Source organism: Gemmatimonadota bacterium, from assembly GCA_009835325.1.
Classification (GTDB): Bacteria; JAAXHH01; JAAXHH01; order JAAXHH01; family JAAXHH01; genus JAAXHH01.
Genome location: VXWP01000005.1, coordinates 35,436 through 91,241, shown reverse-complemented (window position 1 = coordinate 91,241; position 55,806 = coordinate 35,436). Strand labels below are relative to the sequence as shown.

Annotated in this window: 30 protein-coding genes; 13 read left to right on the top strand and 17 right to left on the bottom strand. The window is 63.4% G+C overall.

Going from position 1 to position 55,806, the window contains the following annotated elements:
• The 4 genes from F4Z81_00660 to F4Z81_00645 all read left to right on the top strand — a co-directional run.
• On the top strand, positions 1–297 hold a 297-nt coding region (locus F4Z81_00660; protein ID MXW03558.1), incomplete at its 5' end, for a dehydrogenase.
• Entirely contained in the window at positions 294–1,271 is a 978-nt protein-coding gene (locus F4Z81_00655) for an alpha-ketoacid dehydrogenase subunit beta (GenBank protein ID MXW03557.1), read from the top strand. The genes F4Z81_00660 and F4Z81_00655, both read left to right, overlap by 4 nt.
• A 9-nt stretch (positions 1,272–1,280) precedes the next feature.
• Complete coding sequence (locus tag F4Z81_00650) at positions 1,281–2,540, top strand: 2-oxo acid dehydrogenase subunit E2 (protein MXW03556.1); 1,260 nt, start codon at positions 1,281–1,283, stop codon at positions 2,538–2,540.
• A 32-nt stretch (positions 2,541–2,572) separates the two neighbouring features.
• The gene (locus F4Z81_00645) at positions 2,573–13,273 is read left to right on the top strand and encodes an SDR family NAD(P)-dependent oxidoreductase (protein MXW03555.1); all 10,701 of its coding nucleotides are present in this window, start codon (positions 2,573–2,575) and stop codon (positions 13,271–13,273) included.
• 163 nt (positions 13,274–13,436) lie between these two features.
• On the opposite strand, the gene F4Z81_00640 is transcribed toward F4Z81_00645, so the two are convergent.
• Positions 13,437–13,826 carry an acyl carrier protein gene (locus F4Z81_00640; protein ID MXW03554.1) on the bottom strand — a complete coding sequence of 130 codons (390 nt, stop codon included), beginning with the start codon at positions 13,824–13,826 and terminating at the stop codon, positions 13,437–13,439.
• Here F4Z81_00640 and F4Z81_00635 point away from each other — a divergent pair.
• Positions 13,826–15,604 (top strand): hypothetical protein, encoded by a 1,779-nt coding sequence (locus F4Z81_00635; GenBank protein ID MXW03553.1) that lies wholly within the window; start codon positions 13,826–13,828, stop codon positions 15,602–15,604. The two genes, F4Z81_00640 and F4Z81_00635, sit on opposite strands and share 1 nt — an antisense overlap.
• 36 nt (positions 15,605–15,640) lie before the next feature.
• On the opposite strand, the gene F4Z81_00630 is transcribed toward F4Z81_00635, so the two are convergent.
• The 3 genes from F4Z81_00630 to F4Z81_00620 all read right to left on the bottom strand — a co-directional run bounded on the left by F4Z81_00630 (position 15,641) and on the right by F4Z81_00620 (position 22,680).
• A complete protein-coding gene (locus F4Z81_00630; GenBank protein MXW03552.1) occupies positions 15,641–16,582 on the bottom strand; it encodes an alpha/beta hydrolase in 942 nt (313 codons plus the stop codon).
• Positions 16,583–16,760: 178 nt separating this feature from the next.
• On the bottom strand, positions 16,761–20,897 hold the full coding sequence (locus F4Z81_00625; GenBank protein ID MXW03551.1) for a hypothetical protein: 4,137 nt from the start codon (positions 20,895–20,897) through the stop codon (positions 16,761–16,763).
• A gap of 421 nt (positions 20,898–21,318) precedes the next feature.
• Entirely contained in the window at positions 21,319–22,680 is a 1,362-nt protein-coding gene (locus F4Z81_00620; GenBank protein ID MXW03550.1) for an aminotransferase class V-fold PLP-dependent enzyme, read from the bottom strand.
• Between F4Z81_00620 and F4Z81_00615 the strand changes: the two genes are divergently transcribed.
• Together F4Z81_00615 and F4Z81_00610 are read left to right on the top strand one after the other, a co-directional pair.
• Positions 22,588–23,499, top strand: coding sequence for a phytanoyl-CoA dioxygenase family protein (locus F4Z81_00615; protein MXW03549.1), 912 nt, complete (start codon positions 22,588–22,590; stop codon positions 23,497–23,499). The two genes, F4Z81_00620 and F4Z81_00615, sit on opposite strands and share 93 nt — an antisense overlap.
• Positions 23,363–26,656, top strand: coding sequence for an aminotransferase class III-fold pyridoxal phosphate-dependent enzyme (locus F4Z81_00610; GenBank protein MXW03548.1), 3,294 nt, complete (start codon positions 23,363–23,365; stop codon positions 26,654–26,656). The genes F4Z81_00615 and F4Z81_00610 overlap by 137 nt, the downstream gene beginning before the upstream one ends.
• On the opposite strand, the gene F4Z81_00605 is transcribed toward F4Z81_00610, so the two are convergent.
• Genes F4Z81_00605 through F4Z81_00575 form a run of 7 tightly spaced genes read right to left on the bottom strand, consistent with a single transcriptional unit; the run spans position 26,651 to position 36,715 of the window.
• Positions 26,651–27,520, bottom strand: coding sequence for a phytanoyl-CoA dioxygenase family protein (locus F4Z81_00605; protein MXW03547.1), 870 nt, complete (start codon positions 27,518–27,520; stop codon positions 26,651–26,653). The genes F4Z81_00610 and F4Z81_00605 overlap by 6 nt on opposite strands.
• 36 nt (positions 27,521–27,556) lie before the next feature.
• Positions 27,557–29,095: an aldehyde dehydrogenase family protein gene (locus F4Z81_00600; GenBank protein MXW03546.1), complete on the bottom strand. Its 1,539-nt coding sequence runs from the start codon at positions 29,093–29,095 to the stop codon at positions 27,557–27,559.
• A 23-nt stretch (positions 29,096–29,118) separates the two neighbouring features.
• Positions 29,119–30,174 (bottom strand): aminoglycoside 6-adenylyltransferase, encoded by a 1,056-nt coding sequence (locus F4Z81_00595; GenBank protein MXW03545.1) that lies wholly within the window; start codon positions 30,172–30,174, stop codon positions 29,119–29,121.
• A complete protein-coding gene (locus F4Z81_00590) occupies positions 30,018–32,795 on the bottom strand; it encodes a VCBS repeat-containing protein (GenBank protein MXW03544.1) in 2,778 nt (925 codons plus the stop codon). The genes F4Z81_00595 and F4Z81_00590 overlap by 157 nt, the downstream gene beginning before the upstream one ends.
• A 47-nt stretch (positions 32,796–32,842) precedes the next feature.
• Entirely contained in the window at positions 32,843–34,096 is a 1,254-nt protein-coding gene (locus F4Z81_00585; GenBank protein MXW03543.1) for a DUF790 family protein, read from the bottom strand.
• Positions 34,090–35,487: a DEAD/DEAH box helicase gene (locus F4Z81_00580; protein MXW03542.1), complete on the bottom strand. Its 1,398-nt coding sequence runs from the start codon at positions 35,485–35,487 to the stop codon at positions 34,090–34,092. Before F4Z81_00580 ends, F4Z81_00585 begins: the two co-directional genes overlap by 7 nt.
• 10 nt (positions 35,488–35,497) lie before the next feature.
• Complete coding sequence (locus tag F4Z81_00575; protein MXW03541.1) at positions 35,498–36,715, bottom strand: aminotransferase class V-fold PLP-dependent enzyme; 1,218 nt, start codon at positions 36,713–36,715, stop codon at positions 35,498–35,500.
• Between the two features lie 261 nt (positions 36,716–36,976).
• Here F4Z81_00575 and F4Z81_00570 point away from each other — a divergent pair, with 261 nt between their 5' ends.
• Positions 36,977–38,434 (top strand): arylsulfatase, encoded by a 1,458-nt coding sequence (locus F4Z81_00570; GenBank protein MXW03540.1) that lies wholly within the window; start codon positions 36,977–36,979, stop codon positions 38,432–38,434.
• 72 nt (positions 38,435–38,506) lie between these two features.
• Here the strand turns inward: F4Z81_00570 and F4Z81_00565 are convergent, their stop codons facing one another.
• A complete protein-coding gene (locus F4Z81_00565; protein ID MXW03539.1) occupies positions 38,507–38,743 on the bottom strand; it encodes a hypothetical protein in 237 nt (78 codons plus the stop codon).
• 107 nt (positions 38,744–38,850) lie between these two features.
• Here F4Z81_00565 and F4Z81_00560 point away from each other — a divergent pair, with 107 nt between their 5' ends.
• The 4 genes from F4Z81_00560 to F4Z81_00545 are packed head-to-tail and all read left to right on the top strand — an operon-like array spanning position 38,851 to position 43,415.
• Entirely contained in the window at positions 38,851–40,014 is a 1,164-nt protein-coding gene (locus F4Z81_00560; GenBank protein ID MXW03538.1) for a DSD1 family PLP-dependent enzyme, read from the top strand.
• A gap of 19 nt (positions 40,015–40,033) precedes the next feature.
• Positions 40,034–40,924 carry a TauD/TfdA family dioxygenase gene (locus F4Z81_00555; protein ID MXW03537.1) on the top strand — a complete coding sequence of 297 codons (891 nt, stop codon included), beginning with the start codon at positions 40,034–40,036 and terminating at the stop codon, positions 40,922–40,924.
• Positions 40,925–40,930: 6 nt separating this feature from the next.
• On the top strand, positions 40,931–42,196 hold the full coding sequence (locus F4Z81_00550; protein MXW03536.1) for an RtcB family protein: 1,266 nt from the start codon (positions 40,931–40,933) through the stop codon (positions 42,194–42,196).
• Position 42,197: 1 nt separating this feature from the next.
• Positions 42,198–43,415 carry a mandelate racemase/muconate lactonizing enzyme family protein gene (locus F4Z81_00545; GenBank protein ID MXW03535.1) on the top strand — a complete coding sequence of 406 codons (1,218 nt, stop codon included), beginning with the start codon at positions 42,198–42,200 and terminating at the stop codon, positions 43,413–43,415.
• Positions 43,416–43,510: 95 nt separating this feature from the next.
• On the opposite strand, the gene F4Z81_00540 is transcribed toward F4Z81_00545, so the two are convergent.
• Complete coding sequence (locus tag F4Z81_00540; protein MXW03534.1) at positions 43,511–45,229, bottom strand: peptide ABC transporter substrate-binding protein; 1,719 nt, start codon at positions 45,227–45,229, stop codon at positions 43,511–43,513.
• A 165-nt stretch (positions 45,230–45,394) separates the two neighbouring features.
• On the opposite strand from F4Z81_00540, the gene F4Z81_00535 reads away from it, so the two are divergent.
• Complete coding sequence (locus F4Z81_00535; GenBank protein MXW03533.1) at positions 45,395–46,180, top strand: phytanoyl-CoA dioxygenase family protein; 786 nt, start codon at positions 45,395–45,397, stop codon at positions 46,178–46,180.
• A 111-nt stretch (positions 46,181–46,291) separates the two neighbouring features.
• On the opposite strand, the gene chrA is transcribed toward F4Z81_00535, so the two are convergent.
• The 4 genes from chrA to F4Z81_00515 all read right to left on the bottom strand — a co-directional run bounded on the left by chrA (position 46,292) and on the right by F4Z81_00515 (position 55,464).
• Positions 46,292–47,437 (bottom strand): chromate efflux transporter, encoded by a 1,146-nt coding sequence (gene chrA, locus F4Z81_00530; protein ID MXW03532.1) that lies wholly within the window; start codon positions 47,435–47,437, stop codon positions 46,292–46,294.
• A 3-nt stretch (positions 47,438–47,440) separates the two neighbouring features.
• Complete coding sequence (locus F4Z81_00525) at positions 47,441–50,152, bottom strand: pyruvate, phosphate dikinase (protein MXW03531.1); 2,712 nt, start codon at positions 50,150–50,152, stop codon at positions 47,441–47,443.
• Between the two features lie 130 nt (positions 50,153–50,282).
• A complete protein-coding gene (gene rlmB, locus F4Z81_00520) occupies positions 50,283–51,056 on the bottom strand; it encodes a 23S rRNA (guanosine(2251)-2'-O)-methyltransferase RlmB (GenBank protein MXW03530.1) in 774 nt (257 codons plus the stop codon).
• 46 nt (positions 51,057–51,102) lie between these two features.
• Positions 51,103–55,464, bottom strand: coding sequence for a hypothetical protein (locus tag F4Z81_00515; protein ID MXW03529.1), 4,362 nt, complete (start codon positions 55,462–55,464; stop codon positions 51,103–51,105).
• Positions 55,465–55,806 lie beyond the last annotated feature (342 nt).

The following is a 55,806-nucleotide window of genomic DNA, read 5'->3' as shown; positions in this document are numbered from 1 at the left end:
GGTGAGGGACCGACCCTCATCGAAGCGAAGACGTACCGCACCCGACCCCATGCCGAAGGGATGGGCCTTACCGGCGTGTACCGCACCGAGGAGGAAGTCGCCAAGTGGCGGGAGAAGGACCCCATTTCGAGGTTCCGGCGCCGTATCCTGTCCGAGGGAACGATGACGGCGTCCAATCTGGACCGGATCGAAGCCGACGTCCGGACGGAAGTAGAAGAAGCGGAAAGGGAAGCGGCCGCCAGTCCATGGCCCGACGGCGACACGGCGGACCGCCACGTGTACCGGGAGACGGTATGACCGAGAAGACCTTCACGGAAGCCGCGCGGGAAGCCCTGTCCGACGCCATGGACGCGGACCCCGCCATATTCGTGGTCGGGGAAGGCGCGGGCGAACGCGGCGGCAATTTCGAGACCACGGCCGGGCTCTACGAGAAGCACGGCCCCTTAAGGCTCTGCGACACGCCCATCTGCGAACGGGGGTTCATCGGGATGTGCACGGGCGCGGCCATGACCGGCGCCCGGCCCGTCGTGGATTTCATGTTTACAGATTTCATCCTCGACGGCCTGGGCGAGCTGATCAACCAGACTTCCAAGATGCAGTACATGAGCAACGGCCGGCTGAAGATGCCTATGGTGCTTCGGGGCTGCATCGGCATTGGCCACTCCGCGGCGACCCACCATTCCGGCAGCTACTATCCCTTCTTCGTCCACATCCCGGGGTTCCGCGTGGCGCTGCCCTCCAATCCCGCGGACGCGAAGGGCCTGTTCGCCACGGCGCTGCGCGGCGAGGACCCTGTTTTCTTCATGGAGCACCGGCATCTGCTGAACCTTAAGGGGCCCGTGCCGGACGGTGAGCACCGGGTGCCCTTCGGACAGGCCGCGGTCGTTCGCGAGGGTACCGATGCCACGGTCGTGGCGCTTACCGTCATGGTCCATCATGCCCTTCAGGTCGCGGAGGAACTGTCCGGCGAGGGGATTTCCCTGGAGATCGTCGATCCGCGCACCGTGGCGCCCCTCGACGTGGAAACCATCCTAGCGTCCGTGCGGAAAACGGGCAGGCTGCTCATTGTGGACGAGACCTTCATGCCGTGCGGGATCGGCGCCGAAATATCGGCCCGCGTGACCGAACACGGCTTCGACGAACTCGACGCGCCGATCAAGCGGCTGAACGGCGCCCACGTGCCCACGCCCTACAGCCCTTCCCTCGAGCAGGCCGTCGTCCCGGACAGGGCATCGATCGAACAGGCCGTCCGCGAACTGCTCGTGGAATAGGAACGGCGCATGCCCTACGAAATCGTCATGCCGCGGCTGGGCTGGAACATGGAAGAAGGCACGCTGGTCGAATGGCTGAAAAAGGACGGCGATCCGGTGATCAAGGGCGAAATGGTATGCACCATCGAGGGCGACAAGGCCGCGGCGGAAGTGGAGTCTTTCGAGGCCGGCATCCTGAAGATCCCCGATGCTTCGCCGCCTCCGGGGCGGAACGTGCCCGTGGGAACGCTCCTGGGTTACGTCGTAGCCGAAGCAGAACTCGAGACCTTTGATCCGAATGCGGGGAGACCGGACGATACGGAGAGCGAAGTCGTCAAGGCCGGAACGGGCGGAAGCGTTGCGGCCGCACCAACCCTACCGGCCGCCGGAACCGCCGTGGGCGCCCCTCGAGCGCAGGACGCCCCCGCCATCAGTCCCCGGGCCCGCCGCGCGGCAAAGTCCGCGGGCATCGACTGGCGTTCATTGAAAGGAACCGGAAGATCGGGCCGGATCGTGGAAAGGGATGTGCTCGAAGCCGCCCGCAGGCACGAAGGCAGCCGGCGGCACGTACCCGCGGTGGACGGGACGGACGGAAGGGCCGGCGCCGTCCAGGGCGACATGCGCCAGGTCATCGCCCGCCGGATGGTCGAGGCACATCGGACCACGGCGCCGGTCACCCTGAACACCGAGGCAGACGTTACCGCGCTTTCCTCGTTGTACGAAGAGGCTTACCGCCCGTCCTGGTACGATCTGATGGTCGGGATTACCGCCGTCGCCCTGGCCGAGCATCCCGTCATGAACGCATCCTGGCGCGACGGCGTGGTGCTGAACGACGGCATCCACATTGGTATCGCGGTGGATACAGCCGACGGGGTGATCGCGCCCGTAATCAAGGACGTACCGGGCAAAACGCTCCAGGATGTCTCGGCAACAACGAAAAGCCTGATCCAGGCCGCGCAGGACGGCAGCCTGACGCTCGACCAGATCGAGGGCGGAACCTTCACCCTGACCAACCTGGGCATGTTTGACGTGGACGCCTTCACCCCGATCATACATTATCCCCAGTGTGCGATACTCGGGCTCGGGCGGGCGGTGCAGCGGGTAGTCGTTGTCGACGAATCAAGCGGGGAGACCGGCGTGCGCCGCATGATGGCGCTCAGCCTGACCTTCGACCACCGGATCGTGGACGGCGCGCCGGCCGCCCGGTTCCTGCAGCGAATCAAGCAATTGGCGGAAGCACCGGAGTCGGTATTCGGCAGGGTGGACGGTCTCCAAAACAGACCCAGTTGACGAAAGAAACTAAGTAGACGAAAGGGACGATAATGTCGATCGAAACACCACCACGGGCGAGCGAGAAAGCGGCCGGTCGATCCGGGGAAAGGACGAAGCGGAACGCCGTGCACGAACAGTCGATCGCGATCATCGGCATGGCCTGCAAGTTTCCCGGCGCACCGGACCTGGATTCATTCTGGCGCCTGCTTGAAGCGGGTGGGAACGCGGTGACCGAGGGCGTCCCCGGATCGGGTACCGGGCGCATCGGCACGCTCTTCCCGGAAGGCGCGGTAATCAGCGACGGCTGCAGGTATGGCGCCTTCGTGGACGACATCGACCAGTTCGACGAGTCCTTCTTCCGGATTTCACCGGTCGAAGCGCAGTTGCTGGACCCGCAGCAGCGGATGACGCTGGAAACGAGCTGGCAGGCGCTGGAAGACGCGGGAATCGACCCGGACAGCCTGAAAGGCAGCCGTACCGGGGTCTACACCGGGATCAGCAACGACGAGTACCGCATGCTGGTCCTGGAATCCACCCGGCCCTCCGACGCGGCCTCCTGTCTCTACGCACTGAGCGGCACGAACCTTAACGGCACCTGCGGCAGGGTCGCTTTCGTACTGGGCCTGATGGGTCCCGTAAAGGCGGTGGACGCCGCCTGCGCGTCGTCTCTGGTATCGATCCACGACGCGGTATCGGACCTGCAGCACGGCAAGGCCGACCTGGCCCTTGCGGGCGGCGTGCAGGCGCTCCTGAATCCCCGTATTTACGAATTGCGCGCCGATTCCATGATGCTGTCACCGGATGGACAGTGCAAGACCTTCGACGCGTCGGCGAACGGCTACGTACGGGGCGAAGGATGCGGCGTGGTGGTCCTGAAACGGCTGAGCGAGGCAGAGGCCGACGGCGACCGGATCTGGGGCGTCATCCGCGGTTCGGCCATAAACCACGGCGGAGCCAGCACGGGCCTGACCGTCCCCCATACCCCCGCACTCATCCAGGTGATCGAAGACGCGCTGGACCAGGCGGGGGTAATTCCTACGGACGTGGAGTACCTGGAGGCGCACGGGACCGGGACGACCGTGGGCGACCCGATCGAGATCGACGCCGTGTCCGAAGTCTACTGCCGGGGACGCGGCGCCGATCATCCGCTGCTGACGGGTTCCGTCAAAACCAATCTCGGCCACCTGGAGTCGGCCGCGGGTGTGGCCGGACTGATCAAGGCCGCCCTGGTGGTAAAGCATGGAGTGATCCCGAAGCACCTTCACTTCCACGACCCGAACCCCGGTATCGATTGGGATAACCTACCCATACGGGTTACCACGGAAATGATAGACTGGCCGCGTACGGACGGGCGCACGCGCATGGCGGGCGTGAACTCCTTCGGCATTTCCGGAACCAACGCCCACATCGTGGTGGAGGAGTACCGCGCACCGGATGAAGCAGGGGAAGGCGGCCGCGAGGTCGCCGGATCGCCGGTCGCCGGATCGCCGGTCGCCGGATCGCCGGTCGCTGTGGCCGCTTCATTGCCTGAATCGGTGGCTGGCGCGCCTGTGCCGTCCGATGACCTGGGACCGCGCAAGACCCGATTGCTACCACTGTCGGGCAAATCGGACGACGCGTTACGCGAACTGGCCGGCCGATACCTTTCCTGGCTCGACCAGCAGACCGGCCGGTCCGAAGAATCGCACTCCGTCGACGGCGACGGCGAGGCCGGTCTGGAAGGGCTCCTTTCGGATATGGCGTGGACGTCGGGCGTGGGAAGAAGCCATTTCGATCACCGCGCGGGCATTGCTTTCCACGATATCGATTCACTGCGGGAACGGCTCACCGAACTGACCGGAACCGGCCCGATCGAGCACGCCCTGAAACCGGCGAAGATTGCATTTGTCTATACAGGCCAGGGAAGCCAGTGGGTCGGCATGGGGCAGGCGCTTTACGAACAGGAGCCCGTAGCCCGTGCGGTACTGGACCGCTGTGAAGCGGTGTTCCAGGAGGTCCGCGAGACCTCACTGCTGGATGTGATGTTCGGCCGTAACGAAGCGGTAGGACCGCTGAACGACACGGCCTGGGAGCAACCGGCGCTTTTCGCGTTGGAATGTGCGCTGACGGCCCTCTGGTCAAGCATCGGCGTTCGGCCGGCCGTGGTCATGGGCCACAGCGTCGGGGAACTGGCCGCGGCGCATGCCGCGGGGGTATTCGGCCTGGAAGACGGGATGCGGTTCGCCGCCACGCGGGGCACCTTGCTGTCCGGTACCGAAGAAGGTGCCATGGCCGCGGTTTTCGCGCCCGCGGAACGGGTCGAAGCCGAACTGGAAGTGCTGAACGAAGCGGCCGGCGATTTCGAAGCGGCCGGCGGAATCGGGTGCAATATCTCGGCGGACAACGGGTCGCACCAGGTGGTAAGCGGAACGGTCCCGGGCGTCGAAGCCGTCATGAGACACTTCGAGGCGGCAGGGATCCGTGCAAGACGGCTGAACACCACCAGGGCCTTCCACAGCGCGCTGGTGGAACCGGCCCTGGACGCGCTGGAATCCTCACTGGACGGGGTGGCCATCGGTACCCCGTCGATTCCCGTGGTGAGCAATCTGACGGGACGGGAAGTAGCTTCCGATCACCTGTTCGACGGGGCCTACTGGAAGCGGCACGCGCGGGAACCCGTGGCTTTCGCCCAAAGTGTCGGCACGCTGGCCGCGCTCGGCGCGGACCTGGTCGTCGAGATCGGTCCGCACGCGATCCTGGCGCCCCTGACCGTTTCGTCCTGGCCGGAAACTCCGCAGACACCGGCGCCCAAAGTGCTCCCCAGTCTCACCCGTCCCTCCGATGATTCGCCGATACCGGTAGTGGGCAGTCTCGTAAACGCTGTAGCAGCGGCCTATGAGGCCGGCCTGCCGATCCGTTTCGAAGGACTGTTCGCCGGGGAGTCCCGGTGCAGGATCTCGTTGCCGGGGTACCCGTTCCAACGCCAGCGGCACTGGGTCGAAGCGCCGAAGCAACGTCGGAGCGGCGCCGGCCATCCCCTGCTGGGAGACCGTCACGAGTCCGCCCGCGGCGAGATCACCTTCGAAACGGAGATCTTCCCCGCGGATCCATCCTGGCTGAACGACCACCGCGTTTTCAACCGCGTCCTGGCTCCAGGCGCCCTGTACGGTTCCATGGCCTGTGCCGTATCAATGCTTGAGGGAAGCGGTCCGATGGTTTTGGAAGACATGCAGTTACACAACGCGATGGTCTTCGACGACGAGGAAGGGGCCGACAACGGACGACGGGTTCAGGTCGTGATCGAGACGGCGAAACCGGATGCATCCAGAGGCATGCAGATCTACAGCAAGGGGAATGAAGAAGAGTGGACGGTCCATGTAGAAGGGCGCATCGCACCGGGCGCCCCTGATCCGGGAGACGGTACGGGCGGCCAGTCCGGTCAGGCTGGTCAGGCTGGCCAGGCTGGCCAGGTTGACCGGCAGGTCGACCTGGAAGCGCTGAAAGACGGACTCTTGCCCGTGGACGTTGCGGGCTACTACCGCCACCGGGCGAGTACGGGGGTCGATCTCGGTCCCAGCTTCCGCACGCTCGGAAACGCATGGTCCCGGCCGGGCGAGGCGGTAGCGGAGGTCTCTATAACGGAACCCCACGACAGGGACGGGCTGGACGTGCATCCGCTCGTCCTCGACGGATGCTTCCAGGTCATGGGCGTTGCCCGGAACGTGGCGGAGACCGAAGGCGGAGCGACCTACCTGCCCTTCGGCTGGGAGCGGATGTGGCTGGCGGGGCCGCTGCCGGACCGGGTGGTCTGTCACGTGCTGCTGGGCGAATCCTCGCGCGGCGCCGAGGCGAACCCGGACGAGACGCCGGAAGTACTGAGCGGCGAGATGCGGATTTACGATCCGAACGGCGCCCTGGTCGGCCGCCTGAGCGGATACACGGTGAAACGGGCGACCCGGGCGGCCCTTCTGGCGGCCGTCGAAGGCGTGAATGACCTGCTGTACGAGGTCGTATGGCGCGAGCGCCCCCTGGCTCCGGGTATCGAAGCGGCGGAATTCTTTCCCAGTCCGTCGGAAGTCGCGGGCAACGCACAGTCGTTTACGGGCTACCTGACGGACGCCGGCGTGGATCCGGAGAACCGGAACGCCCTGCTGGCGGACCTGGAGCGATGGTCGCGGTCCCGCGCACTCGCGTCGCTGGAGGAACTGGGATGGCAGCGTGAGAAAGGCGCGGTGGTGGATCCCGACGATCTCCGGCAGGCGCTGGGCGTCCTGCCCGAACACACCCGCCTCTTTCGCCGGCTCTTCGAGATGCTTGCCAGATCCGGCGTAATGGATGAGCGGGACGACGGATTCCGCGTGGTTGTGGGTCCGGAGGATCCGCTCCCTGAACACATGCCCGCCGACCTCGAGGCCTTCGCCGACTGGATGAAGGACAGGTATGACCAGGGCCAGATCGAGATCGGGTTGTTCCTGCGGTCCGGCCTAGCCCTGGCGGAGGTGCTTCGCGGAAAAGAGGACCCCCTGACCCTCCTGTTCAGCAGCGGAGAACCGACGGCGGGCGATCTCTATCTGAAAGCGCCCGTCGCGCGGGCCGCGAACAGGATGCTCACGGAGGCGGTGCAGGCCCTCGTTTCCACACTGCCGGATGGACGGCGCCTCAGGGTAATCGAAGTCGGGGCCGGCACGGGGTCCGCGACCGCGTCCGTGTTGCCCGAGCTTCCGGAAGGACGGTTCCTCTACACCTACACCGATATTTCCGCGGGTTTCTTCTCCGAAGCGGAATCCCGGTTCGGCGACCGCGGCGGAGCCATCGACTATCGCCCGCTGGATATCGAAAAGGACCCGATCGGGCAGGGATTCGAACCCCATGGTTATGACCTGCTGATCGCGTCGAACGTATTGCACGCGACACGGTACCTGACGGAGACCCTCGGTCACTGCAGGGATCTGCTCGCACCGTCCGGCCATCTGATCGCACTCGAGAACCTCAGCGGACTGGGTTGGATGGACCTGACCTTCGGACAACTCGACGGCTGGTGGCGGTTCGCCGACGATTACCGGCCCCACCACGCGCTCGCAGGCCCCGACGTCTGGCGGCGGGCCCTTGGCGACGCGGGATTCGCGGAATCGGAAGTGCTGGGACCCGACGGACCGGACGGAACAGGCGCACCAGACGGACCAGGCGGGCCGGATACATCGGACGCATCCACGATCCTGGACAAAGGCGTGATCGTGGCTCAGGGACCGGCGAAGGTATCCGAACCTGCCGGCGCGTGGATCCTCACCGAGGACCGGACGGGACGCGCGGAGGAACTCGCGTCCGCACTGGCGGCGCGGAACCAGACGGTCTGCCTGGTGCGGGACGGCGATGCAGCGGACGGATTGCCTGCCACAAACGGCCCGGGTATCGTCAGGACCACCGCGGAATGGGGACAACGGGAATCGTGGCGATCGGTGATCGAAAGCCTGCCGCGGGACGTGCCGTTCAGCGGCGTCGTACACCTGGCCGGCCTGGACGGCCCCGGTGCGCAGACCGACACGCTGGAACTGGCCGCGGAAGTGCAGCGTGCAGGAGCCTGTGCCCTCGCACTCGTGCAGGGGCTGATCGACACCGATTCGACCCCGGCCAGGGGCGTCTGGTTCATCACCCGCGGGTCCCAGGTACTGGAACGGGAGCTCGGCGGTGAACTGGCGGGTGCCGCCCTGTGGGGATTCGGCAAGGGGGTGGCCCGCGAAGCGCCGCATCTGCAACCACGGATGCTGGATCTGGATCCCGCGGAACTGGCGCCGGGTCCCGATCTCGTCAATGAACTCATGTACCCGGACGAGGAGAACCACATCGTCTACCGTCGGGAAGGCCGCCTGGTGGCACGGCTGGTTCGAATGGGAGACAGTACAGGTAGCCTGGAATTTCCGGAAGACCAGGAATGGGTGCTGGCGCCAGACCCGGCGGGCGTCTTCGACCAACCCTTCGTACAACCACTACCGCCGCGCCCGCTCGAACCCCGCGAAGTTCGTGTAGCGGTCGAGGCGGCCGGACTCAATTTCTGGGATGTATTCCGGTCCCTCGGCTTCATCGAAGAGGGTCTCCTGGGACGGGAGATGTGCGGCGTGATCACCGAGGTGGGCGACGGAGTATCGTCCGTCTCGGTGGGAGATCACGTGGTGGGTCTGGGCTTCGGCGCCTTCGCACCGCTCATGATCACCCATGGGGATCTCGTGGCGCCCGCGCCGGAGGGCTTCTCCGTCTCCGGACTCGCCACGGTACCCAGCGCCTTCGTATCCGCCGCGCTTTCCTTCGAGTACTCGGGACTCGAGGCGGGAGAAAAAGTGCTCATTCACGCCGGTGCCGGCGGAGTGGGACTGGCGGCCATCCAGCTGGTTCAGGCCGCGGGGGCCGAGGTCCATGCCACGGCAAGCGCTCCGAAACAGGCCTATCTCCGCTCGCTGGGCGTAGAGCACATTTACGACAGCCGCACGACGGCGTTCGGACCGGAGATCCTCGAAGCCACGGGTGGCGAAGGGGTGGACGTGGTCCTGAACAGCCTGACGGGCGAGGGGTTCATCGACGCCAGCCTGTCCTGCCTCAAGCCCGATGGCCGTTTCGTGGAGATGGCCCGGCGCGACATCCTGACCGGGGACGAGATGGCCGCGCTGCGTCCCGACGTGGCCTACGACATCCTGGAGCTGGATGTACTGAAGAAGACGGACCCTGCCTGGGTCGGCCGCGTCCTCAGAGGTATCATGGAGCGCCTGGTTTCGGGAGAACTTAAACCCATCATACACAGCCGCTGGCCCCTGGCCGAAGCAGGCGCCGCCCTGTCCTTCATGCGGTCCGCCCGCCATCTCGGAAAGATCGTCGTTACGCCGCCCCCGCTGGTCACCGGCAGATTGAAGAAGGACCGCACCTACCTGGTGACGGGGGGACTGGGCGGCATCGGTTGCGCGGTGGCCGGCTGGCTCGCGGATCGCGGCGCCGGCACGATCGTGCTGAATGGCCGCCGCCAGCCGGACGCGGAAGCCGAAGAAGCCATACAGGAACTCCGGGAGCGGGGTGTGGCGGTACAGGTGGAACTGGCGGATGTGACGGATCTGGACGCGGTGGACGCGATGCTCGAGCGCATGGACCGGGATCTGCCGCCCCTGGGCGGGGTGATCCACAGCGTGGGTGTGCTGTCGGACGGCGCGCTGGGGAACCAGCGCTGGGAGAACTTCGAGACCGTGTTGCGGCCCAAGATACTGGGCGCCTGGCACCTTCACCAGGCGACCCGGGACCGGGACCTGGATCTGTTCGTGCTCTTCTCGAGCCGGGTCGGCGTCATGGGCAACCCGGGCCAGGCGAACCACGCCATGGCCAATGCATTCCTGGACCAGTTGGCCGGCCACCGACGGGCGTTGGGGCTTCCGGGACAGGCCATCGCCTGGGGCGCCTGGTCGGAGATCGGCGAAGCAGCGGAGCAGAAAGAACGGATCGAAAGCCAACGCGCGGCTCTCGGCGGTCGCTGGTTTACCCCGCAGCAGGGCCTGAGGGCACTGGACCGGCTGGTCCGGCAGGATGGAACCCATTCCGTGGTCATGGCGATGGACTGGTCCGTATTCGAAGAAGCGGCGGAAAGCCGGCCGCCCTTGCTCGAGGACCTGCTCACGGCTGCCCAGGAGGAGGCGGAAGAGGCGCCGGAATCCTCGGATGACGTCTTGACCCGTCTGCGGAATACACCCTCCGCGGAACGGGAGAACGTATTGGTTTCCTTCCTGCAAGGGGAAGTGCAATCGGTGCTTCGGCTGTCGTCCACGCCTGCGCCTACCGTGGGTTTTTTCGACCTCGGCATGGATTCGCTGATGGCGGTCGAACTGAGGAACCGGTTGAACCGCGCCCTTGCGGGCAGCTACACGGCGCCCAATACCCTGGTTTTCGACTATCCGGATATCTCGTCTCTCGCCACCCACCTGATGGACGAGATCGGCGACGCGGAATTGGAAAGCGGCGATCCTGAATCCGGTGGCAGCGGAAGCGAAGCCGCGGGTTCGGAAGCGCCTGCCGGATCCGGCCGCTTTGCCATCGCGCCCCCGGAAGCGCCCACAGGGCCCGCGAGCGGTGCCTCTGCTGTCCCGGAAGCGCCCACAGGACCCGCGAGCGGTGCCGTTTCCCGGTCCGAAAACGAAGGCATTGCCATTATCGGCATGGCGTGCCGTTTTCCCGGCGCGCCGGACCTGAATGCCTTCTGGAGCATGCTGGAAGAAGGTACGGATGCCGTCACGGACGTGCGTCCCGACACCGGAACGGCGAGTGTATCGCCGGATGGGCCGGACCAGGGCGACGAAGGTTGGCGTCGCGCAGGGTTCATAGACGACATAGACCAGTTCGATGCGAGGTTCTTCAGGGTATCGCCACTGGAAGCGCGCAGCATGGATCCCCAGCAGCGGCTCCTGCTGGAGACGAGTTGGCACGCGATCGATGACGCGGGAATCAATCCGGACAGGCTCCGAGGTTCGCGTACGGGGGTGTACACGGGTATATCTTCCAGCGAGTATCGTGATCTGATGAAGAACCAGGGAGGCGGCGTCAATTTCCTGGGTACGGCCAGAAGCCTGACAGTAAGCCGGATTTCCTTCCTGTTGGGCCTGGAAGGTCCCTCGGTCCCTCTGGAACTGAATTGTGCGTCGGCCCTGTTTGCCGTGCACCACGCTGTGGCCAGCCTCCGTCTCGGAGAAGTGGATATGGCTCTGGCAGGAGCGGTAAATACGGTGCTGTCCCCCGATATCACGTCGGAAATGGCCTACCTGGGCATGCTGTCCAATAAAGGTCGTTGCTACGCCTTCGACGCCAAAGCAGACGGTTTCGTTAGAGGCGAAGGCTGCGCCGTGGTCGTGTTGAAACGATTGAGCGCGGCCCAGGCGGACGGCGACCGCATCTGGGGCGTCATCCGGGGTTCGGCGGTCAACCAGAACGGTGCGACCGCGGGACCCACGGTGCCCAATGGTCCGGCGCAGGAACGGGTGATCGAGGACGCGCTGGCGCAGGCGGGCGTCGATCCCGCGGAAGTGGACTATCTGGAGGCCCACGGCGCCGGTTCGGCGCTGGGCGACCCGATCGAGGTGCAGGCGGCCGCCGCGGTTTACGGCAGGGGACGCGCGCCGGACCGGCCGCTCCTGGTGGGGTCGGTGAAGACCAATATCGGCCATCTCGAGTCTGCTGCCGGCCTCGCCGGACTGATCAAGGCAGTCATGGCGATTCGTCACAGGCGCATCCCGAAACAACTTCATTTCGAGAAGCCGAACCCGAACGTGGAATGGGACCGCCTTCCCGTGCGGGTGACCTCGGAAACCGTGGACTGGCCGGCCTGTCCCGAACGGCCGCATCGCGCGGCGGTCAGCGCCTTCGGCATATCCGGGGCGAACGCCCACGTGGTGGTCGAAGGCTATGGGACGCGCGCCGATGGCGCGCGATCGGCGCAAACGGAGATCGAAGCGACCGGCGCACGGCAGGCCGTCGCGGTGAAACTGCCTCCGGGCGTTCCGGAACCGGAACGGGACAGTGTGCGTCCCGGGGCGCGGACGAGCCGCCTCCTGCCGCTCTCGGGCAAGAACCCGGCGGCACTCAGGGAACTCGCGGGAAGTTACCTGTCCTGGTTGGATCGTAATCTTGCGGCCGGCTCGAACGCGGAATCGGTAGATGAGTTCCTGTCGGATATGGCGTGGACCGCAAGTGTGGGTAGAAGCCACTTCAGTTACCGGAACGGCGTGGTGTTTCGCAGTGTCGCAACGCTCCGCGAAGGACTGGACGTACTCGCGTCGAATGAGGCCCGTTCTGATTCCGTCGAGTCGAACTCGATCAATGTGGCCGCGGCCGCGCCGAAGGTGGCGTTCGTATATGATGGTTGGGACGACGGATGGCGGGATACCGGCAAGCGCCTGTACGATTCGGAACCCGTGGTGCGAGGCGTCCTGGATTACTGCGAAGCGCTGTACCGCGGCGAAACGGAGGCCTCCCTGCTCGATCCCCTGTTCGACGGGGAAGGGACGGCGCATCCGATCGACGATCCAGCCTGGGCGGACCCGGCGGCCTATGCCCTTCAGTGCGCGATCACCGCCCTGTGGTCCAGCCTGGATGTACGGCCCTCGGCAGTCTGTGGCCGCAACGCCGGGGAGATCGCCGCCGCGCAGGCTGCCGGAGCGTTCACACTCGACGAGGGACTACGCATCGCAATGGCGCGCGGGGAGATCGGCGGGACCATGGATGGAAATCGCTCCGCACCCTTAGCCGCGGAAGCATCGAAGACCAGGCTGGATGGGATATCCGTATCGACGCCGTCACTGACGATCGTCTGCGGAGCCACGGGAGAAAGGGTGGGGCCGGCAGAGATGGCGGACCTGGACCGCTGGATCCATCGGACAGTCGAAGGCGAGGGATCGCTCGCCGGCCAGGAATCGAGCCAGGGATCGGGCGCTTCGGCGCGAAGCCTGGCCGATCTTGCCGTGGATACGCTGATAGAAATTGGCCCGGTATCGAGGTTTTCGGCGGGTATATCCGAAGCATGGCCGGAAAAGCAGGCGGACGAAGCCGCCGCGGCGCTGACCTTGTTCGGCGGCCTCGCTCATGCTGCAGATGAAAACGACGAAGAGGAAGGAGACGGATTCATGCATGCGGTGAAGACGGCTTACGAAATCGGTTTGCCGGTATCACCGGGCGGACTGTTCGCGGGTGAGTCCCGTCGAAGACGCGCCCTCCCCGGCTATCCGTTCCAGCGCATGAGCTACTGGATCCGCTAAGCGCCAACGGCCCGCAGACTGTTCCAACGGCCCAGCAGACTGCTCCAACGGCCCGACCGGCGGCGCCAAACGCACAAAGCCCGCCTGCAATAGCTCGAACGCTCTCACAGGCGGGCTTGTCATTCGCGTTACGGTTGAAACGCGCGACCGTCGAAAGGAATGCTCAGGCGGCGGCGTCCAGGCGGCTGACGAGTTCCTGCACCGTCTTGACGTCAACGCAATCCTGAGGGGAGAATTCCATGTTGAATTCCTCGGCGACAAGCTTTGCGAACGCAAGAATGTCCACGGAGGAAACGCCGGCCTCAGTAAGGCTGATGTTGAGATCGTCCGGCAGTGCGATGGGTTGTCCGTCGACTTCCAGGTTGTCCTGGATGAGCTTCCTTATACGAACAGCGGTCGAAGCCATGGATGTCTTCCTTTCCAATTGGGGGTGTATCAAACGGTTTATTGGGATTGCTTGCATAGTATAACTGTTTGCCGTTTCTAAATCAAACGAACTTTTATAGAATTCGTATAGAAAATACGCAAACGGCAACCGGGAGAATCGCCCCAATGAGTTCTGATGGATCCGTCGTCCGTTCTGGCTTGCGGTTTCAACCGGATGAACCGCCTCCGACGATGCTCGCGCTCGGCCTGGGACTGCAGCTGGCCTTGTTGAACATCGCCGCGGTCATGATCATCCCGATGATCGTCATGCGGGCCGCCGGACAAACGGAGGACACCGTCGCGTGGGCCGTATTCGCCTCGGTCGCGATCTGCGGCGCGACCACGATGTTGCAGGTCCTTCGCTTCGGCAGGATCGGTTCGGGCCATCTCCTGGTCATGGGCACGTCGGCGGCGTACATATCGATCTGCATCGAGACATTGGCGGCCGGCGGACCGGCCCTGCTCGCCGTGCTCGTCGTCGTGTCCTCCCTGGTTCCGATCGCCCTTTCGTGGCGGCTTTCGCTGTTCCAGCGCGTCCTCACGCCCACGGTCGCTGGCACTGTGATCATGTTGATTCCCGTTACGGTGATGCCCGTGATGGGCGATATGTTGTCGTCGACGCCGGATGGGCAATTGTCGCTCGGCGCCGTCCTCAGCGCCGTGGCCACCGTGGCCGTCATTTCCGGCTTAACGCTCAAGGGTTCAGCGAAGTTGCGGCTCTGGGCGCCGATCATCGGCGTGGCCGCCGGCTCCGTGGTCGGCGGCTGTTTCGGTCTGTTCGACGTGGATAGAATCGCGGAGGCGGACTGGATCAACCTGCCCGCATTCCTCTGGCCGGGTTTCGACGTGGGTTTCGGAGGCGATTTCTGGGTGCTGCTTCCCGGCTTTCTGCTGGTGGCGGTGGTCGTCTCGCTCCGTACGATCAGCAGTTGCGTCGCCATCCAGCGCATATCATGGCGACAGACCAGGGCGGTCGATTTCAGATCGATTCAGGGCGCCATGACCGTCGACGGCGTGGGATCTTTCCTCTCCGGACTCGCGGGGACCGTGCCGGGCACGACCTACACGACCAGCGTACCGCTTATCGAACTCACCGGCGTAGCCGCCCGGACCGTGGGCCTTTTCACCGGCGCCGCTTTCGTAGTGCTCGTGTTCCTGCCCAAGGTGTTCGCCCTGGTCCTGGCGATTCCGGATCCGGTCTTCGCGGCATACTTCATCGTGCTGCTGGCGATGCTTTTTATCGTGGGTCTCAAGATCGTCATCCAGGACGGCCTCGACAAGAACAAAGGCTTCATCGTGGGCGCCGCTTTCCTGGTGGGATTCAGCCTGCAATTTGAACTGATCTACCCGGATTTCGTCTCGCAGTTCGCGGGGGGCCTGTTCCGGAACGGCATGACCGCGGGGGGTCTGGTGGCTATTCTCCTCAACCTGGCACTCAGTGCCACCGGACACCGACGCTACCGGATGGAGACGGCACTGGACACATCCGCCCTGGCTGAAATCCGATCGTTCCTCGGGGACTTCGCCTCCCGGTCCGGCTGGGACGCGGCCATGGCCGGACGCCTCGACGCCGTCGCCGAAGAGACCCTGCTGACGCTCATCCGGCAAAAAGAGCCCGAAAAGCCCGGAGTGCCCGGAGAACGAAAAGGGAGTAATCTGCGGCTCGTTGTATCCAGGGAAGAAGGCTGGGCGGTACTGGAGTTTGTCGTCACACCGAAAGGCGGGAACATACAGGACAGGCTCGCCACGTTACCCGACGATACCGACGAAACGTCTATCGAACAGGAAGTCTCTCTCCGGCTCCTGCGGCACCTCGCGTCTTCTGTCCGCCACCAACAGTACCACGACACGGATATCGTCACCGTTCGCGTCAAGGCCAAGACGACGGCAGATCCTACCGGTTGACCTTCCACTCAAGCCCTCACAGGGCGAATGGACGTCTCAGGCCGAGTGCGCCAGGTTGTTGCTTTCGAGAAATTCCCGGATCAGCGACACGCATTCCTCCGGCTGCTCCAGAGGAAAGAAGTGCGTCGTCTCGGGCAGGAAGTCGTAGTCGACCGTTACCATGTCGCGCAGGTCCAGGGTCGGAAGGTAGGAATAGGGAAGGGTGGGGTCCGCCCCGATGACTTTCGTCGGGCAGTCGAGCGCATCGAAATCCACAAGCACCGAATAGCTCCTCGAATAATCGATGATCTGGGCCTCGAATTCCCGCGGGCACCGCAGTTCGAAACCGTCCCCGCTGTCGGTCGGCCGCAGCGTCGTCTTCGCCATGAGTTCCCTTACCCCCGGGACGACGCGGACGAAGCCGGGCGAGTAGCTGAGCAGCTCCACGAAGTCCTCTTCCGTCTGGAACAGATGCCCGCGTCGCCTGGTGGCGGCGGCGACCTGTTCCGCGGCCGCGTCGAATTCGACCTGGCTGACCCCCGGCTTGCAGAGGGGCGGATCGAAGAGGACCAGTCCGGAGAAATCTATCGCCGGGCCCGATGACATCAGATCCTTGAAGGTCGAGATGGACAGCAGGGTGATCAGTGCCGAGACGGAGTGGTAGACGCCCACTTTCGGTTTCTGCCCGAAATGATCGTCTATGGCCTCGAGGATCAGGCGCTGGTCGTGGATCAGCGTCGGCACATCGTGCTTCTGCTGATCGCCGACGGTATTCCAGCCGTGATTCCGCTGGTCGTACAGTATCAGATCGTAGTCGTCGGTGAGGAGAGACCAGAAGGGAAAGTAAAGGTCTATGGCGAGTCCGTTGCCGTGGCTCAGGACGAGACGCGGGCCTTGCGGATTCCCGTGCCTGCGCAGCACAGTCACGGTCTCGTCGTCCAGGCGGACTTCACACGATGCATGGGGATCGGGTACGATCCAGGTTTTGTCTTCAGTCATTTAGCCTAAAATCGTCCTTCCGCCGAAGCCTTAACCAATGGACTCGGGTGTGGGCGTTTAACGTACCCCTCGCTTAAGTGCTCGTCAAGCGTTTAAACTCTATACTTTGAATACTTATTCGAAAGACAAATTCAAAGTACGCGAAACGATTATTGCGCGAAGAGGCTCCAGATCATGATCAGAAGCTCATGCGTGCAACGAGGCCGATGCGATGGTCGGATGCGCCGCGACGGTCGATCCGTGAGCCGGAAAGCTCCAGGGATCCGGTGCGCGGACCGAGGTCCGCAGCGCCTATGCGGGCGCCCAGCCGCAACTGACGGCGTTCATCCCCGTCGAGGTATAGGTCGCCGAAGGGGGTGAAGAGCACGCCCGTGGGCGATGAAGCGAGGCCGTATCCCACCTCGGCCCGCATGGAACGGGCGCGGCTGCCGCCGCGCAGGGTGGAGGCGGCCAGGGGCCGTTCGCGCCACATCATGCCGGAGTCTGTGGTTCCGGCCCCTATGCGCGGGGCCACGGACATCGAAAGACCCTGGCCGTCAGCGTTCGGCCGCAGATAGGCGACGAGGGAAACGCCGTTCTCGCGGTATCCCTCGGCCGTATGGACCGCCAGGAAACGGCCCCGGGCATTAAGGCCGACGCGACCGCCGGTCAGGCGGAGTCCGCCGGAGACCTCCAGGCCCTGTCCGGTCTGGCCGTCGCCACCGTCGTAGCGTCCGGCCACCTGCGCGTAAGGCGTTACAGTGGTTCCACCTGCGAGGGCGGTCGTACGCGACCCTTCCAGGCCGACCCGTATCCGCTGTACGCCGGTCGCAATGTCGCTCAGCGCGGCCGATTCACTGTCGGAGGTGGAAAGGCGGAGCAACCCCGCGTCGCCCACCAGATCGAGTCCCAGACTGCCCGAGGAGGCCAGCCGGGACCGTGCGCCCAGCATGCCCATGCGCATGGACAGGTCGCTCGTGCCGTCCTCCACCTCGGCTTCGCCGGTGCCTAGACCCACGATCGTCCACACTTCCGTGAAACCGGTGGGGCAGGCCCAGCGCAAGTACGGCAGCACCGCGGTAAGACGCGATTCCAGGCTGCCGCTCGCCACGGTAACGTCGTAGTCGGACTCGCCCATAGCGCGTGACAAGGCGATACCTGCCAACCAACTGCGGCCCGTGGCCACGTCAAAACCGAGATACGCCGTCTTGAGGCTTCCGTCGTAACTGGTATCCACGTCGGGTTCACCCTCGAAGTTCTGCAGGTCGCCGGCACCCCAGACGGACCATCTGAACCCGCCGCTGCCGGAATGATCCTCCAGCGCGTAGGAGAACGAACTCGTCCGCAGCAGGTAGTCTCCGGTCGCGCCATTGCGACGTTCCGAGCCCTGGAGCAACGCCATCTCCCTTGATGCGGTCTGCCGGCCGTGGCCGGTCAGTCCGGCCAGCGCCGTGATGCCCGATGCGAGTCCGCCGATCCTGCGGCCCCCCACGGTGATCTCCCGTCCGCCACCTGCAGAAAACCTGCCGCCGATGGTTGCGGAGACGCTGGACAGCATGCTCCGGCCCATGGCGGCCAGGATGTTCTCGTAAGCCTCTCTCTCCGCCGCAATGGCCGTGACGGTCACGCTGACGGCCAGACTCGCCTCGCCCGCCGCGTTACGGGCCGAGACGGTGACCGTGGCGCCGCCTTTGCGCACCCCCGTTACCGTCAGCGCGGCGCCCGACATGACTGCTTCGACGACGCCGTTGTCCGCCGAGGACGCCGAATAGCTCAGATCCGTACCGCTGAACAGCGGTCCCGCGTCGACCGTCTCGTCGTCTCCCGCCTCCAGCGTTACCACCGGCGGGGTACCAATCGTCGCCGGAGCATCATAGGAATCGGTAACCGAAATCGTGGCGGTATCGAGGTCCACATCCTCGCTGCGTGCGGTAATGACAATCGTCTCGCCCCCGGATTCGTATACCGTGTCGTCCGTGACCGTGAAGGTCAGATCCGTCGACCCCTCCGTCGCTCTGGCGGGTATCGTGATGACCAGATCTCCCGTGACGCTGTAATCGTCGGCGGTGGCGGTGCCGGACAGAGAAAGGTCGATCACCGACGCTACCGGAATCGGTGCGTTGGACTGCGTGGCCGTTACCGTCACCGTCTGGACCCCGCCATCCTCCGTCAGCGTGGCGGGAGATACCGTCAGGGTGATCTCCAGCGGTTCATCGGGTGCAGGATTGTAAAGCCCCGACCCGATGATGACGTCGATCGGGAGGACGCTTCCATCTGCCCTCGGGAGTTCACCTGTAAACCGGCGTGCGTATCCCAACTTGGGGACGTCGGCGCTGTCGGTGTCGTCGGTGGGATCGTCGAAGTAATACTCCACGAAGCCGCCTTCCGGGTCGCTTTTCGCCGCTTCGATGACCTGTGGCAGAATGAGTTCTCCGGTCACGACGTCCCGCACGGTCGCTACCAGGGGCCGAAGCTCGAATCGGTCCGGAAACGCGCCATGAACCAGGATCGTGTTGCTGGTGAGGTCCAGGACGTAGAGGTACACCGAACCATGCCTCCAGGGACCGTTCGGATCCCGCAGGGCAACCCTGGATTTCGTGGAAGAGGCCCGACCCTCGGTCTGGAAAAGGTTGAGAAAGTACTTCCCCGCTTCCGCGACGAAGGCCTTCAGGGTTCTCCGGTCCACCACCTCGCTGGCGGTAATGGCCGGGTCGCCGTAATCGATGACTTCCTCATCCAGGTGCGTTTCGTTCAGATCGAGTCCCGCGAGCAGCAAGACCGGGACGCCAAGATGCTCCGAGTAGTAGCTGCCGACATGGCCGGAGGCGCCAGGCACACCAAAGCGGGTCCCATCGAATGGGCCATCCGGTTCCTGCGACAATAAGTCGATGAAGGCGGCGTATGCGGGGCCCCGGATGGCGGGATCGGTAGATTGCAATCTGACCAGATCGGCTGGCGTGACGCCCAGCGCAGTCAGGATCGCGGTATAGAGCGAGGCTTTGATGCGCCGTCCCGACAACGCCATTTGCTTCGCGTGAACGTACACCCTGCGGTCGGGCGTCAGTTGCACGAGGTAGGTGGAACCGGAACGGTAAGGCCCCCCTTCCCGCCTGATGAGACACAGATTGTACAGGTACACGCCGTCTCCTATTTCCACGTTCAGCCGCTCTCTGGCGGCCAGCGTGAAGTCCCTCAGGCTGGCGCTGCCGTCTTCCACCTGTTGCGCCGTCACAGCCGGGTCCAGCGGAGGAGCAACGCCGTCGGGGAGTGGACAGGGTGCGACAATCTCGGGCGCGCGTCCATAAAACCCTGACCCGATGATGACGTCGATCGGGAGGACGCTTCCGTCTGGCCTCGGAAGTTCACCTGTGAACCTGCGGGCGTATCCCACCTTGGGGACGTCGGCACTGTCGGTGTCGTCAGACGGGTCGTCGAAGTAATACTCCACGAAACCGCCTTCCGGGTTGCTTTTCGCCGCTTCGATGACCTGTGGCAGAATGAGTTCTCCGGTCACGACGTCCCGCACGGTCGCTACCAGGGGCCGAAGCTCGAATCGGTCCGGAAACGCGCCATGAACCAGGATCGTGTTGCTGGTGAGGTCTAGGACGTAGAGGTACACGGAGCCATGTCGCCAGGGTCCGTTCGGATCCCGCAGGGCCACCCTGGATCTCGTGGATGAGGCGCGACCCTCGGTCTGGAAGAGGTTGAGATAATATTCCCCTGCTTCCCCGACGAAGGCCTTCAGGGTCTCCCGGTCCACCACCTCACTGGCGGTAATGGCCGGGTCGCCGTAATCGATGACTTCGTTGACCAGGTGCAACTCATTGATGTCGAATCCGACCAGCAGCACGACCGGAGAACCTATGTTGGGGTCCACATAGACGGCGGTATGGCCCGAGGCGCCGGGTATGCCTGGTGACAGGCCCGGAATAGGGACGGTCGCGTCGAATGCGCCGTCCGGTTCCTGCGATAATGTGCCAAGGAGGGCGTTTAAGGCTTGCCCGGCAGTAGCGGGATCGGGAGATGCCAGGTTAAGCAGAACGGTTTGGGGGACGCCCAGGGAAAGAAGGATCGATCCGTAAATCAAGGGGTTGAGTTGCCGGCCCGACAGTGCCATGTTCTTCGCGTGAATGTACACTCTTCCGTCGAGCGTCAAGCTCACGATGTAGGTGGAACCGGAACGCCAAATTCCATCCTCCTGCCTGACGATACATCCGATATATACCCCTTCCTCGTGGGACGCGGCCCCGCGGGCATATTCCCTGGACCGCTCCCGCACGGCGAGCGCGAAGTCTTCAAGGGTGGCGCTGCCTTCTTCCACCTGCCGGGCCGTCACAGCCGGGTCCGCTGGAGGCGTTGCCCCTTCAGGCAGTGGACATGATATCTGTGTTTGCGCGAGTGCCGGGCGCGCATCGGTTAAGACGCCGTAGAGCACGAGTACGCCAGACACAACAACGAGGGCATTCAGGGTTTTCCAAATGACATGCTGTGTCATCGGAGGTCTCCTTCGGGAGTATGAAGTGCGTGGCAGGTATATATCGCAGCCAGCGTAATCAATCTGATCAACCCGGTTGTCCGGGCAAGGGGTATGATTCGAACGCTTTTTCAATAGACGATCATGTTGAAAATTGTATCAAGTTGAAAATAGTTTTGTTACGAAAGTTTGCAAGGTGTTTTCCGGCCGAGGGGTGGCTTAGGACAAGCAATTTTACCCGGTTCGACCGGTGTTTGGACGGGCGGGGTCCCCGACCAGGCCGCTACCCGCCCGTAAGCACCTCGCGGCACCGATCCGCCACGATCCGCTCCTGGCCGTCCTGCAGGTTGTGCGGATTGATGGAAAACGCTCCCTCGCCTCTTTCCTGCACGATGATCCTGGGACTGCCGTCGAGCAGGGCCTTCACTGCGTCGTCCCCGGTCAGGCCGGCTTCCGGGTCGATGGCGACCATGAGCTGGGGCACGGCATAGGTTTCTTCCGGATCCAGCCGGCTGAGGGTGACGTGGGGTATTCCGTCGAGTTCCTTCTCGATGTAGCGCACCTTGTCCTCCCAGGCCGCCGCGTCCGCCGCGTGGTCCCGGTTCAGATAGATCTCGAGGGCCTTGATGAACGCGAAAATCTCCTCCCGGCTGACCTTCATCGGCCGGCCGACCGTGGCGAAGGGCGTCCCGTTCACCGCGCAGGCGCTGATCAGGTCCTTTCGCCCGATGATGAGGCCGGTCGACTGGGGACCCTGGAGACTCTTGCCACCGCTGAATATGACCAGGTCGGCGCCGGCTTCCGTAAACCGGGTCAGCGTGGACACCGGCGGGCATTCCGAGGCGGCGTCGACGATGACGGGCACGTCCACGGCATGCGCCATGGCCACGGCCTGTTCCAGGGGGACGGCGTTGTCGTCATTGAAGTTCTTGCCCAGGTAGAAGACCGCCGCCGTGCGTGTGCCGTCGCCGATGGCCGCCCGCATGGCCTCTACGGGCGGACCGTCCGAGTCGTCCAGCTCGATAAGCTTTGCGCCGGTCAGCCGGATGGCCTGGTCGTAGGCGATCCGGTGCGTTTTCTGAACGACCACTTCGTCACGCATCCCGGTCGTGTCCGGAAGCTGGCGGATCCGCTCCGGGTCGGTCCCGGTCATGCAGGACGCCGTGGTGATGACCAGGCCGCACGCGGCACTGGCGGTGACGTAAGCCGCTTCCACGCCGAGCATTCGGGCGACCTTCTCCCCGGCTTTCTCATGCAGTTCGTCCAGGATACAGAACTCCCGGGAAGCCACGCGCATGGTCTCCATGATTTCCGGGTCCAGAAGGGCGCCCCCGTAACGCGTAGCCGTGCCGATGGCGTTTATGACCGGACGCACGCCGATGTCTTCATAGATACCCATGGCTTCTAACCCTTTCGCGATGGCCGCAATGCATGTGCCCGGTCGGAAAACCCTTGTCCCGCCGTCAGAACGCACTGCATATTTTACTGTTGTCTCGAGACAGGTTCGTACTGGAAATTGACGCCGCGCAGACCCATAATCAAGGAATAAAACATGCAGTACGACGCATCCCGGCGGACTTTCGACTGCGAGCCCACGCTCACGGATTCGGAGGTGCTGCGCTTCTGCAGGGACGGATACCTGCATTTCGAGGGCGTCGTGCCCGACGAGATCAACCGGCGGACGCGCGATTACCTGAACGGGAAGATTCCCGCCAATCCGTGCTACATGCCCGAGGGTATAACTGAAGACGACCTGGTCCGGATCCGGAATTCCCATGAACCGAGTTCGATCCTGCTCGAAGACTGGTTCATCGAGCACGTCCTGCTCAATCCCGTGCTGGCGGGTGCGCTTCGCTCGCTCCTCGGCCGTCACGTGGGATTGCCGGTGCTGGTCAGCGACCACCGGGTCGCATGCCCTGAGGGTCCCCAGGGCTGGCATCACGACGCCGATCACCTCTTCGGACCGGAAGTCCATTTCGTCGAGGTGTTCTATTTCCCCCAGGACACCCCCGATGAGATGGGACCCACCGAAGTCACGCCCGGCTCCCACATCCGCACGACCCGGCGGACGCAGGAGGAGAACGGCGTCCTGTGTTCGGGTCCCGCCGGCACCATCGGCCTGCATTCGCAGAGCATCCTCCATCGCCGTGGCGCGTCCACCGCAACCGGCCTGCGGCACATGCTGAAGTACAGCTACTGGCGCACGGTGCCTCCTGCGCGGGACTGGATCGTCGAACCGGATTTCGACTTCAGGCACGCCGACTACGGGGGGCACGGGGCCGCCCGTTACGTGGCCCACATGTTCTACTGGCTCTGCGGCACAGGCGATGAATTCCGCCTCATCGGCGGCCAGGCGTGGCCCTGGAAATCCGCCAACCAGATCGGGCCCTCCTATGGTTACGGACGTACGGAGGGCTATCTCCCCGACTGGCGCGGGAACAACGACGATGACTATGCCCGGTAGCAGGCCCCCTCTGTCCGCCATCTCCGAGAACCGACCCCGTTTCAGTCCTGAAGAGGCCGGTGAACTCGCCCTTTCCCTGTACGGCGTTTCCGGCGCGCTGTGCGCGTTGCCGAGTGAGCGCGATCAGAACTTCCGGGTGACGGCCGGCGACGGTGAGGTGTTCGTCCTCAAGATCTCCGGCGCGGGCGAGCGGCGCGGCATCCTCGACCTTCAGCATGCCGCCCTGGAACACCTGGCCGCGCATTACGAAGAAGCCGCCTGGCCTTGGGTATGCCGCACAGGGGACGGCGAAGCCATCACCCGGGTCGATGGACACGACGGACGCCATCACCTGGTACGAATGCTGACCTACGTCGACGGACGGCCCCTCTGCGACGCCAGGCCGCACGATCCCGGCCTGCTGAACCACCTCGGCGCCTTCCTCGGACGGCTGACCCGCGCTTTCGCCGGTTTCTCCCACGAGGAAAAGCAACCGGAACTCATCTGGAACATGGACAACGGACCGGACGTCGTGCGCCGGCACGCCGGCCTGATCCCCGACGCCGGCCGGCGCGAGCTGGTCATGGGTTTCTGCGAAGCGTACGAACAGGCCGTCGGACCCTGGCTCGACACCCTTCCGCGCCAGTTCATTCACAATGACGCCAACGACCAGAACGTCCTGGTCCGCCTAGGCCGCAGGGGCCAACCCGAAGACCCGGCTCCGAGCGAACTGGAAGTGGCCGGCCTGATCGACTTCGGCGACATGGTGCATTCCTGCGCGCTCTTCGAACCGGCCGTCGCCGCCGCCTATGTCATGCTCGGCAAGTCCGAACCCCTTGCGGCGGCCGCCCGCGTCGCGGCCGGGTACCACACCGAGCACCCGATGACGGACCTGGAACTGAAACTGTTGTACCACTGCGCCGTGATGCGGCTCTGCATGAGCGTGGCCATCTCGGCCCACCAACAGGCGGCCGAACCGGAGAACGCCTACCTGTCCGTCAGCGAGGAGAACGCCTGGGACCTCCTCGAAAAACTCGAGGACGTCCCCCCATCCTTCGCGGAATACCTGTTCCGGGACGCCTGCGGTCGGCCGCCGTGTCCGCAGACTCCCGGCATAGAAGCGTACCTTGCATCGAAGCGCGGCGCCTTCGCACCGGTCATGGGTCCCGAAGTGGACCTCTCCACCGCCCTGGTATTCGATCTCAGCGTGAGCAGCCCGGACCGGGCCCTGCTGGGAAGTTCCATCGATGTGGACGACCTTGCCAGGGAGGTTTTCCGGCGCATGGAAGAAGCCGGGGCCGAGGCGGGGATCGGCCGTTACGACGAAGCACGCCAGGTCTACACCGCCGGGCAGTTCGCCCTGGATTCCGATGAAATGCCGGAACGCCGGACCATCCACCTGGGCATGGATGTCTTCCTGCCCGCAGGATCGCCGGTCTTCGCGCCGATGGCGGGAAAGGTCCACAGCTTCAGGAACAACACGCAGCCGCTGGACTACGGCCCCTGCATCATACTGGAACATGCCGCGGAAGAACGGGAACGCACGGTAGGACCGGAAGGCACGGCCGGTTCGGATCTGACGTTCTACACGCTGTACGGGCATCTGAGCGTCGAATCGCTCAACGGACTATACGAGGGCAAACGGATCGAAAAAGGGGAACGGTTCGCCACCCTCGGCGACCCCACGGTTAACGGCGGCTGGCCGCCCCACCTGCATTTTCAGGTCGTCACCGACATGCTGGGCAAGAAGGGCGATTTCCCCGGCGTCGGAGGACCGAGCCAGCGGAACGTCTGGCGGAGCCTGTCCCCCGATCCGAACGCCATGCTTGGCGTGCCCGCCGGAGCCTTCCCGCCGGACCAGCGGACGCGGCAGGAGGTCCTGTCGTCCCGCCGCGAGCACATCGGCAGGTCCCTCAGTGTCTCCTACCGGCGTCCCCTGAAGATCGTCCGGGGCCACATGCAATACCTGTACGACGATGAGGGCCGCGTCTTCCTCGACGCCGTGAACAACGTGCCCCACGTGGGACACAGCCATCCCCGGGTGGTCGCCGCGAGCCACCGCCAGATGGCCGTGCTGAACACCAATACCCGCTACCTGCATGACAACCTCGTGGACTACGCCGAACGCCTCTGCACGAAGCTGCCCGAACCGCTCCGCGTGTGTTTCTTCGTGAACTCAGGGAGCGAGGCCAACGACCTCGCCCTCCGCCTGGCGCGGACCTATACCGGACGGCGGGACCTGCTCATCCTCGACGGCGCCTATCACGGCAACCTGACGTCCCTGGTCGACATCAGTCCGTACAAGTTCGACGGCCCAGGCGGCGAAGGCGCGCCGCCTCATGTCCACAAGGTGCCGCTGCCCGACCCTTACCGCGGTCCGTTCAAGGGCTATACGCCGGAAACAGGCGCTCGGTATGCGGAGCGCATACGCGAACGGATCGATTCGCTCGCGGAACAGGACCGCGGCATCAGCGCCTTCATCGCCGAGTCCCTGCCCGGCTGTGGCGGGCAGATCGTGCTGCCGGACGGCTATTTCAAAGAGGCATTTGGGCGGGTGCGCGAAGCGGGCGGCGTGTGTATCGCCGACGAGGTGCAGGTGGGATTCGGACGCGTGGGTTCGCACTTCTGGGGATTCGAGACCCAGGACGCGGTTCCGGACATCGTCACCCTGGGAAAACCAATCGGGAACGGCCACCCGCTGGGCGCGGTGGTTACCACCCCCGAGATCGCGGGCGCTTTCGACAACGGCATGGAGTATTTCAACACCTTCGGCGGGAACCCGGTCTCCTGCGCCATCGGCCTGGCGGTGCTGGATATTATCGAGGAAGAAGGGCTCCAGGCCAATGCCCTGGAGGTGGGCGGCTACCTGCTGGAAGGGCTTCGCGCCCTGGCGCCGGACCACCCGATCATCGGTGACGTCCGCGGCATGGGGCTCTACGTGGGCGTGGAACTCGTGCTGGACCGCGACACGCTGGAGCCGGGCGGCCCCCAGGCCTCGTACGTGGCCAACCGGATGCGGGACCACGGGGTGCTGATCAGTACCGACGGCCCTCTGCACAACGTCCTGAAGATCAAGCCGCCCCTGGTCTTCACCCGGGAGAACGCCGACTATCTCCTGCACTGTCTGGGCAAGGTACTGAAAGAAGACTACCTGCGGAATCGGCCGCCGGTCCTATAGCATCACGCCTCCCACCAGATTGTTCCCCGCGTAGACGCCGCGGTAGAGCGTCTGGCGCAGGGGCGGCATGGAGGCGAGCAGCTCCGGATGGGGATCCCAGTTGTGCCACCTGGAGTTTACGGAGTTGTAGCAACTGAAAATGGCGACGCGCGGATACTTCTCGCTGACCCACGGCCTTCCGCTGTGCGTCAGGGCCTCGGTGAAGAACATCAGCGATCCAGCCGGACAGGTATATGTATCCCAGAGCGGCGAATCCGGTGACTGGATGGAGGACGGCGTGGGAAAGACGGACTTGTGGCTGCCGGTTACCAGGAGCGTGCCGTTCCCCTCCTCCACCGGGTTCAACTCCCAGACCACCCGGGTCAGCGCGGAGTTGGCCTTCCCGGGAATGCAGTGGTAGAGATGGGAGTCGCCGGGGAGCCGCAGCATGCCGTTCCCGTTGTGGGGCCCGAACTCGCCGTCGCCGGCTTCCCGGTAGAACAGAGTGGCCGATTCCTGCCTGAAACCGTAGCAGATCTGGTTGGACAGGCCGGGATAGGCCAGGAATTCGTTCATGAACCCCACCACCCGCGGATGATCCGTCAGGCTTTGCAGCGGACCGCCGAGCGCCGACCGCTCCCGTTCAGGTATGGATTCCGGATCATGGTGCAGCTGCAGGCAGAACGCCCGCATCTCCTCACATTCGGCTTCGGAAAGCACCCCGGGGATCAAGAGCCAGCCGTCCTTGTCGAACAGGTACTTCTCTTCGTCTGTCGGCGGGACCACGTCCCGGCCGTCGGCGTTCACCCTGGTCAGATCGGCCTGGGTCTCATCCAGGCGCGCGCCCAGGTTCTTGTCGATGATAAACGCTCCGTTGGATGACATGCGTATTCCTCCCTGTGATTGATTTGAGAAGCGGGGTCAGTCACCGTCCGCTCCGCCGGTGTCGAATTCGATTCCCTGGGCCAGCGGGAGATCGGTGGACCAGTTGACGGTATTGGTCTGGCGGCGCATGTAGGCTTTCCAGGCGTCCGAGCCCGATTCGCGGCCGCCGCCCGTTTCCTTCTCGCCGCCGAAGGCCCCGCCGATTTCGGCGCCCGACGTGCCGATGTTCACGTTCGCGATGCCGCAGTCCGATCCCGTCGCGGAGAGAAACCGCTCCGCCTCGCGCAGGCTGTCGGTGAAGATCGCGCTGGAAAGCCCCTGGGGCACGTCGTTGTGGAGGTCGATGGCCTCGTCCAGGGTTTCATACTCCAGGATGTACAGAATCGGGGCGAAGGTCTCCTGTTTCACGATAGCCGACTGTGCGGGCATGCGTATGATCGTCGGTTCGACGAAGTTCGGTCCCAGGTCCGGTCGGTGTTTCCCGCCGATGACGACCTCGCCGCCCTCGGCCTTCGCCTGCTCTATGGCCTGCATCATGTCGTCCACCGCATCGGCCGTGACCAGCGGTCCCATGAGCGTACCGTCGTCGATAGGGTCTCCCATCGGCACCTGCGCATAGGCGTGGGCCAATCGATCGACCAGCGTCGACGTCATGCGCTTGTGCCCGATGATGCGGCGCGTCGAAGTGCACCGCTGTCCCGCCGTACCCACGGCGCCGAAGACGATGCCGGGCACGGCCAGCTCGAGGTCGGCGTGCTCGGTGACGACGATCGCGTTGTTGCCGCCCAGCTCCAGTATGCTGCGGCCGAACCGGGAAGCGACCCGTGCGGCCACGGTCCTGCCCGTCGCGGTCGAACCCGTGAAGGATACGAGCGGGATGCGTTCGTCATCGAGGATGAAATTGCCCACGTCGCTGCCGCGGCCGATGGCCAGGTTGAACACGCCGTCCACGCCATGGTCGGCCATGACCCGGTTGCACAGGTGCTGCGTGGCCACGGCCGTCAACGGCGTCTGCCCGCTCGGCTTCCATACGGTGACGTCGCCGCACACCGAGGCCAGGGAAGCATTCCACGACCAGACCGCCACGGGGAAATTGAAGGCGGTGATGATGCCGATCACGCCCAGGGGGTGCCACTGCTCGCTCATGCGGTGACTCGGCCGCTCGCTCGCGATGGTCAGTCCATACAACTGGCGGGAAAGTCCCACGGCGAAATCGCAGATGTCGATCATCTCCTGGACTTCCCCCATGCCCTCCACGCGGATCTTCCCCATCTCCAGGGAGACGAGTTCACCCAGCGGTTCCTTGTACTCCCGCAGGATGTTGCCCAGGTCCCTGACCATGTCGCCCCGCTTCGGCGCGGGCAGCGCTCGCCAGGTATCGAAAGTGGCGCGGGCGTGTTCGATCACCCGGTCATAGACCTCGGGCGTCGCCTGCCGAACGCCCGCGATCGGATCGCCGGTCGTCGGGTTGTACGACGTCAGGATCGGTCCCTCCCCGTGTATCCAGCCGTCCATCCCCGTACAGGCCCCGGCGTTCAAGGCTTCGATGTTCAGTTTCTCAAGCAGTGCCTTCATCTTCGATACTCCAGTGTTTGGGTTCACACGAAATCCTCGGCGTCCCGGTCCAGCCGCCTGATCTTCCCCATGTACGCCGTGACGCGCCGGTCGGTTTCATGAGGATAGTCGAAACCCATTCCGTCGGCGACGGTGACGGCAAGCCTCCGGAACAGCCGGGTCGCATTGAACAGGGCATCCCAGTTCTGATCCGGGTCCGCACCCGAATACGTGGATTCGATTTCCGCCCATGTCCCGGGGTCCAGGTAACGCTTGAACCAGCGGCCGTGTTTGTTGGTCGTAACCGACCAGTCGTTTTTCATGCCGATATGCCATTCGATGACTTTTTCAAGAAAGGGGGAATGGACCTTTCTGTTCATGTGCTTTGCCCAGTAGAGCTCATCGCGCCACAGGGCCTTGGCCACGTAGATGATGTCCCACCAGAAATCGGCCACCAGTTCGTCATATTCGTCCTTTGAAGGTCTTTGAACGTGGTAGGCGCTGTGATAGGGCAGTATGGGGTTCTTTACAATCCGGTCCTTGTCCAGCAGCACCCGGTAAGGTTCGGGCTCGCCGTTGAGGTCGTGCATGGATTCGGCGTCCGCAACGCTCCAGTCGATCCGGATGCCATCGTCATAGATCACCATGCGGCCTATCCTGCCATCATCAAACAAGGTTGGCGAGGGTGGCGAGCGCGTCATCACGGATCCGAACGCTTCCAGCCAGTGATCGTCCCGCTTGTACGGCTCCTGATCCCTGACGTACACGATCACGTCGTAGTCCGACAACAGATCGACCGTATCGTTTCCATCGACCCGGCCACTCGACAGGACCAGTCCCCTGATCTGATCGTCCGCTTCCGCCCAGCGTTGAATCTCATCGAAAACTTCCGACGCCTTGCGCATGCCCTGTTCTCCGGTGATCCATCCGCCGACCCGGTCTGTCAGCCCGTTTCCAGCCGGACTTCCGTGACCCTCGGGGTGCTTCCTCCGTTTTTCGCACCCAACGCAAGCCGGTACTGGACCCATGGTCCCGCGCCCGCGGCTCGCACCGGCTGGGGTGTTTCGTACCAGGTGCCTGCTCCCCCGGTGCCAAGCCATGCCGATCGTGCCAGCGCCTCCTCCGAGTCCGCCCACCGGACCTGGGCGTGCACCCAGGTGCCCGGTCCGTATTCCGCCTCCCAGTCGATACCGGTCACAGCCTGTCCCCGGGGTATCTCGTGCGGCGCCGAGACATAGTATTCTTCCGGACCCGCGTCCAACATGTCGCCCGTCTGCACGGCGGTCATGCCGTGGGGACCTGTCGTGGGCAGCCGGGTGACCCGCCTGGCGTCGAACCCACCGGGACCGTTCCACCAGACGGCGGAATGGCCGACGTGGTCGCCCTCGACCTTGTGATAGGCGATGGCGAGGTCGACGCGGCCGTCACCGTCGAAGTCCGCGGCCACGCAGCCCGACGCGGAATGGGTGAATAGCCGGGTGCGGTCGTCGGCGGAGAATCCCCGGCCGGCACGGTTCCAGTAGATGTAGGAATCGATGTCCCGCACGCGGTTGTCGTGGTAGGAGCAGACGAAGAGGTCGAGCAGGCCGTCGCCGTTGAAATCCATGATGGACATGGCGTTCACCGCGTTGGACGGCAGGAGGGTGCGGCGGTCCTCGCGTAGCCCGTCGGGACCGTTCCAGTAGATGTGCACGAAGGAGTCGTGGGGCGCCCCGATCGACGGCTCGTGTCCGCCGATGACCAGGTCGGGATACCCGTTCCCGCTGAGGTCCGCCGCCCGGGCGCAGGCGGCGTGCCACACGGAAAGCGCCTGGCACCGGTCCATGCTGAAGCCTTCCGGCCCGCCCCAGAGGATGAAGCTGTAGTCGTCGGCGATCTGCGGCACGACCAGATCGAGCCAGCCGTCGCCGTTCAGGTCGACGAGGAAGATCCAGCGCGGATCCTTGTACACGACGCCCTCGTATTCGAGCCGGATGCGCTCCGTTCGGCCGGCGTCGAAGCCGTCTTGTCCGCCGTAGAAGATGACGATATCCGGATTATCGAAACCGCAGAAGACGAGGTCCAGGTATCCGTCCCGGTCCAGGTCCGCGCAACAGACCCCGTGGGCCCGCACGGTCGGCAGGCGCACGTCCGGTTCGCTTCCGAATCGCCCTTCCCCGTTGTAATACACGTAGGACCCCGGATCCTGGCGGACCGAGTTCTCTGAGGCGTTGGCCAGGATCAGATCGGGCATCCCGTCGTCGTTCAGGTCGCATCGGAGCGCTTCCACCGCGCCCCACCCCGGTACTTCCTGGCGGCGTTCCGCGTCAAACCCGTCGGGACCGCCGTGATAGACGCAGACGGGGATGTCGCCCCTCAGGTTCCGGCTGAACTGGTTGATGAAAACGGCCTGAGGAAGGGGATCGTCCGATGCGCGGGCCATGCGGACCAGCAGCACCCGCCGGGCGTCATGGGTCTCGAGGACGCGCGGCGGCGCCAGCCCGTCCCGGCCCCAGCGGTACGCCAGGGATTCCGATGTATAGCTTTCCGGCGTATGGGTCTGACAGATCACGATCTCGGACCTGCCATCCCCGTCCAGATCCCCGACCGCCGCATCGCAGGCGTAACGGCTGGGGATCGCCGTCCTGTTTTGATCGCTGTACCTGTCCTCGTCCCCGCCGTGGTACAGCCACGAACACTCCTCCCCGTCGTGGCGGTCCCGGCAGGCCACGACCAGGTCGCAACGTCCGTCCCCGGCCAGGTCGCCCGAGGCGGCGGCGAAGGCGTTCCGGCAGGAAAGCCGGACCGGCGTCCCGGCCGCCCGTCCCCCTTCGAAGGGCACGAGAAAGACCGCATCGGTCCGCGCGACGAATACATGGGGCACACCCCGGACCCGGAGCACGGAGACCAGCGGGACAGCGGGATCGACCTCTTCGGGATAGCCATCGAGGTCCTGGTCCGCCTGGTCCGCCTGGTCCGCCTGGTCCGCCTGGTCCGCCTGGTCCGATTTATCCGGCGGGTCGGTATCGACGGGGACGTCGGATGATCGTTCCGGCACGATTCCGTCCGGGCCGCCCCAGTATACCCGGACATTCCCCCGGGCGGTCCGGATGACCAGGTCGGCGAACCCGTCGCCGTCCACGTCGCAGGATGCGGCCTGGTCCGCCTCGATATCCAGGTCCCGGTAGCCCTTCGGCTCGAATCCCAGCGCCGTCTGAGGAAACAGCCGCAGCCTGCCGCCGGAAACGAAGGCCAGATCCGGCCTGCCGTCGCCGTCAAAATCCCCCGCGGCCACCGAAGTGCAGCAAGGCGCGGGCAGGTACTGCACACGCCTTTCACCGAGTCCGTCCGGACCGCCGTAGTAAAGGAACGCGTTGAGATCCCGCCGGATACCGTTGTAGAACATGCCAACGACCAGGTCGTCGTATCCATCCCCGTTCAGGTCGGCGACGACCCCCGTTCTTGCCCCGTCGGACGGCAGGAACCGGGAAGTGGTCCGTCCGAATACATCATGGTACACGGTGACCGGAGGTTTTTCACCGTGGTTCTGGCTGTTGCAGAAGACGAGATCTACGTAGCCGTCGCGGTCCAGGTCGAACTGGTGGATGCGTTGCAGCACCCCCGCCCGCGACACATAGAGATTCTGGCCGCCATTGCTGAAGGCGCCCCGGCGGAAGGCCTCGAAACCCCGGGTAATCCATGACGATGTGACGGAAGTGGAAGGAGGGGAGGACATGGCCATAACCTATGGCACGGCGGACGTTCAAATCAACCCATTTATGCCGCTTCTCAGTGATCGAACAGATCCAGCGTCGCCGGAGATTCTCCGGGGGTCTTCGCCGTCATGGCGTCGAGGATTCCGAGGATGTCGCGGGCCACGGGAGTCCGCCGGAATCTGTACACCTCACCCGGCAGCCCCGACGAGGATTCGTCGTCCACGGCGAGATCGTCGGAAATCGCCAGGATCAGGTTGGGAGGGCCGTGGCGCCTGAGCAGGTCGAGACGCGTCCGGACCGCCGCGGAACGCCAGAAACCGAGGAAATCCAGGTACACTTTCGTCCCTGCGGCCGGATGGGTGAAAACGTAGTCGGGAACCAGTACGCCCTGCCCTCCGAGGTCGATGATTTCCGATCCGGCCGTCATGCGCCAGACCGTTTTCAGCCGGCCGAACCGTTCTTCGAGCCAGGCCACCTCATCGGGTATCCACTGGCCCGTGGAAGGGCCGATGGGTTTGAGTCCCGTTTCGGGCGTCAGCCTGAACACGCCCTCCCGACGCCTGGCGCCCCAGTTCACGGAAGCGGCGATCCGCCAGTTCCCGCAGTGCAGAACCGCGGGAAGAAACTGGGCGATCTGCAATCCGTAGCGCTGGGACGACTTGAAGAGCGCCATGGGGCCGTCGATACGAATGTGGTATTTCCCCGGACCGGTCTGCCGGATCTCGTGGAGCAGCCGGAAGAACTTCAGCTTCCGGAAGAGGTCGCGGTAACGGGCCGGGGTCTCGCCCTCGACATGCAGGTCGAGTTCCGTCGCCCGGAACAGGACGGCCTGGGCCAGTGCGACATTGTACCTGCCCAGAAGCCACTCCGGGGTGCAGGACTTGAAAGTCTCCAGCCGTTCGGCCGCCTTGAGATCGGCATAGAAGGCCCGGTCGACCTCCTTTGCTTCGATGCCGGCCGATTTCGCCGCCTCGGCCAGAACGGCCTCCCGGTCGATGCGGACCTGGTCCGTATTCCGGTAAGCCGCCGCCGCCGATTCGAAGATTTCGCTTCGCAGTTCCACCGGGTCGACGGGCGAAGCGGCCGCGAACGTGCAGCGATCCTTCAACAGCTTGCTCAGGCCGCGATGAAACAGGAATTCCGTTCCCGCACCCGTGATATCCGCGAGTTCTTCGTCGAGTTCCTGCCGGGATCCGCCTATATGGCTGTCGAAGGCGCGGATCAGCGTTTCGGCCACGCCCAGGTGGTCCCCGCTCGCTTCGTCGATGTAGGGAAGCTGGATCTGTCCCTTGCGGAACCGGACGCGGAGCAGGTCGCCCGTCAGCATGTCGCGTTCTCCTGAGCCGGCGGCTTCCGGTAGGCGCTGTGCTGCCTTCGCCGGCTACTCGCGTATTCCTCGCCCGTCTGCTCGGCCACCAGTTCGTAGAGCAATGCGTGCTTCCCCTCGACGCGGCGCAGGATCCGGCCAAGACGCTGCACATGCTCTCTCACGCTTCCGGTGCCGGATAGTACCACGGCGACGTTGGCTTCGGGGACGTCGACCCCTTCGTTCAGCACGCGGGACGTGACCAGGAAGGGGTACCTGCCCGCGTTGAACGCCGCCAGGATGTCCTGGCGCTCCTTGACCTTCGTCTGGTGCGTGATGGCGGGGACGAGGAACCGTCGCGAGATCCGGTATACCGTTTCGTTGTCGCTGGTGAAAATGAGCATGCGGTCGCGGCGGTGCTGGCGGATCAGCCGTTCCAGGACGCGCAGCTTGGCCTGCGACCCCTGGGCGATGGCCTTCTGGGTTCGGTAGGCCGTGAAAGCCCTCCGTCCCTCCTCGCTACGCGACGTCGCCGCCAGGAAACGCACCCATCCACCTGGGCCGGAGAGGGCGATCCGCTGGCTGTCCAAAAACGCCCGGTAGGTGTTTCTCGCCTCCTGGTACTCCGCCCGCTCTTCCGGCGAAAGACGCACGCTGATCTTTATGGTCTCGTATCCGGAAAGATATTCCCCGCTCAGCGAACGGATCTCCTGGCGGTAGACCGTATCGCCGATCGCGTCCCGCAGGAGGTGTTCCGCCCCGTCCTCCCGTTCGAGCGTGGCGGTCAATCCCAGTCGGTAGGGCGCCAGCGACAGGTCCGCGGTCATCAGGTAGGAGGGGCCGGGCAGGTGGTGGCATTCGTCGAAGACCACGAGTCCGAACTGATGGCCGAACCGCTCCATGTGCAGGTACGCGGAATCGTAGGTGGACACGGAGACGGGCTCGATGTCGTTGTATCCCCCGCCGATCAGCCCGACTTCGGTGTCGAACTGGCTGGAAATCACGCCGTACCACTGCTGCATCAAGTCGATGGTCGGGACGACGACCAGCGTGCCGCGCTGGACGCGGGCCATGCACATGAGCGCGACGAACGTCTTGCCCGCGCCGGTCGGCAGTACGACGATGCCCCGTCCGCCCGCCTTCCACCAGGCGTCCACGGCCTCCTGCTGGTAGGGAAAGGGGGACCGGTCCGACTGGAAGGACAAGTCCAGCTTCCCGTAGGACCGGGCGTCGTCCTGGTGGGGGATGCCCCGGTCGTTGAGCCGGGTGATGATCTCGCGGTAATGACGCGCCGGCGCGCGGTGCAGCGCCACCCGGCGGTCGAACGCGCAGCCGGGCAGGGACAGCGCGTCCACCTGGTCCCGGTCGCCGTGCACCAGGATGGTCCCGCGGTCGAATTCGAGTCTGAGCATGGGTTCCGGGTCAATCCCGTTCTTCGAACAGCTCGTCCCGCCGGGTGGCGAGCACCTCCTTCAACGCATCGATGAACCGGTCGATATCCTCGTAACTGTCGTAGAAGTGCGTGGATATGCGGAAAACGGGCAGATGGCCGGCCCGTGTGCCGGCGATCTGTATGCGATATTCCTCCCACATGAGCTGAACGATCTTCTGGAGATTGCAGCCATCGATGGTAAAGGAAGTCAGGAATCCGGACATATCGGGTCCGGGGGGCACGGTCATGCGGGCGCCATCGATCTCTGTCGTGATCAGTTCGCGCAAGTACCGGGCCAGACCCAGGCAATAGGGCCTGATCCGGTCTTCCCATCCGATGTCCAATTGAAAATCGATGGCGGCGCCCAGTCCGGCGAAGTGCGTCGTGTCGTGTGTCCCCGTCACGTCGAACCGGCGTGCGTGGGTCACAGGAAAGGTATTGTATCCCAGAATGGGCGCCGGCAACGCGCTCAGATAGGGATCCGCGACATAGCAGATGCCCGTCCCCTTGGGCGCGAGCAGCCACTTGTGCGTACTGCTTGCATAGAAATCGCACCCCCAGGCTTCGATATCGACCGGCACCATGCCGACCGCGTGCGCGCCGTCCACCACGGCCACGGCGCCGTGGTCGTGGGCCAGGGTGGTCAGTTCGTCAACGGGCGCCACAAGACCCGTGGTGCAGTAGACGTGGGAGAAGACCATGACCTGGGTACGTGGTGTGATATGGGCGGCGAAGGCGTCGACGATCTCCCCCGGTGAATCGGGCGGCGTCGGCAGGGGAACCTTCCGGATCAGCACGTGCTGCGTCCTGGCCATGTGTTCCCACATGCGCTGGACGGAAGGGTATTCCTGGTCGCTCATCAACACCTCTCCGCCGGGCTGCAGGGGCAACCCGCGGGCGGGGACGTTCATGCCCATCGTGGTGTTGAGAACCAGGGCCATGTTTTTCGCGGAAGACCCGGTGAAATCGGCGACTTTCTCGCGGGCCGACTCGACCAGGGACCGCATGAGCCCGCCACCCTGGTTGCGCAGCGGGTTCTCCTCCACCTGCCGCAGCCAATCGATCACCTGCTCGATGACCGGTCTCGCCGATGGACCCACCGAGCCGCCCTGGAGAAATGTCACGCCGTCCTCGAGGTAGAACTGGCGCCGTATGTCCGCCCAGAATGCCCGCTCATCATCTGATATGGGTTTGTCGCGCGCAGCCATGTGCGCATGCCTCCTTTGACGGGATCCCGAGGTCTCGAATATCGACGGCCCTGCCCTGCATGAAATGTGGAGGAGACCGCCCCAATGTCAAGGGGATTAACGGCTTAACGGTAGTCGTATACCGTAGTCATTTACCGTGATGTGAGGAAGGCTTCCGATCTTGACAGCAAACACGGGACACGTAAGTTATGAATCCCATCCGCCGGGCTCATTGCCGGACTCCGCGTCATCCAGGAGCGCGTCATTCAGGAGCAGAAAACCATGTCCCGTCCCAACGTCATCTTCATCATGGCGGACCAGATGCGCGGCGACTGCATGAGCTGCGACGGACATCCGGTAGCGGAAACACCCAACCTGGACCACCTGGCCGCACGGGGCGCGCGGTTTCCCCACGCCTACACGGCGGTCCCTTCCTGCATTCCCGCCCGTTCGACCGTGATGACCGGCATGGACCAGTGGCACACGGGCGTCCTCGGCATGGGGCGGGGACAGGGGCCGATACCCAACGACTTCCCCCATACCCTGGCCGGCACGCTGGCGGACGCGGGATATGCCACCCACCTGGTCGGGAAGGGCCACTTCACGCCGCAGCGCGCGGACATGGGCTTCCAGTCAGCGGAACTGGACGAATCCGGCCGGCTGATCGCCCAGGGCCTGCGGGACGAATACCGCCAGTGGTTCGACCGGGAGAAACGGCGCGATATCACGCCGGACGATCACGGGGTCAACTGGAACTCGTGGATCGGTCGTCCGTGGCATACAGAGGAATACCTCCATCCGACGGCCTGGACCATGAGCAGGGCGATCCATCACATCGCGCGGCGCGACCGCGTGAAACCCTTCTTCCTCAACATCAGCTTCGCCCGGCCCCATTCGCCGTACGTGCCGCCCGCATGGTACTTCGACCTTTACCACGACCGGGAAACCCCGCCGCCGTACATCGGCGACTGGGCGGACATGCACGACGTGCCCTTCGACGCCACGGACCTGAACGCATGGCACGGGAAGCAGTCGGCCGCACGCATCCATCGCGGCAGGTCCGGGTACTACGGGGAGATTTCCTTCATCGACACGCAGATCGGCCGGCTCAAGAACTGGATGGAGCGGCACGAGCCGGAGGCCTGGTCCAACACCTGGGTCATCTTCACATCCGACCACGGCGACATGGTGGGCGACCACCATCTCTGGCGCAAGACCTACGCCTACGAGGGGAGCGCGAGGATTCCGCTGATCGTCTGCCCGCCGCCTGCCTGGAATGAAGAGGTCAAGGCACCCGTTCCGGACGGCGTGGCCGAACTCCGCGACATCATGCCCACGATCCTGGACGCGGCTGGCTTGGACGTGCCGCCCACAGTGACAGGACAAAGCCTCCTCCCACTGATGCGGGGCAAAACCGAAGGCTGGCGAGACTACCTGCACGGCGAGCACTGCTGGTGCTACGCGCCCGAACAGGAGATGCAGTACGTGACCGACGGCCACCGGAAGTTCATCTGGCTGCCGCGAATCGATCAGAAGCAGTTCTTCGACCTGGACGAGGACCCCGGCGAGTGCCGCAACCTGGTGAGCGACCCGGCCTATGAAAAGGAATTGGAGCAGTGGGAGGGATATCTCGTGTCTGAACTCGAGGCGCGAAACTGCGGATGGGTCGTGAACGGCCGGCTGCATTGCCCGGACGCCCCGTTGGTTTCACCCTTCAAAGACGTCCGGTACCAGGGATAACGGACTGCTCGTTGTTTCAGATCTCCCTGGCGTTCCGCTTTCCATAGTCCCGCCTCTCTTCAGATATTGTGGTTATGAAGTCTGTTTTTGACTGAGCATGATATCTTCGATCCGGGCGATCCGGTGCTCCATCTTCCCGATGTCTTCCCGGATACGCGTTTCCATGTTCTGCATACGCGTTTCCATGTTCTGCATCTCGACCTTCAGTTCGACCTTCAGCTCCTGGCGTCCTGCCTTGGCTTCCCGCCAGAAGAAGACGAAGGCCGCCAGCAAAACGGCCGGTTGGATCAGAAGTCCTGCAATCTCCATGATGTCCTCCGTATATTGGCAATGGGGTCTCTGAACATCCTTGACGTATTCTCGCCGACATGGTACAAAATGTTCAGTCGGTGATAACCGACGAAATCTCGTGAGCTATGTCTTTTTTGCCCTGGTCTGCCGGAGACCCACACCGCGTAAGGCCCGTGGTGAACCTAGTGAGGGATCAAACTTTGGACGAGATCGGAACGCGCAAGGAAGATCTGGACACCCCGGTCCTCTGGGTTGACCTGGATCGTCTTGAAAACAACATCCGCACCGTGGGGCATCGGCTGAAGGAAGCCGGCGTGGACTGGCGCCCGCACATCAAGGGGGTCAAGATCCCGGCGATTGCCCACATGTTGCTGAAGGCCGGCGCCATCGGCGTCACCTGCGCCAAGCTCGGTGAAGCCGAGGTCATGGCCGCGGGCGGAGTCGAGGACGTCCTCATCGCCAACCAGGTGGTCGGACCGCCGAAATACATCCGCCTGGCTCGTCTCTGCAGGCAAGCGGACGTGAAGGTCGCCGTCGACAGCGACGCCACGCTGGAGGAACTGGGCCGCACTGCGGTGGAAACCGGCGTCGAGGTCGGCGTGCTCGTCGAACTGAACACGGGCATGGAGCGGGCCGGCGTCCGGCCCGGCGAACCGGTCGTCGAGCTTGCCCGGAAGGTCCACCAGACCCCCGGCCTGCGTTTCCGGGGGGTCATGGCCTGGGAGGGTCACGCCTGCGTGGACGAAGACTCCGACTGGAAACACGGGGAGATCAGGCGGGCCGTGGGAGATCTCGTGGACTCCGCACAGCGCTGCCGGGCCGCGGGACTGCCCTGCGATATCGTGAGCGGCGGAGGAAGCGGCACCCTGTCGGTCACGCCCGACCTGGAAGGGATCACCGAGATCCAGGCCGGCGGCGCGATCTTCAACGACGTGATGTACACCCTGTGGGGGGTTCGGACCGACCCCGCCATCTTCGTGCACGTCACGGTCACCAGCCGCCCCGAACCGGACCGGCTGATCGTGGACGCCGGGTTCAAGACGGTGCCCGCGTGGTTCGGCATGCCCATGCCGGTGGGCGTCGATGACGTGGAGAGCGTGCGCATGTCCGCGGAACACGGGACCGTGACCTTCACCGACCCGAATCACGAGATCGCCGTCGGGGACAAACTAGATCTCATGGTGGCCTACACCGACGTCACCCTGTTCCTCCACGACCACCTCTACGGGATCCGCAACGGAGTCGTCGAGACGGTCTGGCCCATTCTCGGCCGCGGAAAACTGCGCTGATCCAGGATACCCTTCCGGTATGGCTGAAACGTCCGGATACACTTCGCTGACCCGGTCCGGGTTCGGTGCCGAACTCGGAGACGTGGACCTCGCACGGCTCGATGAAGCCATGGTCAAGGAAGCCGTGGACGCTTTTCACGCGTTAGGCGGACTGGTGGTCATCCGTAACCAGGGACATATCGAACCCTCCCATCTCCGCCGGTTCGTAACCCGGTTCGGGACACCCGAGGGCAACGAGAAATATGATCCGGCCTTCCTGGTTCCGGGGTTCCCCGACATCCTGCGCATCGGGAACGCGAAGGAGAACGGAAAGTACACCGCGCTCTTCATCCAGGCGGACCCGCCGCCGCTGCTGTGGCACATGGACGATTCATTCCGCCATCCCCAGCCCGTCGGATCCTGCCTGTTTTGCATCCGCACGCCCCCCGAGGGCGGGGAAACGGGCTTCGCGGGCATGACCGCGGCCTACGAGCACCTGCCGGACGAAGTCAAAGCACGCACCAATTCCATCCGGACCGTCCATTCCTACAACCATCTCAACGAACTGCTCAGGAAGAAGAATCCGCATCGCCCGCCACTAAGTGAAGCACTACTGGCACAGTTTCCCCCGATCGTCCGGCCCCTGGTCGCGCGACACCCGGAGACCGGTCGAAAATCCCTCTACCTGCCCCTTTGCCACATAGAATCCGTCGAAGGGATGTCGCCCGCGGAGGGATCGGCGCTGCTGAACGATCTGCAGGCCCACGCGACCGGAGAAGATTACACCTACATGCACGGGTGGCGTCCGGGCGACCTGGTGGTCTGGGACAACCGGTGCACGCTGCACGCCCCGACGCCCTTTGACGACACGCGTTACGAACGGCTCATGTTCCGGCTCACCTTCAGCGGACGCCAGATTGCCGGCTTCTGAGAGGACATGACCGCTTTGGCAGATCGCATACCCTACCGGCAGTGGGGACGGGACCTGGACGAGCAGTCGATCCAGCAGATGGAGCGGGCCTGTGCGCTTCCCGTGGCCGTGGCCGCCGCGCTGATGCCGGACGCCCACGTGGGTTACGGCCTGCCCATCGGCGGCGTGCTGGCCACGGACAACGCGGTCATTCCCTACGCCGTGGGCGTCGACATCGCCTGCCGGATGAAACTGACCGTCCTGGACCTGCCGCTGGGCACGCTGCGGCACGACCGGGGTACGGACCGCCTGAAGAAGGCCATCTCGGCGGAGACGCGCTTCGGCGTGGGGGCCCGATTCAAGAAGCGCCGGAACCACCCGGTCCTCGACCGGAACTGGTCCGTCTCTCCCGTGACCAAAAAAGCGAAGGACAAGGCCTGGAGCCAACTGGGCACCAGCGGGAGCGGCAACCATTTCGTCGAATTCGGCGAACTGACGTTGAATGAGCCGTTGAATAGGCTCGATACTGGCACCTACCTCGCCCTGCTCTCCCACAGCGGAAGCCGGGGGACCGGCGCCATGGTCGCCTCCTATTACAGCAGGCTGGCCATGTCCATGCGCCCCGAACTGTCCCGGGAACAGCGGCACCTGGCCTGGCTGGACCTGGACACCGAGCCGGGACAGGAATACTGGGCGGCCATGGAGCTTATGGGCCATTACGCGGAGGCCAACCACGCATGTATACACCGGCACATGGCCGGCCACCTCGGTGCGGAAGTTTTGCTGGACCTGGAGAACCACCACAATTTCGCGTGGAAGGAAAAGATCGCCGTCCCCGGCCGGTCCGGTCAGCGCGACCAGCACGGCCAGTCCGGCCTGCACGGCCAGTCCGACCTGCACGGCCGTAGACCTGACCGGAAAGCAATCGTACATCGCAAGGGCGCTACGCCGGCAGGCCCGGGCGTACTGGGCATCATACCCGGCTCGATGGCGAGTCCGGCCTTCGTGGTCCGCGGAAAGGGCAATCGTGCGTCGATGAACTCCGCCGCCCACGGCGCAGGCCGCGTGATGAGCCGGAAACGGGCGATCCGGAGCCTGAACTGGCAGGACGCCAACCGGCTGCTTCGGGAGAAAGGCGTCACGCTTATGTCCGCCGGTCTCGACGAAGTCCCCTTCGTATACAAGAATATCGAAGCAGTGATGGCGGCGCAGACCGACCTGGTGGAGGTGGTGGCCCGCTTCGAACCCAGGCTGGTGAAGATGGCGCCGGCCGGCGAGCGACCGGAGGATTGAGATGATGAAAATATCGAACGTCGAAGCTTTCGCGGTACGAATCCCGAGAGAAGCCGGCCAGGAATTGCGTGTAAGCCAGGGAACGGACGGCTCGGGAGCGACCGGACCGGGAGCACACGGCGTATCCCCCGAACCCGGTGCTTCCTCACCGTATTTCATCCCGGAAAACAGGCATGCCTTCAAGTCCGACATGCACGAGACCCTGGTGGTGCGCGTCTCGACCGAAGAGGGCCTGGTCGGCTACGGTGAAGGGCAGAGTCCCATATTGCCCGATACGACGCGGACCATCGTGGAGAACCTGTGCCGTCCCGTTCTGATCGGCGCGGACCCCTTCGACGTGGAGTTCCTGTGGCAGCAACTCTACGACGGCATGCGGGAAAGGGGACATCCGACCGGTTTCTACGTCGACGCCCTCGCCGCGTGCGATATCGCCCTGTGGGACCTGAAAGGAAAAGCGCTGGACCTGCCGGTCCATAAACTGCTTGGGGGACGGTTCCGGGACCGGGTCGAAATCTACTCGGGATGCGCCGGCCGCGACCCCGCCACCGCGGCGGACCGGGCCGAAAGACTCGTGGCCGCGGGCTACCGCGGACTGAAACTGTCCCCGTCCAGGGACCGCGCCGGTACCGTCGCCATCGCCAGGGCCGTCCGCGAGCGCGTCGGTCCGGACATCTCCGTCATGGTGGACGTGCATACCGAATTCGACGTGGGCGGGGCGATCAGGCTGGGCCGGGAACTGGAAGCATTGGACATCTACTGGCTGGAGGCGCCAACCCTGCCCGAAGACCTGGCGGGTCATGCGGAGGTGACCCGGGCACTGGACATGCACGTCGCCAACGGTGAGTGGTACCGCACCCGGTTCGAGATGAAGGAAGCCTTCGACCGAAGGACCTGCGACGTGGTGATGCCGGATATCGGGCGAACGGGGCTGACCGAGGGGAAACGCATCGCCGTGCTCGCGGAGACCTACAATATCCCCGTGTCACCCCACATAGGGGGCGGTGGAGTGCTCGCCACCGCCGCGACCATCCAGCTGTCCGCGGCCATCCCCAACTTCCTGGTCATGGAACACGGCCACGAGTCCTTTCCCACGCGGTGCCGCTATGCGCTGGAAGCCCCGAAGCCCACGGGCGGCGCGTTTCCCGTAACGGATCGGCCCGGACTGGGTGTCCTGATCGACGAGGAAGCGCTGAAAGGTTTTTCAAGTCCCCTGAAGTAGACTGCTAACACTGCTTGCGAGCTTGCGGTCAGCTTAGTCAGCCTGGTCAGTCTGTTCAGCCTGGTCAGTCTGTTCAGCCTGGTCGGCCGGTCAAATCAGTCCAGGGCGGACTTGAGCCAGTCCCAGAGACCGCGGTTGCGCGGCTGATCCGCCGCGTCACGATCCGTATCCCTGAAATACCCGTTCATCCAGGTCAGGTTGGACCAGACCTCCATTCCGAGGCGGTTGGGCTGGAGGGTAGGGCTGTGGAAATCCGGTTTCCACAGGCGGTGCTCCACGGGGAACCAGAGGAAGATGCCGCCCACGTTCTCCACGAGCCTGCGTTCGGCAGCGTGGTAGATGGCGTACCTTTCCTCGGGCGGCCCCATGAACTCGTTGCCCTCGTGAATCAGCCTTTCGAAGGTGTCGTCGTGCCATGCATGGCGTCCCCTGGACCGCCAGAGCCCGAGCAGGTTGGCCGGATCGGGGAAATCCTGGCTGTAGGCCACCAGTGCCAGCGTCACCTCGTGGTTGTTGAGGCCGTCGGTGAACACCTTTCGTTCGATGACCCTGACCCCTACCCGTACGTTCAGCGCTTCGGCGATCATCGCCTGGATGGCCTCCGCGGGCAAGCGGGTGGCCTGGTAGTCATGGGTGCGGATCCAGATATCGACCTGGGGAAAGCCCTTGCCGTCGGGGTATCCGGCATCGGCCAGCAACTGCCTGGCCCGTTCGGGATCGTAGGGCAGCATATGGCGGAAGACCTCCGGTTTCGCGCCGGGGAAACCGGGCGCCAGCATGCTGTAGGCCGCCACGCCCACGTCCTTCAGGGCGGAATCCGTCAGGGCCGTGCGGTCGATGGAGTGGGCGAAGGCTTGCCGGACACGCAGATCGTCGAAAGGCGGATTATACGTATCCATGGTCATGTAGAACGTGACGAAGTTGACCATGGAATGCAATTCATGGCGGAGCACAGGGTCGCTCTTGACCCGTCCGAGCGCCGCCTGCCCGTTCAGGAGGATCATGTCCACCTCGTCGGCTGTATAAGCCGAGAGCATAAGCGGCACGGCCGACTGGGAGAACACCCGGATGATCACCTGGTCGAGCAGGGGCGGCATAGATCCCCGGTACATCGGGTTGGCGTCCAGGATGATGATCTCGTTCTTGCGCCATTCCGTAACCTTGAAGGGGCCGGACGAAATATGGGTCTCCGCCCGGGTTGACCATTCTTCGCCGTACTTGGCCACCGCGTGCTTCGGCGAAGCCCAACTCATAATGAGGTTGAAGGGCAGGTAGGGGACCGGCTGCTCGGTATGGACGGCCAGCGTCGTATCGTCTATCGCCTCCACGCCCAGCGAATCCACGGGAAGCCGCCGGCCGACAACGTCGCTCCAGTTCTTGATGATGCGGTAGTGCCATTCGAAGTCGTAGGCATTGTCCGGATCCGCTCCCCGGCGGAAGGTAAAGACGTAGTCACGGGCGGTGAAGGGCCGGCCGTCGTCCCACTGCATCCCGGACCGCAGGTGGAAGAGCCACGTATTGCCGTCCGGCGTGGCCTCCCAGGACTTCGCGGCGGCTGGCACCAGGTCGTAGTTGTGGTCCTGGCGGACCAGCGGCTCGGAGATGAGGTTGGTGGCCGGGCTGCGCTTGTAAATGGTCTTGAACCACTCCATGTACGTCCCGTCCATCTCGAAAAACCGCAGCCGCTGATGCTCCGGCGGCGCCGCGTCTTCGGGCATCTCGACGCCGATGGAGTTGACGCGTTGGGCGGAGAGTTCCGAGACCGGAAGAAACAGGATCAGCGATACGATTATGGTGATACGTTGCATGGTCATTTACGTTGAGCGCACATGGATGCGTTCGGATCCAGTCGAATTGTCCCTTGTGTAGTATTCTAATTTAACCGACATAGTCAGTGTATGCCATATTCGATTTTCCGAATCCGGATCACCGTCCGCTGAAACCGTAAAGGCGACCGCCTCCGCCGGAGTGCCAGCCGCATGTCCGAATACACTTTTCCCGATCTGAAAGGTATCCGGGAAGACTACGACCGGGATGGATTCGTCATCGTGCGGGATGTCCTTCCGACCGATCTGCTTCGTGAAATCGACCGGCATATCGACTGGCTGATGGTCCGTCACCCCGACTTGCCCCCGGAATCGCTGGGACACTGGCTCATTGCCGACGACCCCTTCTGGGTCCGTTTCCTGAGCGATCGACGCCTGCTGGACGTGGCGGAAGCCCTGGTCGGTCCCGACGTGGCCCTCTTCGCGGCCGATTACATCTGCAAGCCGCCCCGCAAGGGCAAGGGGGTCCTCTGGCACCAGGACGGACACTACTGGCCCCTCGAGCCCATGGACGTCATCACCATCTGGTTCGCCGTGACCGGCTCGACGACCTCCAACGGCTGTGTACGCGTGATCCCCGGATCGCACCGATCCGGTCTGCTCAACCACTCCCCGGAGAGAAAAGAAAACTACATCCTTAACCAGGCCGATCCGGACGTCTTCGACGAAAACCAGGCGGTCGACCTGGCGCTGGCCCCCGGCGACGTCTCGGTCCATCATCCGCTGCTGCTGCATGGATCCGATCCGAACAAGAGCGACGTGTGGCGGCGTGGCGGCTCGATCCAGTACATGCCCGCGACGACGCGCGTCACGCGAGACTGGCCGTGCCTGTTCCTTTTCCGCGGTGATCCCGCTTCCGGGATCAACACCTACCGGAAGTTCCCCACGTACGAAGCAGGAAAGCACATGGCGTTCGGCGGATGCGAGGCCTGGTCTTAAGCGCTCTGCCCGGTAACACTCGCCAGTGCCTTATCCACTGCTCCGTACCACCGACATCAGACAGGATAGATGGCCGTGTGGAAGTGGCCGTCCGTCCAGTCACCTGGCTCTTCAACCCGAGACGGCCGCCAACACTCCTGCCGCGGCGAAGAACGCGACCAGCGCCAGGATCGGCAGGCGCAACACCCTGAGCAGGAAGAACCCGATGATGGCGAGCGCGAGATCCAGGGGCGAGAAGACGGCGTTGACGAACACGGGTTGGTAGAGCGCGGCCAGCAGGAGTCCGACCACCGACGCGTTGACCCCCGCCACCGCACCCGCGGCGCCCGGCTTCCGCGCCAGGGTTTCCCAGGTGTCGTGGAAGGACAGGATCAACAGGAATCCCGGAAGGAAAATCCCGAGGACCGCGATCAACGCGCCGGCCAGCGCGTGATCCGGGCTCATGCCGGCGCCCAGGAACGCCGACATGGCGAACATGGGGCCCGGAATGGCCTGGGCGGCGGCGTAACCGAGCAGGAAACGATCGATGGGCAGCGCGTCGCCCACGGTCTGCTGGAGCAGCGGCAGGACCACGTGTCCACCGCCGAATACCAGGCTCCCGGCCTGGTAGAACCGGGAAAGCAGATCGAGGTCCGGCGACAGACTCGCAAGGAGCGGAAGACCGATGAGGAGCAGAAAGAAGAGCGTCAGCGGCAGCCAGGAGAAACGAAGCCGCCCGCCGGGCGACGCCTCCGGCGCGCGCAGAAAGCGCCAGCCGGCCAGCGCGCCTGCCGCCAGGACCGCGAACTGGGTCGCCATCGCAGGGGCGACCAGCAGGGCCGACGCGGTCAGAATGCAGATCGCCCCTGCGAGCCGGCGCCGGCAGAAGGTAGAATACATGCCCAGCACGGCATCGGCGACCACGACCACGGCCAGCAGTTTCAGTCCCTTGACGAATCCGCCGAAGTAGACCGTGTCCGTCACCGTGCTCCCGGCGATGGCAAGCAGGTACAGGAGGACGAAGGACGGCAACGTGAACCCCAGGAACACGGCGACGCCGCCGGCTACCCCCGCCCGCTGGTATCCAATGGCAAAGCCGACCTGACTGGAAGATGGACCGGGAAGAAACTGGCTCAGGGCGACGAGCCGGCCGTAGGAGGCTTCGTCAAGCCACTTCAACCGGTCCACGAAGGCGGTCCGGAAGTACCCCAGGTGTGCGACGGGACCGCCGAAGCTGATGCATCCCAGTGCCAGGAATCGCCAGAAGAGTTCCCACATGATTCAGGGTGCCTGGTCGGACAGCGCCGCCCGGGCCGCGGCCAGGCAGGCGATGGGCACGCGGTACGGAGAGCAGCTGACGTAGTCCAGGTCCACGCCGTGGCAGAATTCTACCGAGGCGGGATCGCCGCCGTGCTCGCCGCAGATGCCCACCTTCATGCCGTCCCGCGTGGCACGGCCGCGCTCGACGCCGATTTTCACGAGTTCTCCGACGCCGCTGCCGTCAATGCTCACGAAGGGGTCTTCCGGCCAGATCTCGGCATGCAGGTAATCGGGGATGAACCTCGCGTCGTCGCGGGAGAGTCCGAAAGTAGTCTGCGTCAGGTCGTTCGTCCCAAAGGAGAAGAACTCCGCTTCCTCCGCGATCTCGTGGGCGGTCAGCGCCGCCCGCGGCAGCTCGATCATGGTACCGATCTGGTAGTCCACCTCCACGCCGGTCTCCGACTGTACTTCCCGGGCCGTCCGGCGGACGACCTCGGCCTGCAGACGCAGCTCGTTGATGTGGCCGACCAGGGGGATCATGATCTCCGGGATGGCCTGGATGCCGCGTTTCACGCAGTCGCTCGCGGCTTCGAAAATCGCCCGGGCCTGCATCTCGGTGATCTCGGGGTAGGCGATACCGAGCCTGCACCCACGGTGTCCGAGCATGGGGTTGGCCTCCCGCAGGTCCTCCAGCTTGCGCTGGTAACGCTCCACCGGCACGCCGGTCTGCGCGGCGAGCTGCCCGATGGCCTCGTCCTCGTGGGGCAGGAACTCGTGCAGGGGCGGGTCGAGCGTGCGGATGGTGACGGGGTAACCGTCCATGACTTCGAATATCCCGGTGAAGTCGCTTCTCTGGATCGGCAGCAGCCGGGCCAGCGCCTTCCGGCGTCCGGCTTCGTCATCGGCCAGGATCATCTCCCGGACGGAATCGATCCGGTCTTCCTCGAAGAACATGTGCTCGGTCCGGCAGAGGCCGATGCCCTCGGCGCCGAAGGCGCGCGCGGTGGCCGACTGATCGGGCTGGTCCGCGTTGGTCCGCACCTTAAGCCGGCGGTTCCGGTCGGCCCAGGCCATCAGGCTTTCGTACCGCTGATAGACCTCCGAATGCTCGGACGACATGGATTTCTGCAACAGGACCTGCAGCACTTCGGAGGGAATAGTCGGAATGGCGCCGGCCATGACCTCCCCGGTGGACCCGTCGATGGAGATATAGTCTCCTTCGGCGATGACCTGTTCGCCGACGCGCATCTGACGGGCGGCGTAGTCGATATCCAGCTCTCCGCAGCCGGCGACGCAGACCTTGCCCATCTGGCGGGCGACAAGCGCCGCGTGGCTCGTCATGCCGCCCCGGGCGGTCAGGATACCCACAGCGGCGTTCATGCCGCGTATGTCCTCGGGCGACGTCTCGATACGGACCAGGATGACCGGGTCGCCGCGGTCCGCCCAGGACTCGGCATCGGTGGCGTTGAACACCACTTTGCCCGATGCGGCGCCCGGACCGGCGTTGAGGCCCCGGGCCAACACCCGACCCTCCTGCTCCGCGCGGCGCTTTTCCTCCACATCGAATACGGGGCGCAATAGCTGGTCGAGCTGGTCGGGTTCCACGCGCCGCAGGGCTTCCTGCTCGTCGATGAGCCCTTCCCTGACCATGTCCACCGCGATCGTGATCGCGGAGAAACCGGTACGCTTCCCGACGCGGCACTGCAGCATCCACAGTTTGCCGCGCTGGATGGTGAATTCGATATCCTGCATATCCCTGTAATGGGACTCCAGCGTATCGCAGATCTCTACCAGTTGATGATAGGCGTCCGGCATCTCGCCCTGAAGCTGCTCGATGGGCCGGGGGGTGCGAATGCCCGCCACGACGTCCTCGCCCTGGGCGTTGATGAGGTATTCGCCGTAAAACCGTTTCTCGCCGGTCGCGGGATCGCGGCTGAAGGCGACCCCCGTGGCGCAGTCGTCGCCCATGTTGCCGTAGACCATGGCCTGCACGTTGACGGCGGTGCCCCATTCATCCGGGATGTCGTTCAACTTCCGGTACACCACGGCGCGTTCGTTGTTCCACGAGCCGAACACAGCCCCGATAGCGCCCCAGAGCTGCTCGCGGGGATCGTCAGGAAAGTCGGCGCCCGTGCGCGCCTTGATCTCGGCCTTGAACTCGGCGACCAGCGCCTTGAGGTCGGCGGCCCCGAGTTCCATGTCCTCCGTGACGCCGGCGCGGGCCTTCCTGCGTTCCAGCAATGCCTCGAAGGGATCGTGATCCTCATCGTCCGCCGGACGCACGCCCATGACCACGTCTCCGTACATCTGTACGAATCGCCGGTAGCTGTCGTAGGCGAAGCGTTCGTCACCCGACTGCGCGATCAGTCCCTCGACGGTGGCATCGTTCAGGCCGAGATTCAGAATGGTGTCCATCATGCCGGGCATGGAAGAACGGGACCCGGACCGGACGGAAACCAGCAGCGGGTTTTCCGAGCTGCCGAAACCGGCGTCCATGACGCCCTCGACCTGCGCCATCGCCTGCTGGATCTGTTCGTCAAGTTCCGCCGGGTACCGATGGTCGTGGTCGTAGAAATAGGTGCATATCACCGTTGAGATGGTGAAGCCCGCGGGCACGGGAATGCCGAGGTGGCTCATCTCGGCCAGATTGGCGCCCTTGCCGCCCAGAAGCTCCCGGAATTCCGCCGATCCATCCGCCTCGCCGCCGCCAAAGTAGTATACGTGTTTCGCCATAACGCTACCGTGCTCCTTTACTGTTTTCCTTTACTATATTCCATTGCTCTTTTCCGTCCCGCTCACCGGTCTTTTCGCCAAAAAACACAGGGCGGTAGCATAACGCCGCGAAGCAACCGTGTCAACGGATTTACCCGTCCGCTATATCCCGGCGCTGGCGAAAGACCTCGTACAACACAAGGGCCGCCGCCACGGAGGCGTTGAGCGAATCCACGTGCCCGGCGACCGGAAGCCGCACCACTTCGTCGCAGTTGCGCCGGACCAGGGGCCTCAGTCCCTTGCCCTCGCCGCCTATGACGAGCGCCACGGGGACGGTATAGTCCATTTTGCTGAAAAGCGTAGGACCGTCCGCCGCGAGGCCCACGAGCCAGACGCCCGCTTCGCGAAGCGCCTGAATGGCGTGGTTCATGTTCGCCACCCGCGCGACCGGAACGTGCTCGCTGGCCCCGGCGGCAGCCTTGACCGCGGCGGCGGTCAATCCCGCCGCGTTTCGACGGGGTATCACGACGCCGTCGGTGCGAACCGCGTCGGCGGTGCGAATGATCGCGCCCAGGTTGTGGGGATCCTGTATGCCGTCCAGCAGGACGAGGAAGGGGGGAGATTCGGACCTGCGGGCCGAGGCCAGGATATCCGCCATTTCGGCGTACTGATGGCCGGCCACCGTGGCGACGACCCCCTGGTGCCTGCCTTCGGTCAGGCGGTCCAGCCGGCGGCGTTCGGTGAACTGGAACACGACGCCCCGTTTCCGGGCAAGGTCCAGTATGTCGGCCACGTCCTGGCGCGCGACTCCTTCGGCGATGTAGATCCGGTTGAGGCTCCGGCCCGCCTGCAGGGCCGCCCTGACCGGGTTCCGGCCGTAGATGACTTCCTGAAAGTGATTCAAACTGGAGTTCTTTTCTTGCATGCTGTTAATCTATAGGAAACACTCATGTTACGATCCGTAGCTGACGTTACCAGTCAGCCGGATTGGGGATGCCCGGACTCACCATTACATCGAGTCCCGGTTCGGGCAATACGCGGCGCGCACCACGCACAGTCGCCCCCGTCTCCGGCCAGCCTCGCATAAATCCTCTGACCTGTCCATCAGACTGATTTCGCAACAGTACGGTCGATCGGCCGCCGTCTCTGGCCATCTCCACATATCCCTCAGGGCCGGAAAGCGAAATGCGCACCAGCCTGTCACGCCAATTCGAGCTTACGGGTACCGCGAAGGCAAAGCTTCTGTCCCCGTCGCCGTCTGCGATCTCACTCATGTCGAAATCCAGCGTGAACAGGATGCGGCCGTCCACATCTTCGCCTGCGAGTCTGTATGGACCATCGCCTTGCGGAAGCACCGGTGGAGCTTCGACCACGAAGGAAGGCTCAAGCGCCAGGTCGCCGCCTTTGCTCAGCGCGCCCCAGAGCAGCAGGCTCTTCGTCGGTGCGGACAAAGCTGAGTAGAGCATAGCTTCCTCTTCATAAGTACGGTAGTCGACTGCCTTCTTGAAATGGTAGTCGCTGATCCAGACATTTTGCAAACAGTAACTCATTATGTCAGGACTTGACGGATGTCTTAATTCACCACTAAGATGATCATATCCCCAGGCGCCAATTGAACCATCCGCATTGGGGAATAACCTGTCCGGGTTGGGAGCTACTCCGCATGGAGCATGTCCAAGGCTCATATTGTGGCCCAGTTCATGCGCCATTATAGAGCCTTCTAAACTAGCTACGCTACTGAGTCCTCTCATTTTCGCTACTCCAAAGCCCGTTTCAACCCAGATGCCCATGAAGTGACCTGGTTTCCCCTCCAATACCCGAAGCGCCTCTATCTCTGATAGTATCTGAGTGCCGAAATCGAGCACTGGCCTAAATGAGGTATATACGGGATCGTGTATGTCCAGTTGAAACTCCTTTACAGGCAGCAAGTCTCTTGTCAGTCGGAATAGATCGTCATTCGGGCCTAGATCTTCGGTTCTGGTGACAACTTCAAATTCCGGATTCTCCATCCACAACAAGGGAACCAGGGTCAAGTTGAAGTCCGGTACAGACCGTACATCGTAATCCATTCTCCCCGTTTCAGGGACGCGATCTACTATATCCAACCCAGGTCCCGGAACACCGTCGTCACCCATATCGACCACTAACTGCAAACCCGGTTTGACCACCGATGCGGGCACCAGTGCATTCGCTGATTGCTCGATCGATCCTTCGTCAATTTCGATAGGGATCTTAACCGGACCGGCTGGTATGACTACGTCATGAACCAGGTGGTCATCCAGGTAAAGGGCGGCTCGAACCGGTGGCCTGCTCAGGACTGCTTCCTCTGTTTCGAAGAACACACGCAGCAGGGCAGCCTTCCCCTCGACAAGGGGAACTGGTCGTTTGAAAGATTGCACAGTCTGGGTCAGATATACCTTGGGGTTCATGGCCGGAAGACATGTCGCTATATCACCGTGGCTTTCGATGTCCTGGAACCACAGCTGGAACGCGGGATCATTGGGTGCGCAGAACTGCGTGTTGTCCAAAAACAGGGTGTTCAGTTCAAGTTGGGTGAGCGTCAGGGGTAGTGGTCCGTGCATGCCCGAGTTGTTGTTTAACTTGAGCGTTTTCAAGTTCTCGAGGTTGCCAAACTCGGCGGGTAATTCGCCCGTCAGTCTGTTGTGTCCTGCATCCAGTATCGAGAGATCAGAAAGTCGTCCAAGTTCACCGGGTATGCTACCCGTCAGTTGGTTGTTAAATAGATACATCCATCTAAGCTTGCTGAGACGACCGAGTTCAGCGGGGATATTCCCTTCCAGCCGATTGTCGTATAGAAACTTCTCTTCCAGGTGAGCAAGCTGTCCCAGTTCGGGTGGAATACCGCCCGTAAGCTGGTTTTTATACAGCGCTAAAATGCGCAGATTTACAACATCGCCGAGTTCCGCGGGGATTTCGCCCGTCAACCGGTTCTCACCTAACCGCAACCTGTAGAGTTCCGTCAGTTGTCCCAGTTCCCCTGGAATGATACCAATAAGCTGATTTCCCGTCAGATCCAGAAATACGAGTTTGGACAAGCGTCCGAGTTCCGAAGGGATTCCTCCCGACATCTGATTGTATCCGAGATCCAAATCAGCAAGATTGGATAGATTTGCCAGTTCGACGGGAATAGCGCCGGACAGCTTGTTTTCACTGAACGACAGTGAGGTGAGATGCGTGAGTTCTCCCAACTCGGCTGGTAGCGTACCTGCAAGACCGTTTCTGGACAGATCGAGTATTGTAATGCGTCCTTCAGCGTCGGTTGTCACCCCGTACCAGTCGTCGAGTGGCGCGTCGCTCAGCCAGTTCGTGTTGTTCGTCCAGTACTGTCCGCCTGTCATGTGAAACAGTTCTTCCAACGCTGTTTTGTCCCGCGTAGTCGTGTTCTCATCGCAATTTACGACTCCGCTCTTGTGTGCAATCTGTTCTATCCATGTTTGAAACGCGACCACGGTTGGTACACACAGTTGCGTTCCATTCAGTTGCAACGTATCCATGAATAACCCGGTGAGTTCGCGAGGCAGTGAACCCGATAGACGAAGATTGCCATCGATTCGCAACCCTCGCAGGTCAGTGAGCCTACCGAGTTCCGCAGGCAGCGTACCATCCAGATTGTTGTTCTCCAGACTCAACTGTTCCACACGACCTGCGTCATTGGTCGTGACGCCGAACCACTGGCCGATTGACTGGTTACTCAGCCAGTGCTCGTTGTTTTCCCAGTTCGGCCCGCCGGTCGCATGGTACAGTGCTATCAAGGCGTTTTTGTCTACTGTCACCAGTTTTCGATCACAGTGCTTGACACCGAGCGCTTTCTGGATGTCCATAAACCACGACTGAAATTCGGCATCGACGGGTAGGCACAACTGCGTTCCTCCAATATCAAGTTCATGCAGGGGTATAGTAAGCAGTGCCCTGGGCAGTGGACCTTTCAATGATTCGTTTTCTCCGAGATACAAATATTTCAAATTACTCGATTTAGCCAATTCTACGGGGATAGGGCCGGTCAGAAAGTTGTCTGTTAGAAAAAGGCCCCAGAGTGTGGGAAGTTCCCCAAGTTCAGCGGGAATACGACCCGTCAAACGGTTTCGATGGAGTATCAGCCTTCCCAGGTTGGCCAGTTGCCCGATTTCTGCCGGTATGTTGCCGGTTAAGTGGTTACTGTTTAGCTTGAGATCTTTCAAACTGGTAAGCTGGCCCAGTTCGGCGGGGATGCTGCCTGTAAGCTGATTAGCCTCAAGAATCAACTCGGTAAGGTTTGTCAAATTCCCCAATTCGACAGGGATCTCTCCTGACAACTGGTTCCCACTTAATGACAGTGCCTTTAGCGATCTTAACTGGCCAAGTTCGGCGGGAATACCGCCAGTGAGTGAATTGATACCAAGTCTTAATTCGCCAAGATTGCTTAACTGACCCAGTTCTTCTGGTATTTCGCCCTCCAATCGATTGCTAGCCAGCCACAATAACGTTAACCTCTCGAGTTGGCCCAGTTCGACAGGAATACCGCCCGAGAGGTGGTTATCGGACAGGTACAGTTCCCTTAAGTTAGAGAGACGTGCCAGTTCGGCAGGAATTTCACCTGAGAGTGAATTTGAATCCAGTCTCAATTCCTCGAGGTTGGCCAGTTTACCCAGTTCAACCGGAATGTTGCCTGCCATATGGTTTGATGCCAGATTCAACACTGCCAGGTTACTTAGCGATCCGAGTTGCGTGGGTATTTGCCCTGTCAACTCGTTAAAACCGAGACCCAGCCGTGTCAAGCTGGACAGTTGTGCCAGTTCCGGCGGTATATGTCCCGTCAATCCATTTCCGATCAGCTTAAGACTTACTACCCGACCGCTTTCGTCCGTTTCCACGCCGAACCAATCCGCTAATGGCGCATCACTCAGCCAGTTTTCGTCTCTATTCCAATTCGAGCCGTTGGTCGTGTGATAGAGCGCTTCCAGTGCGATGCGCTCCAGATCGAATCCTTCACAGTCCGCAACTCGTGCGTCAGTTATTCCACTTACCCAACTTTTCAGTACGGGATCGTCATTTATACACACACGCGTTCCCTGCAGCTGCAACGCGTCCAGGTCAAGGATGGTCAGCGGGAGGGGAATCTGGCCGGAGAGGTTTGTATTTTCTTGCAGATGCAACCACCTCAGATTCTTCATTCCGCCCAGTTCTGAAGGGATGGAACCCGTCAGGTTGTTACTATTCAAACACAGATGAATCAGGTTCTCCAACTGACCCAGTTCCGGAGGGATGGCACCCGTCAACAGATTGCCGAAAAGATACAGGTGAGTAAGCGCTCCAAGCCGGCCCAGTTCCGCCATGACAGAACCGGAAAGCTGGTTATTCTCCAGGGACAGACCCCGAAGCCCGTTCAGTTGTACCAGCTCGGGCGGCAGCGGTCCTTGCAGCCCGTTGCTCCCCAGGTTCAGGCCCGTTACACGTCCTTCCCCGTCGGTTGTCACGCCATACCACTCTCCAACGTGTTCCGAGCTGAGCCAGTTGGTACTGTTCGTCCAGCCAGGTCCGCCAGTGGCATGGTACAACGCTATAAGTACCTCCCGGTCCGGGCTGGGTATTCGAACCGTTATTTCCACATTTGCAGCCGCGCTGCCCGAACGGGCCGTGATAACCGCGGTACCGTTTCTGACGGCCGTCACCAGACC

Coding starts and splice junctions, on each gene's coding strand:
- F4Z81_00585 (MXW03543.1), bottom strand. CDS start 34,096: ATGCTGACGGGCGACCTGCTCCGCGTCCGGTTCCGCAAGGGACAGATC.
- F4Z81_00620 (MXW03550.1), bottom strand. CDS start 22,680: ATGCAGGTATCCGTCCCTGCAGAAGCGCAGCACCTCCGAATCCGTGAG.
- F4Z81_00655 (MXW03557.1), top strand. CDS start 294: ATGACCGAGAAGACCTTCACGGAAGCCGCGCGGGAAGCCCTGTCCGAC.
- F4Z81_00645 (MXW03555.1), top strand. CDS start 2,573: ATGTCGATCGAAACACCACCACGGGCGAGCGAGAAAGCGGCCGGTCGA.
- F4Z81_00605 (MXW03547.1), bottom strand. CDS start 27,520: ATGTCATCCAACGGAGCGTTTATCATCGACAAGAACCTGGGCGCGCGC.
- F4Z81_00565 (MXW03539.1), bottom strand. CDS start 38,743: ATGGAGATTGCAGGACTTCTGATCCAACCGGCCGTTTTGCTGGCGGCC.
- F4Z81_00615 (MXW03549.1), top strand. CDS start 22,588: ATGCAGTACGACGCATCCCGGCGGACTTTCGACTGCGAGCCCACGCTC.
- F4Z81_00580 (MXW03542.1), bottom strand. CDS start 35,487: ATGCTCAGACTCGAATTCGACCGCGGGACCATCCTGGTGCACGGCGAC.
- F4Z81_00650 (MXW03556.1), top strand. CDS start 1,281: ATGCCCTACGAAATCGTCATGCCGCGGCTGGGCTGGAACATGGAAGAA.
- chrA (MXW03532.1), bottom strand. CDS start 47,437: ATGTGGGAACTCTTCTGGCGATTCCTGGCACTGGGATGCATCAGCTTC.
- F4Z81_00545 (MXW03535.1), top strand. CDS start 42,198: ATGATGAAAATATCGAACGTCGAAGCTTTCGCGGTACGAATCCCGAGA.
- F4Z81_00595 (MXW03545.1), bottom strand. CDS start 30,174: ATGGCTTGGCACCGGGGGAGCAGGCACCTGGTACGAAACACCCCAGCC.
- F4Z81_00610 (MXW03548.1), top strand. CDS start 23,363: ATGAATTCCGCCTCATCGGCGGCCAGGCGTGGCCCTGGAAATCCGCCA.
- F4Z81_00575 (MXW03541.1), bottom strand. CDS start 36,715: ATGGCTGCGCGCGACAAACCCATATCAGATGATGAGCGGGCATTCTGG.
- F4Z81_00515 (MXW03529.1), bottom strand. CDS start 55,464: ATGGCGGAACTGGGCCGGCTTGGAGCGCTTACTCACCTGTATCTTTTC.
- F4Z81_00525 (MXW03531.1), bottom strand. CDS start 50,152: ATGGCGAAACACGTATACTACTTTGGCGGCGGCGAGGCGGATGGATCG.
- F4Z81_00635 (MXW03553.1), top strand. CDS start 13,826: ATGAGTTCTGATGGATCCGTCGTCCGTTCTGGCTTGCGGTTTCAACCG.
- F4Z81_00600 (MXW03546.1), bottom strand. CDS start 29,095: ATGAAGGCACTGCTTGAGAAACTGAACATCGAAGCCTTGAACGCCGGG.
- F4Z81_00570 (MXW03540.1), top strand. CDS start 36,977: ATGTCCCGTCCCAACGTCATCTTCATCATGGCGGACCAGATGCGCGGC.
- F4Z81_00535 (MXW03533.1), top strand. CDS start 45,395: ATGTCCGAATACACTTTTCCCGATCTGAAAGGTATCCGGGAAGACTAC.
- F4Z81_00555 (MXW03537.1), top strand. CDS start 40,034: ATGGCTGAAACGTCCGGATACACTTCGCTGACCCGGTCCGGGTTCGGT.
- F4Z81_00550 (MXW03536.1), top strand. CDS start 40,931: ATGACCGCTTTGGCAGATCGCATACCCTACCGGCAGTGGGGACGGGAC.
- F4Z81_00590 (MXW03544.1), bottom strand. CDS start 32,795: ATGGCCATGTCCTCCCCTCCTTCCACTTCCGTCACATCGTCATGGATT.
- F4Z81_00630 (MXW03552.1), bottom strand. CDS start 16,582: ATGACTGAAGACAAAACCTGGATCGTACCCGATCCCCATGCATCGTGT.
- rlmB (MXW03530.1), bottom strand. CDS start 51,056: ATGCAAGAAAAGAACTCCAGTTTGAATCACTTTCAGGAAGTCATCTAC.
- F4Z81_00540 (MXW03534.1), bottom strand. CDS start 45,229: ATGACCATGCAACGTATCACCATAATCGTATCGCTGATCCTGTTTCTT.
- F4Z81_00560 (MXW03538.1), top strand. CDS start 38,851: ATGTCTTTTTTGCCCTGGTCTGCCGGAGACCCACACCGCGTAAGGCCC.